General features: G+C 69.7%; 56 protein-coding genes (2 of these 56 running past the window's edge). 33 read left to right on the top strand and 23 right to left on the bottom strand.

Going from position 1 to position 57671, the window contains the following annotated elements; genetic code table 11:
• Nucleotides 1–712: the end of an aminotransferase class V-fold PLP-dependent enzyme gene (locus ABD798_RS35335; protein ID WP_344885319.1), read on the top strand. Its footprint begins 746 nt before the window's first position; only the last 712 of its 1458 coding nucleotides appear in the window; its start codon lies beyond the left edge, outside the window; its stop codon occupies nt 710–712.
• A gap of 29 nt (nt 713–741) precedes the next feature.
• Complete coding sequence (locus tag ABD798_RS35330) at nt 742–1122, top strand: MmcQ/YjbR family DNA-binding protein (RefSeq protein WP_344885316.1); 381 nt, start codon at nt 742–744, stop codon at nt 1120–1122.
• A gap of 257 nt (nt 1123–1379) precedes the next feature.
• Here ABD798_RS35330 and ABD798_RS35325 read toward each other — a convergent pair whose 3' ends face one another.
• The 3 genes from ABD798_RS35325 to mptB all read right to left on the bottom strand — a co-directional run bounded on the left by ABD798_RS35325 (nt 1380) and on the right by mptB (nt 4690).
• Nucleotides 1380–2156: an ABC transporter permease gene (locus tag ABD798_RS35325; protein WP_344885313.1), complete on the bottom strand. Its 777-nt coding sequence runs from the start codon at nt 2154–2156 to the stop codon at nt 1380–1382.
• Nucleotides 2153–3064, bottom strand: coding sequence for an ABC transporter ATP-binding protein (locus ABD798_RS35320; protein WP_425549329.1), 912 nt, complete (start codon nt 3062–3064; stop codon nt 2153–2155). The genes ABD798_RS35325 and ABD798_RS35320 overlap by 4 nt, the downstream gene beginning before the upstream one ends.
• Before the next feature lie 63 nt (nt 3065–3127).
• Nucleotides 3128–4690, bottom strand: a complete 1563-nt coding sequence (gene mptB / locus ABD798_RS35315; protein WP_344885307.1) for a polyprenol phosphomannose-dependent alpha 1,6 mannosyltransferase MptB — start codon at nt 4688–4690, stop codon at nt 3128–3130.
• A gap of 139 nt (nt 4691–4829) precedes the next feature.
• Here mptB and ABD798_RS35310 point away from each other — a divergent pair, with 139 nt between their 5' ends.
• The 8 genes from ABD798_RS35310 to ABD798_RS35275 are packed head-to-tail and all read left to right on the top strand — an operon-like array spanning nt 4830 to nt 11530.
• Entirely contained in the window at nt 4830–5600 is a 771-nt protein-coding gene (locus tag ABD798_RS35310; RefSeq protein ID WP_344885304.1) for a helix-turn-helix transcriptional regulator, read from the top strand.
• Nucleotides 5597–7051 carry a Fe-S cluster assembly protein SufB gene (gene sufB / locus ABD798_RS35305; protein WP_344885301.1) on the top strand — a complete coding sequence of 485 codons (1455 nt, stop codon included), beginning with the start codon at nt 5597–5599 and terminating at the stop codon, nt 7049–7051. Before ABD798_RS35310 ends, sufB begins: the two co-directional genes overlap by 4 nt.
• A 58-nt stretch (nt 7052–7109) precedes the next feature.
• Nucleotides 7110–8222: a Fe-S cluster assembly protein SufD gene (gene sufD / locus ABD798_RS35300; RefSeq protein ID WP_425549328.1), complete on the top strand. Its 1113-nt coding sequence runs from the start codon at nt 7110–7112 to the stop codon at nt 8220–8222.
• On the top strand, nt 8222–8542 hold the full coding sequence (locus ABD798_RS35295; RefSeq protein WP_344885295.1) for a non-heme iron oxygenase ferredoxin subunit: 321 nt from the start codon (nt 8222–8224) through the stop codon (nt 8540–8542). Before sufD ends, ABD798_RS35295 begins: the two co-directional genes overlap by 1 nt.
• Before the next feature lie 34 nt (nt 8543–8576).
• Entirely contained in the window at nt 8577–9332 is a 756-nt protein-coding gene (sufC, locus tag ABD798_RS35290; RefSeq protein WP_344885292.1) for a Fe-S cluster assembly ATPase SufC, read from the top strand.
• Between the two features lie 56 nt (nt 9333–9388).
• The gene (locus tag ABD798_RS35285) at nt 9389–10672 is read left to right on the top strand and encodes a cysteine desulfurase (protein ID WP_344885289.1); all 1284 of its coding nucleotides are present in this window, start codon (nt 9389–9391) and stop codon (nt 10670–10672) included.
• Nucleotides 10673–10685: 13 nt separating this feature from the next.
• Nucleotides 10686–11141: a Fe-S cluster assembly sulfur transfer protein SufU gene (sufU, locus tag ABD798_RS35280; protein ID WP_344885286.1), complete on the top strand. Its 456-nt coding sequence runs from the start codon at nt 10686–10688 to the stop codon at nt 11139–11141.
• A complete protein-coding gene (locus ABD798_RS35275; protein ID WP_344885283.1) occupies nt 11138–11530 on the top strand; it encodes a metal-sulfur cluster assembly factor in 393 nt (130 codons plus the stop codon). The genes sufU and ABD798_RS35275 overlap by 4 nt, the downstream gene beginning before the upstream one ends.
• Nucleotides 11531–11625: 95 nt before the next feature.
• Here ABD798_RS35275 and ABD798_RS35270 read toward each other — a convergent pair whose 3' ends face one another.
• Both ABD798_RS35270 and ABD798_RS35265 read right to left on the bottom strand, forming a co-directional pair.
• Nucleotides 11626–12537, bottom strand: coding sequence for an ornithine cyclodeaminase family protein (locus tag ABD798_RS35270; RefSeq protein WP_344885280.1), 912 nt, complete (start codon nt 12535–12537; stop codon nt 11626–11628).
• 82 nt (nt 12538–12619) lie between these two features.
• Entirely contained in the window at nt 12620–13051 is a 432-nt protein-coding gene (locus ABD798_RS35265) for a DoxX family protein (RefSeq protein ID WP_344885277.1), read from the bottom strand.
• Between the two features lie 257 nt (nt 13052–13308).
• On the opposite strand from ABD798_RS35265, the gene ABD798_RS35260 reads away from it, so the two are divergent.
• Nucleotides 13309–14127, top strand: a complete 819-nt coding sequence (locus ABD798_RS35260; protein WP_344885275.1) for a glycoside hydrolase family 16 protein — start codon at nt 13309–13311, stop codon at nt 14125–14127.
• A gap of 25 nt (nt 14128–14152) precedes the next feature.
• The gene (locus ABD798_RS35255) at nt 14153–14701 is read left to right on the top strand and encodes an SMI1/KNR4 family protein (RefSeq protein ID WP_344885272.1); all 549 of its coding nucleotides are present in this window, start codon (nt 14153–14155) and stop codon (nt 14699–14701) included.
• 7 nt (nt 14702–14708) lie between these two features.
• On the opposite strand, the gene ABD798_RS35250 is transcribed toward ABD798_RS35255, so the two are convergent.
• The 8 genes from ABD798_RS35250 to ABD798_RS35215 form a co-directional block, all read right to left on the bottom strand.
• Nucleotides 14709–15890: a serine hydrolase domain-containing protein gene (locus tag ABD798_RS35250; protein ID WP_344885268.1), complete on the bottom strand. Its 1182-nt coding sequence runs from the start codon at nt 15888–15890 to the stop codon at nt 14709–14711.
• Nucleotides 15887–16792 (bottom strand): nucleoside hydrolase, encoded by a 906-nt coding sequence (locus tag ABD798_RS35245; RefSeq protein ID WP_344885266.1) that lies wholly within the window; start codon nt 16790–16792, stop codon nt 15887–15889. Before ABD798_RS35245 ends, ABD798_RS35250 begins: the two co-directional genes overlap by 4 nt.
• 19 nt (nt 16793–16811) lie before the next feature.
• Complete coding sequence (locus ABD798_RS35240) at nt 16812–18155, bottom strand: ABC transporter ATP-binding protein (protein WP_344885264.1); 1344 nt, start codon at nt 18153–18155, stop codon at nt 16812–16814.
• Nucleotides 18152–18934, bottom strand: coding sequence for an ABC transporter permease (locus ABD798_RS35235; protein ID WP_344885261.1), 783 nt, complete (start codon nt 18932–18934; stop codon nt 18152–18154). The genes ABD798_RS35240 and ABD798_RS35235 overlap by 4 nt, the downstream gene beginning before the upstream one ends.
• Nucleotides 18931–19860, bottom strand: coding sequence for an ABC transporter permease (locus tag ABD798_RS35230; protein ID WP_344885258.1), 930 nt, complete (start codon nt 19858–19860; stop codon nt 18931–18933). The genes ABD798_RS35235 and ABD798_RS35230 overlap by 4 nt, the downstream gene beginning before the upstream one ends.
• Complete coding sequence (locus ABD798_RS35225; protein WP_344885255.1) at nt 19861–21345, bottom strand: ABC transporter substrate-binding protein; 1485 nt, start codon at nt 21343–21345, stop codon at nt 19861–19863. It lies immediately after the preceding gene.
• Entirely contained in the window at nt 21342–22169 is an 828-nt protein-coding gene (locus ABD798_RS35220; protein ID WP_344885252.1) for a methyltransferase domain-containing protein, read from the bottom strand. The genes ABD798_RS35225 and ABD798_RS35220 overlap by 4 nt, the downstream gene beginning before the upstream one ends.
• A gap of 114 nt (nt 22170–22283) precedes the next feature.
• Nucleotides 22284–23435, bottom strand: a complete 1152-nt coding sequence (locus tag ABD798_RS35215) for a carboxylate-amine ligase (RefSeq protein ID WP_344885249.1) — start codon at nt 23433–23435, stop codon at nt 22284–22286.
• Nucleotides 23436–23646: 211 nt separating this feature from the next.
• Between ABD798_RS35215 and ABD798_RS35210 the strand changes: the two genes are divergently transcribed.
• Nucleotides 23647–24270, top strand: coding sequence for an N-acetyltransferase (locus ABD798_RS35210; RefSeq protein ID WP_344885246.1), 624 nt, complete (start codon nt 23647–23649; stop codon nt 24268–24270).
• Here the strand turns inward: ABD798_RS35210 and ABD798_RS35205 are convergent.
• A complete protein-coding gene (locus tag ABD798_RS35205) occupies nt 24228–25898 on the bottom strand; it encodes an EAL domain-containing protein (protein ID WP_344885243.1) in 1671 nt (556 codons plus the stop codon). The two genes, ABD798_RS35210 and ABD798_RS35205, sit on opposite strands and share 43 nt — an antisense overlap.
• A gap of 32 nt (nt 25899–25930) precedes the next feature.
• Complete coding sequence (locus ABD798_RS35200) at nt 25931–27079, bottom strand: lycopene cyclase family protein (RefSeq protein WP_344885240.1); 1149 nt, start codon at nt 27077–27079, stop codon at nt 25931–25933.
• Between the two features lie 483 nt (nt 27080–27562).
• Between ABD798_RS35200 and ABD798_RS35195 the strand changes: the two genes are divergently transcribed.
• Nucleotides 27563–28795, top strand: a complete 1233-nt coding sequence (locus ABD798_RS35195; protein ID WP_344885237.1) for an HNH endonuclease signature motif containing protein — start codon at nt 27563–27565, stop codon at nt 28793–28795.
• 323 nt (nt 28796–29118) lie between these two features.
• Here ABD798_RS35195 and ABD798_RS35190 read toward each other — a convergent pair whose 3' ends face one another.
• Nucleotides 29119–29529, bottom strand: coding sequence for a DUF2000 family protein (locus tag ABD798_RS35190; RefSeq protein ID WP_344885234.1), 411 nt, complete (start codon nt 29527–29529; stop codon nt 29119–29121).
• A gap of 51 nt (nt 29530–29580) precedes the next feature.
• Here ABD798_RS35190 and ABD798_RS35185 point away from each other — a divergent pair, with 51 nt between their 5' ends.
• The 14 genes from ABD798_RS35185 to ABD798_RS35120 all read left to right on the top strand — a co-directional run bounded on the left by ABD798_RS35185 (nt 29581) and on the right by ABD798_RS35120 (nt 46437).
• Nucleotides 29581–30444 (top strand): AraC family transcriptional regulator, encoded by an 864-nt coding sequence (locus ABD798_RS35185; RefSeq protein WP_344885231.1) that lies wholly within the window; start codon nt 29581–29583, stop codon nt 30442–30444.
• Complete coding sequence (locus tag ABD798_RS35180) at nt 30441–30755, top strand: hypothetical protein (RefSeq protein ID WP_344885228.1); 315 nt, start codon at nt 30441–30443, stop codon at nt 30753–30755. The genes ABD798_RS35185 and ABD798_RS35180 overlap by 4 nt, the downstream gene beginning before the upstream one ends.
• Before the next feature lie 104 nt (nt 30756–30859).
• Nucleotides 30860–32434 (top strand): deoxyguanosinetriphosphate triphosphohydrolase family protein, encoded by a 1575-nt coding sequence (locus ABD798_RS35175; protein ID WP_344885225.1) that lies wholly within the window; start codon nt 30860–30862, stop codon nt 32432–32434.
• Between the two features lie 262 nt (nt 32435–32696).
• On the top strand, nt 32697–35462 hold the full coding sequence (locus ABD798_RS35170; RefSeq protein WP_486303722.1) for a S8 family serine peptidase: 2766 nt from the start codon (nt 32697–32699) through the stop codon (nt 35460–35462).
• Nucleotides 35463–35588: 126 nt separating this feature from the next.
• A complete protein-coding gene (locus tag ABD798_RS35165) occupies nt 35589–36173 on the top strand; it encodes a hypothetical protein (protein ID WP_344885219.1) in 585 nt (194 codons plus the stop codon).
• Between the two features lie 13 nt (nt 36174–36186).
• The gene (locus ABD798_RS35160; RefSeq protein ID WP_344885216.1) at nt 36187–36858 is read left to right on the top strand and encodes an acVLRF1 family peptidyl-tRNA hydrolase; all 672 of its coding nucleotides are present in this window, start codon (nt 36187–36189) and stop codon (nt 36856–36858) included.
• A 322-nt stretch (nt 36859–37180) separates the two neighbouring features.
• A complete protein-coding gene (aroB, locus tag ABD798_RS35155) occupies nt 37181–38311 on the top strand; it encodes a 3-dehydroquinate synthase (RefSeq protein ID WP_344885213.1) in 1131 nt (376 codons plus the stop codon).
• A 32-nt stretch (nt 38312–38343) separates the two neighbouring features.
• Complete coding sequence (locus ABD798_RS35150) at nt 38344–38697, top strand: hypothetical protein (protein WP_344885210.1); 354 nt, start codon at nt 38344–38346, stop codon at nt 38695–38697.
• The gene (locus ABD798_RS35145) at nt 38694–40739 is read left to right on the top strand and encodes a glycosyltransferase (RefSeq protein WP_344885207.1); all 2046 of its coding nucleotides are present in this window, start codon (nt 38694–38696) and stop codon (nt 40737–40739) included. Before ABD798_RS35150 ends, ABD798_RS35145 begins: the two co-directional genes overlap by 4 nt.
• The gene (locus tag ABD798_RS35140) at nt 40732–41631 is read left to right on the top strand and encodes a carbohydrate kinase family protein (RefSeq protein WP_344885204.1); all 900 of its coding nucleotides are present in this window, start codon (nt 40732–40734) and stop codon (nt 41629–41631) included. The genes ABD798_RS35145 and ABD798_RS35140 overlap by 8 nt, the downstream gene beginning before the upstream one ends.
• A 106-nt stretch (nt 41632–41737) precedes the next feature.
• On the top strand, nt 41738–43219 hold the full coding sequence (locus tag ABD798_RS35135; RefSeq protein WP_344885201.1) for a GMC family oxidoreductase: 1482 nt from the start codon (nt 41738–41740) through the stop codon (nt 43217–43219).
• Nucleotides 43216–44070, top strand: a complete 855-nt coding sequence (locus ABD798_RS35130) for a TIGR03619 family F420-dependent LLM class oxidoreductase (RefSeq protein WP_344885198.1) — start codon at nt 43216–43218, stop codon at nt 44068–44070. Before ABD798_RS35135 ends, ABD798_RS35130 begins: the two co-directional genes overlap by 4 nt.
• Before the next feature lie 29 nt (nt 44071–44099).
• A complete protein-coding gene (locus tag ABD798_RS35125; RefSeq protein ID WP_344885195.1) occupies nt 44100–44984 on the top strand; it encodes a carbohydrate kinase family protein in 885 nt (294 codons plus the stop codon).
• Nucleotides 44985–45327: 343 nt separating this feature from the next.
• Nucleotides 45328–46437 carry an HNH endonuclease signature motif containing protein gene (locus tag ABD798_RS35120; RefSeq protein WP_344885192.1) on the top strand — a complete coding sequence of 370 codons (1110 nt, stop codon included), beginning with the start codon at nt 45328–45330 and terminating at the stop codon, nt 46435–46437.
• Nucleotides 46438–46657: 220 nt separating this feature from the next.
• On the opposite strand, the gene ABD798_RS35115 is transcribed toward ABD798_RS35120, so the two are convergent.
• The 7 genes from ABD798_RS35115 to ABD798_RS35085 form a co-directional block, all read right to left on the bottom strand.
• Nucleotides 46658–47023 carry a peptidase inhibitor family I36 protein gene (locus ABD798_RS35115; RefSeq protein WP_344885189.1) on the bottom strand — a complete coding sequence of 122 codons (366 nt, stop codon included), beginning with the start codon at nt 47021–47023 and terminating at the stop codon, nt 46658–46660.
• 450 nt (nt 47024–47473) lie between these two features.
• Nucleotides 47474–47866 (bottom strand): peptidase inhibitor family I36 protein, encoded by a 393-nt coding sequence (locus tag ABD798_RS35110; protein WP_344885186.1) that lies wholly within the window; start codon nt 47864–47866, stop codon nt 47474–47476.
• 96 nt (nt 47867–47962) lie between these two features.
• Nucleotides 47963–48277, bottom strand: coding sequence for a peptidase inhibitor family I36 protein (locus ABD798_RS35105; RefSeq protein ID WP_344885523.1), 315 nt, complete (start codon nt 48275–48277; stop codon nt 47963–47965).
• 132 nt (nt 48278–48409) lie between these two features.
• Nucleotides 48410–48880, bottom strand: coding sequence for a peptidase inhibitor family I36 protein (locus tag ABD798_RS35100; protein ID WP_344885183.1), 471 nt, complete (start codon nt 48878–48880; stop codon nt 48410–48412).
• A gap of 249 nt (nt 48881–49129) precedes the next feature.
• Nucleotides 49130–50206 (bottom strand): sugar phosphate nucleotidyltransferase, encoded by a 1077-nt coding sequence (locus ABD798_RS35095; RefSeq protein ID WP_344885180.1) that lies wholly within the window; start codon nt 50204–50206, stop codon nt 49130–49132.
• Nucleotides 50203–51165, bottom strand: coding sequence for a sugar phosphate isomerase/epimerase family protein (locus ABD798_RS35090; RefSeq protein WP_344885177.1), 963 nt, complete (start codon nt 51163–51165; stop codon nt 50203–50205). Before ABD798_RS35090 ends, ABD798_RS35095 begins: the two co-directional genes overlap by 4 nt.
• Nucleotides 51165–52106 carry a BadF/BadG/BcrA/BcrD ATPase family protein gene (locus tag ABD798_RS35085; RefSeq protein ID WP_344885174.1) on the bottom strand — a complete coding sequence of 314 codons (942 nt, stop codon included), beginning with the start codon at nt 52104–52106 and terminating at the stop codon, nt 51165–51167. Before ABD798_RS35085 ends, ABD798_RS35090 begins: the two co-directional genes overlap by 1 nt.
• Nucleotides 52107–52318: 212 nt before the next feature.
• Here ABD798_RS35085 and ABD798_RS35080 point away from each other — a divergent pair, with 212 nt between their 5' ends.
• The 5 genes in view from ABD798_RS35080 to ABD798_RS35060 are tightly spaced (at most 14 nt apart) and all read left to right on the top strand, a layout consistent with a single transcriptional unit that may run on beyond the window.
• Nucleotides 52319–53437, top strand: a complete 1119-nt coding sequence (locus tag ABD798_RS35080) for an MFS transporter (RefSeq protein ID WP_344885171.1) — start codon at nt 52319–52321, stop codon at nt 53435–53437.
• A gap of 14 nt (nt 53438–53451) precedes the next feature.
• A complete protein-coding gene (locus ABD798_RS35075) occupies nt 53452–54351 on the top strand; it encodes an SDR family oxidoreductase (RefSeq protein ID WP_344885168.1) in 900 nt (299 codons plus the stop codon).
• On the top strand, nt 54348–55787 hold the full coding sequence (locus ABD798_RS35070; RefSeq protein ID WP_344885165.1) for a trehalose-6-phosphate synthase: 1440 nt from the start codon (nt 54348–54350) through the stop codon (nt 55785–55787). The genes ABD798_RS35075 and ABD798_RS35070 overlap by 4 nt, the downstream gene beginning before the upstream one ends.
• Nucleotides 55780–57036: an aspartate aminotransferase family protein gene (locus ABD798_RS35065; protein ID WP_344885162.1), complete on the top strand. Its 1257-nt coding sequence runs from the start codon at nt 55780–55782 to the stop codon at nt 57034–57036. The genes ABD798_RS35070 and ABD798_RS35065 overlap by 8 nt, the downstream gene beginning before the upstream one ends.
• Nucleotides 57033–57671, top strand: the 5' portion of a protein-coding gene (locus ABD798_RS35060) for an alcohol dehydrogenase catalytic domain-containing protein (RefSeq protein WP_344885159.1). Its footprint extends 363 nt past the window's final position; the window shows 639 of its 1002 coding nt (coding positions 1–639); it begins with the start codon at nt 57033–57035; its stop codon lies off the right edge, out of view. Before ABD798_RS35065 ends, ABD798_RS35060 begins: the two co-directional genes overlap by 4 nt.

The following is a 57671-nucleotide window of genomic DNA, read 5'->3' as shown; positions in this document are numbered from 1 at the left end:
GGTCTTCGGCTACCCCACGGGCGTCGGCGCGCTGGTCGCCCGCAGGGACGCGGTGGAGGAGCTGACCCGCCCCTGGTTCTCCGGCGGCACCATCTGGGGCGCGAGCGCGCTCGGCGACTGGCACCGGCTCGACCCGGCACCCGGTGCCTTCGAGGACGGCACGCTGAACTTCCTGCAGCTGCCCGACGTCTCGGTCGGACTGCGGTGGATCAGCCAGATCGGCATGCCGACCATCCACACCCGCGTGCGCTGCCTGACCGCGTGGCTGCTGGAGGAGCTCTGCGAACTCCGGCACGGCAACGGCGAGCCGATGGTGCTCGTCTACGGCCCCCGCACGACCGAGGGGCGCGGCGGCACGATCGCCTTCAACTTCCTCACCCCCGACGGCGACCTCGTCGACGAGCGCCTGGTCAGCCGCGAGTCGGCGGCGGCGGGGATCTCCCTGCGCACCGGGTGCTTCTGCAACCCGGGCGCGGGCGAGGCGGCGCTGTCGCTCGGGGTGACCCAGCTCGCGACCCCGACCGACGGCACCATGATCACCCTGGACGACTACCTCGGCGCGATGGGCGTGCCCAACGGCGGCGGCGTGCGGGTCTCCCTCGGACTGGCGAGCACCTTCGCCGACGTCCACCGCTTCGTCGACTGGTCCGTGCGCACCTATCGGGACCGAGTACCGGACAGGACCGGGTTGCCGCCAAGGTTGCACTGCTGATCACGCCGGTCCGGGTGCAGTATCGGGTGATGACAGCCGACCCGCTGCCGCAGCTGCGCAAGCTGTGCCTCGCCCTGCCCGAGACCACCGAGCGCCTCAGCCACGGCGAGCCGACGTGGTTCGTCCGCGACCGCAAGACCTTCGTCACCTACGCGCACCACCACCACGACGACCGGCTCGGCTTCTGGTGCGCGGCCCCGCCGGGAGTGCAGGAGGAGCTGGCGGCCGAGGAACCGGCGCGCTTCTTCCGGCCGCCCTACGTCGGGCACCGGGGCTGGCTCGGCGTCTACCTCGACGTGGAGCTGGAGTGGGCGGAGATCGGCGAGATCGTCGAGGAGGCCTACCGGATGGTGGCCCCCAAGACCCTCCTCGCCCAGCTCGACACCGCCCCCGCGCCGCCGCACGAGTGAAACCAATGCGGCGGTGGGCCAGGGGCGGTGTGGGGCGGGACGGGGCTAGGCCCTGTCCTGCAAGTGGTTGCGCTGTGCGTTCCGGTCACGGTGTCGCCGAGGTTGGGGTGTCTTCAAGACCAGCAAACCCCGCTGTTGATCATCGCTAACCGCCGCAAACCCTGCGGTCTTGCGGGGTTTGCTGTCGTTGAAGACGGCCGGGGCGGGGGTTGGGTGGTCTTCAAGACCGGCAAACCTGATGACTTACCGGACAGGGCCTAGGCGAGCTTGGTGGTGCGGGCGGCGAGCAGTCCCGCTCCTGCTCCCCAGGCCACGAGTACCACGAGGGACTGCCACCCGGGCCAGCCGCCCAGCGTCAGCACCGAGTCCAAGCCCTGGGCGAGCGCGCCGGAGGGCAGCCAGCCCACCACGGCGGCCAAGCCGTCGGGCAGCTGGTCCAACGGCACGATGATGCCCCCGGCCAGCAGGAGCGCGAACCACACCACGTTGGCCAGCGCCAGCACGACCTCCGCGCGCAGCGCGCCACCGAGCAGCACGCCCAGCGCGCCGAAGGCCAGGGTGCCCAGCACCACCAGCACCACGGCCGCGAGCAGGCCGGACGCGGCGGGCTGCCACCCGAGCAGCGCCGCGAGCACGCCGAGCACCACCAGCTGCGCGGCGACGACGATCAACGCCGCCGAGACCCGGCCCACCACGAGCAGCCAGCGCGGCAGCGCGGTCGCGGCGAGGCGCTTGATCACGCCGTAGCGCCGGTCGAAGCCGAGCGCGATCGCCTGTCCGGTGAACGCCGAGGACATCACGGCCAGCGCGAGGATGCGCGGGGTCACCGAGTCGACCCTGGGTTCGGGCAGCGACAGCAGCGGCAGCAGACTCAGTCCCACCAGCAGTGCCATCGGGATCAGCAGGTTGAGCAGCAGCTGCTCCGGGTGACGCAGTACCAAACGGGTCTCAGCACGGGTCTGTGCCAGCAGCATCGACCCCAGCGGCGCGCGTCCGGGAGCGGGGCGGAACGCGCCCTCGGCGAACCTGGTCATGACCGCAGCTCCCGTCCGGTCAGTTCGAGGAACACGTCCTCCAGGCCGCGCCTGCCCACGCGCAGCTCGTCGGCGAGCACGCCCTGCTGCGCGCACCACGAGGTCACCGTGGACACCACCTGCGGGTCGATCTCGCCCTCGACGAGGTAGTTCCCGGGACTCGGTTCCACCGCGGTGCACGACTCGGGAAGCGCGCCGGAGAGCAGGTCCAGGCTGAGCCCGGCGCGGGAGCGGAAGGTCAGCGTCCGGCAGCTGGCGTCGCGGCTGGTCAGCTCGTCGGGGCTGCCCTCGGTCAGCACGCGGCCGTTGTCGATGATCATGACCCGGTCGGCGAGCTGCTCGGCCTCGTCCATCAGGTGCGTGGTCAGCACCACCGTCACGCCGTCGGAGCGCAGCGCGCCGACCAGCTCCCAGACCAGGCGGCGGGCCTGCGGGTCCATCCCCGCGGTCGGCTCGTCGAGGAACACCAGCTCCGGGCGGCCGACCAGCGCGCAGGCCAGCGACAACCGCTGCTGCTGGCCGCCGGAGAGCCGCTTGAAGATCGTCCGCCGGACCTCCCACAGGCCCAGCTCGTGCAGCAGCCAGTCCACGCCGAGCGGGCTGGCGGCGTAGGAGGCGGCCAGCTCCAGCATCTCCCGCGCGCGCACTCCCGGGTAGGCGCCGCCGCCCTGCGGCATCACGCCGATCCTGGGGCGCAGCCTCGCCGAGTCGGCGATCGGGTCGAGCCCGAGCACCCGCACGGTTCCGGAGTCGGGGCGCTGGAAGCCCTCGCAGATCTCCACGGTCGTCGTCTTGCCCGCGCCGTTCGGGCCGAGCAGGGCGAAAACGGTACCGCGTGCCACTCGGAGGTCGAGCCCGTCGACGGCGGTGGTCGAACCGAAGCGCTTGACCAGCCCGCTGACGTCCAGCGCGGCGGAGTCGGCTCTGGGGTCCACGGGAGCAGAGCCTAAGCGGGTGAGCTGGCGCACTCGTTACTGGGAGGCCGATCGCGGCGCCCGCACCCGCCCCGGCATCCGCTTGCGCACGGCCAGCACCAGCGGCCCCGCGATGGCCAGCCCGGCGAGGATCGCCCACGGCACCACGAACTCGCGGCCGCCGTAGTTCGCGCCCGGCGGGGTGTCCACGACCGACATCGCGATGCTCAGCACGACCGCGACCACCCGGAACCGCAGCGAGTTCGTCGACGCGGCCAGCGGGACCACGGCCCACACCAGGTACCACGGGTGCACGATGGGACCGAGTACCACCATGGTGCCCAGCGCGATGCCCACGCCGGTGATCGGGTGCAGGTAGCGCTCACCGCGGCGGAAGCACGTCCACAGCAGCCACCCCAGCACCGCCACCGCGCCGATCCCGCCCGCGACGCGCCACGCCGCGGTCACCGACGCGGTGTGGTCGCCGAAGCCCAGCAGCACGCCGAGCGAACCGCCGAGCCCGCCGAGCCACGTCATCGGCGACTTCCACGACTGGATCTTCTCCAGCGCGACGAGCGAGTCCTCCCAGCCCAGCGACAGACCGCTGCCGAGGACGATCACCGCCAGCACCCCGGCGAACACCGCGATCAGCAACCCGGCCGCGCGGAAGAGGTCCTTGAACGTGCCGCCCCAGCGCAGCGCGAGCGCCACGCCGAGGAAGCCGAGCGCGGGCGCCGCGCTGACCTTCACGGCCGCGGCGCAGGTCATCACCGTGGCGCCGATCAGGATCCAGCGCATCCCGGGGCGCAGCGCGATCTCCAGCCCGGCCAGCATCAGCCCGACCATCAGCGCCTCGTTGTGCACGCCGCTGACCAGGTGGAACAGCACGAGCGGGTTGGCGGGGCCGAGCCACAGCGCGGTCACCGGCCGCACGCCGCACCTGCGGGCCAGGCGGGGGACCGCCCAGAGCATCATCGCGATGCCCGCGAGCGCGATGACCCGGTGCAGCAGCACGCTGGTCACCACGTGGTCCCCGGCGATCCAGCTGACCAGCTTGCCCAGCGTGAGGAAGAACGGGCCGTACGGGGCAGGGGTGTCCCGCCAGACGTTGGGAACGCCCCTGGTCAGCGGGTCGTCGACGCCGAGCGCCTGCGCGGGGCCGACCTCGTACGGGTCGAGGCCGAGGAAGGCGATCTTGCTCTGCGCCAGGTAGCTGTAGACGTCGCGGGAGAACATCGGCGGGGCGATGGCCAGCGGGATCATCCACATGACCAGCGTGCGGTCCATCTGCGAGCGCGAGATCACCCTCGGCCTGCCCGAGGCGGTCAGCCTGCCCAGCCACAGCCAGGAGGAGATCACCAGGAACATGCCGGTGTAGACGATCGCCATCGAGACGGTCGGCACCCTCGGCAGCAGGCCGATCAGCGGCACCCTCGGCACCGGGTTGAACACCGGCGCCGCGCCCGCGCCCGCCGCGCCCACCGCCATCAGCAGCGCGCCCAGCGTGCCCAGACGCCGGACCCAGTCGAGCTGGCGGAGCTCGACGGAGTTCAGCGACACGGCACCCGGGCCCGCCTGGGACCCGGTGTCCGCAGGTGGTGTCTTCTCGCCCGCCCTCACGCCGCTGAACACTATCGATCCCGGATCGAGTGAGCCCGCTCCGGGCGGGAAAGCCTCGCTGACCGGCGCCGGGGGTGAGTCGGGTCACGCTGGGAGGGGGCGCTTTGCCCCGCCGGAGGAAATAAGCAAGACTTGTGTTGTGAAAAACGTCGGGCCCCCGTCACCGGCTGCGCAGCCAGCGCAGCGGGAGCACGCCGACGGCCGCACCCGCCAGGGCGTGGCCAGGCTGCTGCTGGAGCGGGGACCGCTGACCGCCGCGGTGATCGCCGACGAGCTGGGTCTGAGCCCGGCCGCCGTGCGGCGCCACCTCGACGCGCTGCTCGCCGACGGCGAGGTCCGCACCCGCGAGGCCTCCACCAAGGTGCAGCGGGGACGGGGCCGCCCGGCGAAGCTGTTCCTGCTCACCGAGACCGGCCGCGGCCGGTTCGGGCACGCCTACGACGACCTCGCGGTCGCCGCGCTGCGCTTCCTCGCCGACGCTGGTGGGGAGCAGGCGGTGCGCGCCTTCGCCGAGCAGCGGATGGCCACGCTGGTGGAGCGGCACCGCGCCTCGGTGCTGGCCAATCCCGACCCCAACGCCAGGGCGAGGGCGCTCGCGCTGGCGCTGACCCACGAGGGATACGCTGCCTCGACCCGCCAGGTCGGCGCCGGCGAGCAGCTGTGCCAGCACCACTGCCCGGTCGCCCACGTGGCCGCGGAGTTCCCGCAACTCTGCGAGGCCGAGACGGCGGCGTTCGCCGACCTGCTCGGCACCCACGTGCAGCGACTGGCCACGATCGCCAGGGGCGACGCGGCGTGCACCACCCACCTTCCCGCCTCCACGCGGGAGAAGCACCAGAAGAGCCAGGGTCCGGAAGCCGCACCGGACGCGGATGAGACCTGCCCCGATTCCTTCAGGGAGCCCGTATGACTGCCGCTGCCGAACAGCGCACACCCACCACGGTGACCGAGCCGCTCACGCAGGAAGAGACGATCGCCAGCCTCGGTCGTTACGAGTACGGCTGGGCGGATGCCACCGACGCCGGAGCGAGCGCGCGCCGCGGCCTCAGCGAGGAGGTCGTGCGCGACATCTCCGCGAAGAAGGACGAGCCGGAGTGGATGCTGGAGTCGCGGCTGAAGGGCCTGCGGCTGTTCGACCGCAAGCCGATGCCGAGCTGGGGCTCCGACCTGAGCGGGATCGACTTCGACTCGATCAAGTACTTCGTGCGTTCCACCGAGCGGCAGGCCCAGAGCTGGGAGGACCTGCCCGAGGACATCAAGAACACCTACGACCGGCTCGGCATCCCCGAGGCGGAGAAGCAGCGCCTGGTCGCCGGTGTCGCCGCGCAGTACGAGTCCGAGGTGGTCTACCACCAGATCAACAAGGAGCTCGAGGCCCAGGGCGTCATCTTCCTGGACACCGACACCGCGCTGAAGGAGCACCCGGAGCTCTTCCGCGAGTACTACGGCTCGGTCATCCCGCACGGTGACAACAAGTTCTCCGCGCTCAACGGCGCCGTGTGGTCCGGCGGCTCGTTCATCTACGTGCCCAAGGGCGTGCACGTGGAGATCCCGCTGCAGGCCTACTTCCGGATCAACACCGAGAACATGGGCCAGTTCGAGCGGACGCTGATCATCGTCGACGAGGACGCCTACGTCCACTACGTCGAGGGCTGCACCGCCCCGATCTACTCCTCGGACTCGCTGCACTCCGCGGTCGTGGAGATCGTGGTGAAGAAGGGCGGCCGCTGCCGCTACACCACGATCCAGAACTGGTCGAACAACGTCTACAACCTGGTCACCAAGCGCGCCAAGGCCGAAGAGGGCGCGACCATGGAGTGGGTCGACGGCAACATCGGCTCCAAGGTGACCATGAAGTACCCGGCCGTCATGCTGATGGGCCCGCACGCCAAGGGCGAGGTGCTCTCCATCGCCTTCGCAGGCGAGGGCCAGCACCAGGACGCGGGCGCCAAGATGACCCACCTCGCGCCGCACACCTCCTCGACGATCATCTCCAAGTCGGTGGCGCGCGGCGGCGGCCGCACCTCCTACCGCGGTCTCGTCCGGGTGAACAAGGGCGCCCACCACTCGAAGTCGACGGTGAAGTGCGACGCGCTGCTGGTGGACACCATCAGCCGCTCCGACACCTACCCGTACGTGGACATCCGCGAGGACGACGTCGCGATGGGCCACGAGGCCACCGTCTCGAAGGTCAGCGAGGACCAGCTCTTCTACCTGATGTCCCGCGGCCTGACCGAGGACGAGGCCATGGCGATGATCGTGCGCGGCTTCGTCGAGCCGATCGCCCGCGAACTGCCGATGGAATACGCGCTCGAGCTGAACCGGCTCATCGAGCTTCAGATGGAAGGGGCCGTCGGCTGACATGGCCGTTTCGACCGACACCAACAGCACCACCCCGGCCAGCCGGATCGCCCCCGGCATGACCCGGTCGGAGTGGTTCACCTCCTTCGACGTCGACGCCTTCGAGGTGCCCGGCGGCCGCGAGGAGAACTGGCGCTTCACCCCGCTCAAGCGCATCGCGGGCCTGCACCTCGGTGAGGCCGCGACCACGGGCAAGACGACCGTCGAGGTCGTCGCGGGCGAGGGCGTCGCGGTGGAGACCGTCGAGCGCGGCGACGCCCGCCTCGGCGTCGCGGGCACCCCGGGTGACCGGGTCGCCGCGCAGGCGTGGAACTCCTTCACCGGAGCCACCCTGGTCACCGTCGGCAAGGAGATCGTCGCGACCGAGCCGGTGCTGGTGACGATCACCGGCGCGGGCGAGGGCGTGACCGCCTACGGCCACGTGCAGCTGCGCGCGGAGCAGTTCTCCGAAGCCGTTGTCGTCCTGGACTACCGGGGCAGCGGCGTGCTCGCGGACAACGTCGAGGTCGTCGTGGGCGACGGCGCGAAGCTCACCGTCGTCACCGTGATCGACTGGGCCGACGACGCGGTCCACGTGACCTCCCACCACGCCAAGGTCGGCCGCGACGCGACGCTGCGGCACACCGTGGTGACCCTCGGCGGGAACCTGGTGCGCATCAGCCCGACCGTGGCCTACGACGGTCCCGGCGGCGACGCGGAGCTGCTCGGCGTGTACTTCGCCGACGCCGGCCAGCACCTGGAGCACCGCCTGTTCGTCGACCACGGCGTGCCGAACTGCCGCAGCAACGTGGTCTACAAGGGCGCGCTGCAGGGCGAGGACGCGCACACCGTGTGGATCGGCGACGTGCTGATCCGCGCGGCGGCCGAGGCCACGAACACCTTCGAGCTCAACCGCAACCTGCTGCTGACCGACGGGGCGCGCGCGGACTCGGTGCCGAACCTGGAGATCGAGACCGGCGAGATCGAGGGCGCGGGCCACGCCAGCGCCACCGGCCGCTTCGACGACGAGCAGCTGTTCTACCTGCAGGCCAGGGGAATCCCGGTGGAGCAGGCGCGACGGCTGGTCGTGCGCGGCTTCTTCCACGAGATCATCGCCAAGATCACCGTGCCCGAGGTCCGCGAGCGGCTCGAAGCCGCCATCGAGGCCGAGCTGGAAGCCGTGGGCGTCTGATGACCACCCGGGTCTGCCCGCTGGCCGAGCTGACCGACGGCAAGCCCGTCGGCTTCGAGGTCGCGGGCACCCCCGTGGTCCTCGTCCGCAAGGGCGAGAAGGTGCACGCGCTGCGCGATGAGTGCTCGCACGCCGAGGTCGCGCTGAGCGAGGGCGAGGTGGGGCGCGAGGGCATCGAGTGCTGGCTGCACGGCGCCTGCTTCGACCTGGAGACCGGTGAGCCGCTCAGCCCGCCCGCCTTCGACCCCGTGGACGTCTACGCGACCTCCGTGCACGACGGCGATGTCCACGTGGACGTCACCACCCCGACCAACCGCTGACTGCTTTCTCGCCACATCAGGAGAACGAAGAACAATGGCCACGCTGGAGATCAAGGACCTGCACGTCACGGTCGCGACCGAGGACGGCGCCAAGGAGATCCTCAAGGGCGTCGACCTGACCATCAGGGCGGGCGAGACCCACGCGATCATGGGCCCCAACGGCTCGGGCAAGTCCACCCTGGCCTACGCGATCGCCGGGCACCCCAAGTACGACGTCACCGGCGGTTCCGTGCTGCTGGACGGCGAGGACGTGCTGGAGATGAGCGTGGACGAGCGCGCTCGCGCGGGCCTGTTCCTCGCCATGCAGTACCCGGTCGAGGTTCCGGGCGTGTCGATGTCGAACTTCCTGCGCACCGCGGCCACCGCCGTGCGCGAGGAGGCTCCCGCGCTGCGCCACTGGGTCAAGGAGGTCAAGCAGGCCATGGCCGAGCTGGACATCGACCCGGCCTTCGCCGAGCGCAGCGTCAACGAGGGCTTCTCCGGCGGTGAGAAGAAGCGCCACGAGATCCTCCAGCTGGCGCTGCTCAAGCCGAAGTTCGCCGTCCTCGACGAGACCGACTCCGGCCTGGACGTCGACGCGCTGCGCGTGGTGTCCGAGGGCGTGAACCGCTACAAGGCCAACGGTGAGACCGGTGTCCTGCTGATCACGCACTACACGCGCATCCTCAAGCACATCACCCCGGACTTCGTGCACGTCTTCGCGGGCGGGCGCATCGTGGAGTCCGGCGGCGCCGAGCTGGCCGAGGTGCTGGAGCGCGACGGTTACGTGCGCTACACGGCTTCTGCCTGATCCTGACTGCTTCCACCACCACGAGCGTTCGTTGATTCGTTGAGAGGAGGGCCGACATGACTGTCGCAGCTGGCCCGCTCCCGCTTGACGTGGCGGCGATCCGCGGGGATTTCGCGATCCTCGGCAGGACCGTGCGCGACGGAAAGCCCTTGGTCTACCTGGACTCCGGAGCGACCTCGCAACGCCCGCGCCAAGTTCTGGACGCGGAGCGGACGTTCCTGGAGACCTCCAACGCGGCCGTGCACCGAGGTGCGCACCAGCTGTCGGAGGAGGCCACCGACGCCTACGAGAGCGCGCGTGCTCGCATCGCGGCCTTCGTCGGCGTCGACCAGGAGGAGGTGGTGTTCACCAAGAACGCCACCGAGGGCGTCAACCTGGTCGCCTACGCGATGAGCAACGCCTCCGTCGCCGGTGCCCCAGCCGAGCGTTTCCGGCTCGGGCCCGGTGACGAGGTCGTCATCACCGAGATCGAGCACCATGCGAACCTCGTTCCGTGGCAACAGGTCTGCGAGCGGACCGGGGCCACGCTGAAGTGGTTCGGGGTGACCGAGGACGGTCGTGTCGATCTGTCCGATATGGACAGTGTGATCACCGAGCGGACCAAGGTCGTCGCGTTCACCCACCAGTCCAACGTGACCGGTGCGATCACCCCCGTCGAGCGGATCGTCAAGCGCGCCAAGGAAGTCGGCGCGCTGACGGTGCTCGACGCGTGCCAGTCGGTCCCGCACATGCCGGTCGACTTCCGCGCGCTCGACGTGGACTTCGCGGTGTTCTCCGGGCACAAGATGCTCGGGCCGTCGGGGATCGGCGTGCTCTACGGGCGCTACGACCTGCTCGCGGCGATGCCGCCGTTCCTCACCGGCGGCTCGATGATCGAGCTGGTCCGCATGGAGGGCTCCACCTTCGCGCCGCCGCCGCAGCGGTTCGAGGCGGGCGTTCCGATGACCTCGCAGGCGATCGGGCTCGGCGCCGCGGTGGACTACCTGTCCGTGGTGGGCATGGAGCGGGTGCACGCGCACGAGCTCGCGCTCACCGAGGCCGCACTGCGCGGACTGTCCGAAGTGGACGGTGTGCGGATCGTCGGCCCGACCGACCTCGTGCTGCGCGGTGGCGCGGTGGCCTTCGACATCGACGGGGTGCACGCGCACGACGCGGGCCAGGTGCTGGACAGCCTCGGCGTGGAGATCAGGGTCGGTCACCACTGCGCGTGGCCGCTGCACCGCAAGCTCGGTGTCGCGGCGTCGGTGCGCGCCTCGTTCTACCTGTACAACACCCTCGAAGAGGTCGACGCGCTGGTCGCGGCCGTCCGCGAGGCGAAGCGCTTCTTCGGCGTGGTGTGAGGGGAAAGCGCTGATGCAACTGGAACAGATGTACCAGGAGATCATCCTGGACCACTACAAGAACCCGCACCGCCGCGGCCTGCGCGACCCGTTCGACGCCGAGGTGCACCACGTGAACCCCACGTGCGGCGACGAGGTCACGCTGCGGGTCAAGCTGGAGGGCTCCGGCGCCGAGGCCAAGGTCGTCGACGTCTCCTACGACGCGCAGGGCTGCTCGATCAGCCAGGCGTCGACGTCGGTGCTGACCGACCTCGTGGTCGACGGCACCGTCGGTGACTCCTTCGCCAAGCACGAGGAGTTCCTGCGCCTGATGCAGGGGCGCGGCAAGATCGAGCCGGACGAGGACGTCCTGGAGGACGGGATCGCCTTCGCCGGTGTCGCGAAGTACCCGGCGCGCGTGAAGTGCGCGCTGCTGGGCTGGATGGCTTTCAAGGACGCGGTTGCGCGGGTCGAAGGGACTGGGACATGACCGAGGACGTGATCCGGGGAGCCGCCGGGATGCCGGACACCGCGCCCAAGGCGGACCAGCCGGAGCTGGCTGACCTGGAAGAGGCCATGCGCGACGTGGTCGACCCCGAACTGGGCATCAACGTCGTCGACCTCGGCCTGGTCTACGACATCCGCGTCGAGTCGGAGGAGTCCGGCGAGATCGCGATCGTCGACATGACGTTGACCTCGGCGGCCTGCCCGCTGACCGACGTGATCGAGGACCAGACCCGCGCGGCCCTGGTGGGCGGCCCGGGCGGCGGTCTCGTCAGCGACGTCCGCATCAACTGGGTGTGGATGCCGCCGTGGGGTCCCGACAAGATCACCGACGACGGCCGCGAGCAGCTCCGCGCCCTGGGCTTCACCGTCTGACCCACCCCGTTCTTATGAACCCAATGTGGCATTTGTTACGCCAGACGCAACAAATGCCACATTGGGTTCGTTGGGGTTTTGACAGCGGCGCCGGGTCAGGCTAGGAGTGCCGCCACTGCCAGGTCCTGCCACGCCATGCCGACGGACTTGAAGACCTTCGGCGTGCTCGGGTCGAGGCGTTTTTCCCCGCGCGCCAAGGAAGTCAGGGGGATGAGGTCGTCGGGGCGGAGTGCGCCCTCGCCGATCGGCAGGACCACATCGCCCGCTTCTCGGAGAGCGGTGGGGATGTCCTCGACGATCACTTCGCCGCGGGTGACGGTGGCGGTGTCGACCTCGCGCGAGTCGGGTTCGTGCGACCCGATCGCGAGCACGGTGGCGTGCGGCGCGAGCTTGCCGCCGTCGAACAGCGGGGTGCGCGCGGTCGTGCAGCACGCGACGAGGTCCGCGTCCGCGACGGCGTCGGGGCTTCCCGCCGTGGCCCGCAGGCCCGCCGCGACGCACCGGCCCACCAGCTCGGCGACCCGATTTCCGTTGCGCCCCACCACTGTCACGTCGCTGACCGGGCGGACGACGCGGAGCGCCTCGATGTGACCCCACGCCTGCGGTCCGGTACCGAACACCACCAGGCGGGACGCCTCGTTCACCGCGATGAGGTCGGCGGCCGCCGCGCTGACCGCCGGAGTGCGGATCGCGGTCAGCGCCGCGCCGTCGAGCACCAGGTGCGGTGTCAGGGTCAGCGCGTCCAGCAACAGGTACACGCCCTGGACGCGGGGCAGGCCGCGCTCCGGGTTGTCCGGGGTGACCGTGATCAGCTTGACCCCCGCGTGGGCCGGGGTGAGCGAGGGCATCACCAGGATCTGCCCGTGGTCGGCGGGCACCACCGTGCGCGCCGGATCGGCCGAGGGGTCGAGACCGGAACGCAGTGCCAGGTGGATAGCCTCGATCGCCGCGCCCATCGGGAGCCGAGCGCGCAGGCCGTCCCCGTCCAGCACCGGCAAGCGGCTCATCGCGTTCCTTCCCCGAGCCCGACGACCACGCCGATCCTGCCACGCACGACGGCCGCGTGGCAGGGACCGGCGCTCGGCGGTCTCACACGGTCACGGGCACGGCTTCGGACCTGGTGCCGCCGCGCCGGGCGAGCCAGGAGTCGAGCGCGTACCTCCCGGGACCGAGTACCGCGATGAGCAGGAAGAACCAGCAGTACAGCGCCGAGGGCACCCCGCCGTTCTCGATCGGGAACAGGCCCTTGGGCTGGTGGGACACGAAGTAGGCGTATGCCATGGAGCCGGAGCAGAGGATCGCGGCGGGCCTGGTGAACAGGCCGACCAGCACGAGCAGGCCGCCCGCGAACTGGATGACCGCCGCGAACCAGCCCGGCCACACCGCGAAGGCCACGGTTCCACCCTTGCCCCCCGCGCCGCCGAGCACGCCGAACAGCGACGCCGCGCCGTGGCAGGCGAAGAGCAGGCCGACGACCGCCCTGGACAGGGACAGGACCACGGTATTGATCGACTTTGACACTGGAGGATCCCCTCGTTCTCGCCGTCACCGTTTGCGCCCCGTGGTTAACCAGGAAACTAACGGCAATCGGACACGTACGAACCGTCCATACGTCTCAAGCCGTCCGGGGGTTCACATCCGTGGTTTACGGATTAACGCTCGGCATTCGGGCTAATGTGCTCCTCCGCCCGTTGACGGCGGGCCCGCTGCCTTGTCAAATGGGGGTCCGCCGCCTTCATGGGAGCGCTCTCTCGCGCTCGTGACGAATGGAGTCGAGCGTGTCATCACGTCGAGTTCTGCTCGTTCTCGCCGCCGTTCTGACAGCACTGCCACTCGCCCCCGCCTCGGCCTCGGCGGCCGTGGTCTGGTCGGATGAGTTCAACGGTCCCGCAGGCGGAGCCCCCGACCAGAGCAAGTGGTCCTACGAACCCGGCAACGGCAGCAACGGCTGGGGAAACCACGAGCTCCAGGCGTACACGACCCGTCGAGAAAACGTTTCCACAAATGGTGCCGGACAGCTCGTCATCACCGCGCGCAGGGAGAACTCCGGTGTGCAGTGCTGGAATGGCCAGCCCTGTCAGTACACCTCCGGCAAGCTCATCACCAAGAACACCCGCACCTTCACCTACGGCAAGATCGAGGCGCGGATGAAGCTGCCGACGGGCAAGGGGATCTGGCCCGCGTTCTGGATGCTCGGAACCGATATCGGCCAGGTCGGATGGCCGCAGTGCGGCGAGATCGACATCATGGAGAACATCGGCAGCGTGCCCAACACGGTGCACGGCACCCTGCACGGACCCGGCTACTCCGGTGCGGGCGGGATCGGTGCCACGGTGCAGAACGGGCGCCCGTTCCACGAGGAATTCCACACCTTCTCCGTGGACTGGTCGCCCAACCGGATCGTCTGGTCCATGGACGGCCGCGTCTACCAGACCCGCACGCCCGCCGACCTCGGCGGTCGCCAGTGGGTCTTCAACCACCCCTTCTACATGATCCTCAACCTCGCGGTCGGCGGTGACTGGCCGGGCAGCCCCGACGGCTCCACCCAGTTCCCGCAGCAACTGCTCGTCGACTGGGTCCGCGTCCACCAGGGCTGAACAGGATTCCCTCTACTGTTGAGCGATGGAGAACGCGGTCGATCGCCTGGCGGACATCATCGCGCCGCCCGCACCTGCCGGGACCGAGGTGAACTGGGAGGAGACCGTCCGCCGCCTGCGGACGGCTCTGCCCACCGACTACGTCCAGCTGATCGAGCGCTACGGGGGCGGTCAGTTCGACGGCTACCTCTGGTTGCTGGAACCCGGTTCCAGCAGCGACTACGACCTCGCGGAGATCACGGAGGAGCGAGAGGAAGCGCTGGAGTACCTCTGGAACGAGGGCGAGGCCAAGCCTGCGGTGCTCGACGCGCCCGGGGTCCGTGCGATCGCCTGGGGTTCGACCGACAACGGGGAGTACCTCTACTGGCTGGCGCGGCCGGGCGATGATCCGGACGCGTGGACGGTCCTGGTCAACGAAGCGCGCGGTGAGAGGTGGGAGCACTTCGCGATGGGGTGCGCCGAGTTCCTCGTCACGACGCTGACCGGCGAAGTGCGCTCGGATCTGCTCTGGTCGCTCTACCCGGCCTCCCCGCACGAGTTCTTTCCGAGCGCACTGATCGACCACGAGGACTGAACCGCGATCAGAGGCAGTTCAGGGCTGCTTCGCGGAGGGCTGCTTCGCGGGGGTCGTTCCACAGACGCCTGCCGAGGCGGTTCGGGACGTAGCCGAAGCCGGTTCGTGTCGCCGGGTCGGCCATGCCGAAGGAGCCGCCCGCGCCAGGAGTGCCGTAGGCGCGCGAGTCGGTGCCGAACCGCCACGCGGGGAACGGTTTCCAGAAGCCGAGGGAGAAGCGGGCCTCGGCGAGGTGCATGACTCGGTCCCGGGTGGAACCGCCGAGCGGAGCGGGCTCGGCCTCGATCGCCAGCAGCGTGGCGCGGTCGACGCCGAGCCGGTTCCCGCCGGTGGCGAACTCGCCGTAGAGCGCGGAGAGCGCGCGGGCGGTGCCGACCCCGTTGCCCGCAGGCAGGTCCAAGTCCCGCCAGGGACTCCGTCCCAGGTTGGTGATGTCGCCGATCCTGGGGTTGCTGAAGGACTTCGCGGTGAGCGTCCACGGCAGCAGGAACTCCAGCATCATCCGCGCGGGAACACCGCCCGCCGTGGTGAAGTCGCGCAACGAGGGCTTGGCGGGCACCAGCTCCGCGATCCGCCGCTCCGGCACGCTCGCCGGGGTGCCGATGTAGAACTCCTCGCCGAGGCCGGGCACGACCTCCTCGGCCAGGAAGCGCCCGACGAGCCTGCCCTCCGGGTCGACGCGGCGCAGCAGCTGGCTCACGTAGAGCCCGCCCACCAGCGGGTGGTAGCCCTGTGCGGTACCGGGTTCCCACGCGGGCGCCTGCCTGGCGAGCACCTCGCCGAGCCGGTCGGCGTCGGCGAGCAGCTCCGGGGTCAGTGGAGTGTCCACTGTGGGCAGTCCGGCCTGGAAGCCCAGCAGTTGCCGGACGGTCACGTTCTCCTTGCCCGCCTGAGCGAACTCGGGCCAGTACTTCGCGACCGGCGCGTCGTAGTCGAACAGCCCGCGCGAGTGCGCGACGGCCATCGCCATCGCCGCGACACCCTTCGTCGAGGAGTACACCGTGGCGAGCGTGTCCCGTTGCCAGGGAAGGGTTCCAGAACGGTCGCGGTACCCGCCCCACAGATCGACGACCAGTTCGCCGTCGACGTGGACCGCGCACGCCGCACCGAGTTCCCCGCGCTCGGCGAAGTTGCGCGCGAACTCCTCGCGCACCGGTTCGAAGCCCGCCGCGACCGTTCCCTCGATCATGCCGTGCTCTCCTGCTTGTACGCGGCCTCGACCTTCTCGGTGAGCCAGCGCATGTACGGTTCCAGACGCGCGCCGTCGCTGAGCAGAACGTCGGTTCCCTTGTGCGCCAAGGTTGTGCGGCCACGCTTGTCGATCGCGATGCGGTGGCGGCTGTAGTCGGTGAACGGCAGGCCCAGCGCGTCGGCCAGGGCGAGCGCGTCGTGCTGCATCGTCGCGTGGTGGAAGCGCTCGTACCACTGGTCGAGGTGCGCGGCGACCAGCCTCGCCCACGGCGGTCCGCTGGGGTCGCTCAGCAGCAGGTGCAGCGGGGAGCCCTTCCCGACCTCCACCGCCGGGGTGAAGGTGAGCTCGGAGAGCTGGAGCCGGGGGACCCGTGCCTTGGCCACCAGCACGCTCGCGGCCTTGATGTCGGTGCGGAAGTTGTGGTCGGCGCGTTCTGGGTCTCGGTACTGCAAGGCACCGCCGACCTGGGACACCAGCAACCGGTCGGCCAGCTTGTACCGCCTGGCCAGCAGTGGGGCGAGGTTCGACGCGGTGCCGATGCCCACCCAGCGCACCAGACCGTCCGTGGACGAGCACACGGCGGTGACGGCCGCGAGCACGTCGGTCGGCTGGTGTGGGACCTCGGGCGGTACCAGGTCCTCGATGCAGTTGAGGCGCGTGTTGCCGAGATCGGCCCCGGCGACCACCGGCACCTCGGGGCGACCGAGGAGGTCGAGCAGGTGCCGAACGAAACGGGCGCGCTCGCCGCCGAGCTCGTCACTGGTGACCACGAGGGCCAGCGTCGGCTCGGCCGCGGCGACGATGAGCGCGAAGGCGTCGTCGGGGTCTCCGCCCGCGTCCGTGTCGATGATCATGGGGGCTGACATCAGGGACGTGGGGTACGGCTCGTCGACCTTCACGATCCAGAAGTTACCGCGTTCAAGCAGGTCCCGGGTCCAAACGGTGCACGCGGTCCACGATCTGGGTGAGTCGCGCCTCGTCGTGACTGACCACGACGAGTGCGCAGCCGGAGTCCGTCACCGCGCGCAGCGTTCGCGCGACACTGGCCGCGACGGTCGGATCGAGCGAGGCTGTCGGCTCGTCGGCCACGATCACCGCCGGAGAACCCGCGAGCGCCCGGGCGATCGCGACGCGCTGGCGCTGCCCACCGGAGAGCTGAGCGGGCTTGCGGTCCAGCTCCACGCCGGTCAGCCCGACCCGGTCCATCAGCTCGCGCGGGTCGGCGTTCCTGTTGGGCTCCACGATGGTTCGCCCCACCGGCCAGCGCGGGTTGAGGCTCGCCGTCGCGTCCTGGAAGATCGGCATCGCTCTGCCACTGCGCCAGATCTCGCCCCGCATCGGCTGGACCAGCCCGGCGATCGCGTGCAGCAGCGTGGTCTTCCCGGAGCCGGACGGGCCGCAGATGCCGACCGCATCGCCGGCGCGGATCTCCCAGTCCAGCCCGGTGATCAGCTCCGTCTCCCCGTAGCCGAGCGTGACGTTCTCCAGGCGCACCACCACGTCACCGGGTTCGTGCGCCCGGCTGGTCCTTCCGGTGGGCAGGGCGTCGATCAGGGCGCGCGTGCGCGGGTGCTGCGCGAGCTGTTTCATGCGAGTGACGCCACCGCGCTCCACGGCGATGTCCTCGACGAGTTCTCCCTTGTGCAGCAACAGAACTCGGTCGGCGTGACGGCAGACCAGCGCGAGGTCGTGGCTGGCGACGAGCAGTGACCTGGTCTGCGCGACGAGGGTCGCGAGCGCGGTGTCGGCGCTCGAGGCGTCCAGTGCCGAGGTCGGTTCGTCGGCGAGCACGACGCTGGGGGTGTGCGCGGTCGCCGCGATGATGTCGGCTCGTTGCAGCATTCCGCCGGACCACGCGTTCGGGCGATGCCCGAGCCACTTCTCCGCCACGCCGAGACCTTCCAGTCTCGGTGCCACGTCCGTCGGGCGTTCGCCGTGCACGCGCCAGGCTTCTCGGAGGTGGTGTCCCACCGTCCACAGTGGATCAGCGGAGCCGAAGGGGTCTTGGGCGACGTAGCCGATCTCGCGGCCTCGGATCGCGCGGAGTTCCTTCTCCGACAGGCCGATCAGGTTCCGGCCAGCCAGCTCGATCGCGCCTTCGACGGCAGTGGAGCGCGGGAGAGTGCCCAGAACGGCGCGGATGAGCGTGCTCTTCCCGGAGCCGGACTCGCCGACCAGGGCAACGACCTCGCCGTCCGCGACGGTGAACGACACCCCGCGCGGTCCATAGGAGACGGTCAGATCGCGAATGGCCAGGGTCATCGCTTCCCCCTGTCCTGCAAGGCATCTCCGAGCAGCGAGGCCGCCGCCACGCTGACCAGCACCGCGACCGCTGGTGCGAGCACGAGCCAGGGGGCGCGGTCCACATAACCGCGAGCTTCGGCCACCATCTGACCCCATTCGGCGGTGGGTGGGGACACGCCGAGGCCGAGGAAGGACAGGCCCGCGAGGCTCAGCACGATCTCGCCGATGTGCAGCGTGGCCACCGCGAGCACCCCGGTCGCGGTGGCGGGCATGACGTGCCGCGCCGCGCTCCGCCACCTGCCGACCCCGGACATCCGTGAGGCGATCACGAACGGCCTTTCCGTTTGCTGGGAAGCGAAAGCCCGCGCGAAACGAGCGAGGTGCGCCCAGCCCGCGACGGACATCGCCAGCACCAGGTTCGCGTGCCCGGGACCGAGCACTCCGACGATCGCCAGCGCGAGCACGAGCTGCGGAACGGCCAGCGTCACGTCGATGACGCGCGAGATCACCGTGTCGACGACGCCACCGGCCAACGCCGCGAGCATGCCGACCGCCAGCCCGACCGCGAACGTGATCACCGCGACCAGCAACGCCGTACCAAGTGAGACCCAGGTCCCCGCGGCGATCCTGGCGAGCACGTCGCGCCCGGCCTGGTCCGTGCCGAGCAGATGCGCCCAGCTCGGCGCCGCGAGCTTGGCGCCGTACTCCGTCCCGTTCGGGTCGGGAGTCAGGAACGGCACCACGAACGCCAGCACGCCGAGCAGCGCGGCGAGGACGATTCCCAGGAGCCGGTTCACCGCTTCACCTTCCCGGTGATCGCGATCGTGACACCGTCCACAACGGTACTGACGACCACATAGCCGAGAACGCCGAGCAGGACCGTCGCCTGGACAACTGGCACGTCACGCGCGCCAATGGCTTCGATGAGGTAGCGGCCGATTCCAGGCCACGTGAACACCGTCTCCACCACGGCGGCACCTGCGAGCAGCGAACCAACCGTGAGCCCGATCGCGGCGAGCAGTGCGGGCAGCGCGCTCGGCATGGCGTGGACGAGCAGGCGCCGCAGTGGAGTGGCTCCGCGTGCTTGGGAGATTTGGATGAACGGCGCATCGGAGACTTCGACCAACGAGGTTCTCAGTACCCGTGCCCAGCCTGCTCCCGCCCCGAGCGCCAACGGGATCGCGGGCAGCACGGCGCCGCCCCACGAGCCGTCCGCGAGCACCCGGCCGATGCCTCCGCGCAGCACGATCAGCTCCAGAACCACGGTCCCCACGACGAAGCTCGGAGTGGCCGCGCCGAGGAACATCACTGCGCGCGCTCCGACATCGGGGGCTCGACCTCGCCACCGCGCGGCAACCAGGGCGAGCGGAACCGCGACCAGGAGCGCGAGGAGCAGCGCCACGACCGCGAGCCGCAGCGTCGCCGGGAGTCGTTCGACCAGCTCTCCGGTGACCGGGCGGCCCGTGCGCCACGAGGTGCCGAAGTCGCCGGTCACCGCGTTGAGCAGCCACTGGAGAAGCCGTTGCGGCGCAGACACATCGAGGCCCAGTTCACGGCGCGTCGACGCGATCTGCTCGTCGGTCGGATTGCTGAAACCGAGTGCTCCGAGCACGCGTCGTGCCGGATCGCCGGGCGCCACGAGTTGCAGTGACCACACCACGACCGCGGCGATGAACAACGTGAGCAGGGCCTGGCCCGCTCGCCGCAGCAGAGCTTGAAGCACTTAGCCTGCCTGGGTTGTGGCGGTGACGTGGTGCAGCACCGACGAGGGGCGGTAGCTGGCAAACGCGCTGCCCACTACGGCCGCCGAGCTGCGCTGGGCCACGACCGGCAGATAACCGCGCTCGGCGATCAAGCGCTGGATCTGGTGCAGAACAGGGGTTCGGGCGCTCACGTCAGCGGTCTTGCCGAGGTCGGAGACGAGGGTGTCCAGCTCGGGGTCGGCGATGCCACCGAAGTTCTTCGAGCCCTGGGAGGTCAGGAAGTCCCGCAGCGGAACGATCGGATCGTAGTTGTAGCCGAGAGTTCCGTCGAAGGACAGCCCGACGTCCCACGCGTCGCCCTTGAGCGCCTCGTAGTTGTCCTGGACCTCGGTGACCTGCACGCCGATGCCCGCCGCGGCGAGCTGCGCCTGCATCGCGACGGCGATGGCCTTCGTGTCCGGCTGCTGTGGGTAGGTGATCACGTTGAGCCGCAATAGCTTGCCGTCCTTCACCCGTGCACCGGCGGAACTGGGCGTCCACCCCGCGTCATCCAGCAGGCGCTTGGCCTCGGCGACGTCGGTGCGCTGCGTCCCCAGTGCGAAGGCAGCGACGTCGGGGTAGATCCCCTTCGGCGTGCGGTAGAGCCCGTCCAGCACCTGCTTGGCGATCTGGTCGTAGTCGATCGCGAGCGCGAACGCCTTGCGCACCGCCAGATCGTTCATCGGCGCGCGCCGAAGGTTCGGAATGGCGCGAAGTTGTTGCAACGTCTGGGAAGCGGTCGCCATGCGCGGCCCGGACGTCGCACCCTTCACCGCGCCCAGCGCGTCGGTCGGCGGGTACAGGGCGATGTCGGCCTCCCCCGTGCGGACGGCGAGCAGGCGTGCTTGCCCGTCCGGGACGAAGCGCACGCGCACTTCGGAGAGCTTCGCCGGGCCGCCCCAGTACTTGGGGTTCCTGGCGAGCACCATCTCGTTGTCGTCCAGTTTGGACACCGTGAACGGTCCCGTGTAGACGCCTTGGGCCTGCGGGTCGAACACGGTCACGGACTGCTCGTCGGCGAGCAGGCTCGGCATGTTCACCACGGGCGTGCTCGTGCTCAGCAGCACCGTGGTCGCGTCCGGCGTCTCGATCGTCGCGCCCGGCAGGTTCGCCTTGACGAGCGGGTTCTCCGCGAGATGCCGTTCCAGCACGGTCCTGAGCACGGCCGAGTCGAGCGCGCGGCCGTTGGAGAACGTCACGCCGGGACGCAGTACCAACCGCCACTGAGTGCCGGTCACGGGCTGAAGGCTCTGCAGCACCCACGGCTCGACGTCGCCGTTCTCCGTGCTGCGCATCAGCAACTCGCCGTAGCCCCATTCCGGCGACCACAGCCCCTGCTTGACCGGGTCGAGGCTCTTGACCTTGTACGGCGTGACGATCCGCAGCGTGTCCGGCGCGGCCGTCGGCGCGCTCGCGCACCCGGTGAGCAGTGCGGCACTGAGTACCAGCGCGAACGGAGTCCTCACGCGCGCCGCCCCAGTCCGACCAGGGCATCCGCCCTGACCTCGGTGATACCGCGTGCCACGAGGAACTCCAGGTACCGAGTGTGGACGCGCTCCCGCTCGCCCTCGTCCAGGTCGATGACCAACGCGTGCAGGCCCGTCCCGAGCACGAACGACCACGCCTCCTCGGCGGGCAACGGCACCCGTAGCGGGATCTTGGTGACCTCGACGTCCGTCAGGCCCAGCACGCCGAGCCACGCGCGCAGCTTCTCCTCGGTGTTCAGGCTCTTCGCGGACTCCGACACCGGCGAGGACGTCGGCAGGTTCGGGCGCAGCTCACGCACGGCGTCGAAGATCGCCCCGCCGACCTCGTCGATCGAGCCCTCGGCCCACACCGTGGCGGCGAACCGGCCGCCGGGGCGCAGCAGTCCGAGCAGCCGCGAGACCGCGCCGTTCATGTCCGGCTGGAGGAAGAAGACGCCGAACACCGACTGCACGACGTCGTACGGCTCGTCGGCGGTCCGGTAAGCGGCGTACTGGCAGACATCGGCCTCGATGAACCTGGCGCTGGTCAGACCCTCCTGCGCCGCAACGGTTCTGGCGTGGTCGAGCAGCTCGGTCGAGAGGTCGATCCCGTCAACCGCGCCTGCCGGGCCGACCTTGACGGCGGCCGTCAAGGCGGAGGAGCCCGCTCCACAGCACACGTCGAGCACGCGTTCCCCGGGGCGCGGGGCGGAGATCTCGGTGGTGGCGGCACCGAGCGGTCCCCACAGCGGCGGGGTCCACCGGAGGAAGTGCTGCCTGGTGGCGTCGAAGACCGGGCCGAACCCGGGAGGCTGCGTGCTCACCACCGGCAAGTTAATGGAAACGGTTGTCAGTCACAATCCGTTCGAGTGACATCCCGGCCGAGAGGCCGGCCGAGGCGATGCCCACCCGCGCCGTTGAGGGTGGGCACCGGGCGCTCACGCCACGGTCTGCGCGGAGAGCAGATCCACCACGTCGACCAGGTTGCCGCGCTCGGCGAAGGCGACCCGCTGCCGGTACGCGCCGGAGCGGCTGGACCGCAGCCGCGCCACCAGATCGAGCACCATGTCGAGGTCACCGCTGTCGGCCAGCTCGCCGCGCACCTGCTGGACGAGCCGCTCCACCAGGGAGAACGCCCGCACGGTGCGGCCGTTGAACACGTCGACGCCGCGACCCTCCAGGCCGTCGTGCGCGGCCCGCCACAACGCGGCCCGCAGCTCGCACTGCGACACCACGCGACGCGGACGGCCGCCGAGAAGTGCTTGTGCGCCAAGGGCTCTGGTCAGCGCGGCGATGAGAACGGCGTCGTCGACGGTTGCCGCGACATCGCACACGCGCAGTTCGACCGTGGGATGGCGGCACGAGCGCCGGACGTCCCAATAGATCATGCCGCGGTCGAGCGCGGCCCCGGACCGCAGCAGCGTGCGCACCGCGGCGTCGTAGTCGTCGACGGAGTCGAAGTGCGGCGGCGGCCCGGCGGTCGGCCAGCGCCCGAAGATCAGGTAGCGCCAGCTGGCGTGCCGGGTGTCCCTGCCGTGCCAGAACGGGGAGTTGGCGCTCATCGCCAGCAGTGTCGGCAGCCACGGCCGGAGGTGGTTCATCACCCGCAGCGCGCTCTCCGCGTCGGAGACGCCGAGGTGCACGTGGCAGCCGCAGATGCTCTGCCCGTCGATGAGCGAGCCGAAGCGCTCCGCGATCCGGCGGTAGCGCGGGGCGTCGGTGATGGGCGGGGTCGGTGGGTGCCCGAGCACGGCCGTGCCCGTCGCGTTGATGCGCATGCCGTTGCGCCTGGCCATCCCGTCGACGGTGCGGCGCAGCGCGGTCAGCTCGTCGTGCAGCGCGCCCATCGTGGAGCACACCGACGAGGTCGTCTCGACCTGGAACAACGTCATCTCCTGCTGCACCGTCGTCCCGAGATGGGCCGCTCCGGCGAGCACCGCGGCGGCCCTGGGGACCACGCTCCGGCTGAGCTCGTCCACCAGCAGGAACTCCTCCTCCACGCCCACGGTCACCAGACCGCCCGCGACCACCGTCGCGGTGCGGGTCCTGGCCTGACCGTCGGGAGCGTGGGGAACTTCGACCTGGGTCACATTGCCCTCCCCAAGGTTGTCCGCCCGCCCTCGGGTGCGAGTGCGGTGCGTGACCAATCCGAGGCTAGGAGTGACGAGTTGATCGTGGCGAGGCTCGATGGACGGAACCGGGCCGGTGAATGTTTAGATATCCCAGCACTTTCCTCGCCGGGCACTTGAGGAGATCACGATCGACCCCCGTTCGGCGGTTGCGTCGTGATAAGCATTCCGGGTGCTAGCAGAGATCTTCGCCCGCGCTGCCCGTGGCGAGTACCCCGCGGCCGACGGTTCCTTCCGGGTCGTGGTTCCGGAACAGGACGGCCTGTCGGCGGTGATCGCCTTCAGCGCGCACCACGTGATCGTCACCGATGCCGATCCGGACTGGGTGGCCTCGGTCCTCCCGGCCGACGACCTGTCCGCGCCGCTGAACCCACCGTTCCTCACCGAGCTGTGCGCGAAGACCGGCCGCGTGGTCAACAACACCGACCAGGTGCTGGTCGCCGACCACCTCGACGGTTCACCGGAGCTGGAACTGACACCCGACTTCGACTCCGAGCACGAGCGCGCGATCCGCGCGCACGGCCTGCGCACCGATGTGCGCGTGTGGACGTGCGCGGGCGGAATGGTGCTGGTCGGTCGCGGGCTCGGCGGCCGGTGGGAGGTCGCGGCCGAGGTCGACGAGCGCGCCAGGGTGAAGGGGCTCGGGCGGGCGTTGTTCACCGCCGCTCGCACGCTCGTGCCGCCGGGTGAGCCGGTGTGGGCCCAGGTCGCGCCCGGCAACGCGGCGTCGGCGCGCGCGGTGCTCGCCGCCGGCTACCGCCCGGTGGGCGCGGAGGCGTTGCTCCTGCGCGGCTGAGTGACCGTGCCGCGCAGCACGTCCACGCGGTCGGAGCCGGGGCGGCCGAGCACCCAGCTCGACCCGCTCAGCGCCTTCGCCTGCCGCTTCAACGGCGCGAGCAGCCGGGACACCTCGCGGTAGCTCGGCACCGTGCCGCCCGCGCAGACCAGCGTCGCCAGCGAGACCGTCACCGCGCGGCCCTCCGCCTGGTAGTGCCCGTCCAGCACCGCCCGCGCGAAGGTGACCAGGTCGTCCACGTCGACCACCGCGAGGAAGTCGTCCCCGCCGACATGGCCGACGTAGGTCGAGCGCACCGCCGCCGCCGCCGAGTCCGCCAAACGCCTGCCCACCAAGCGGATCAGGTCATCGCCCGCCGCGAAGCCGACGCTGTCGTTGACGGTCTTGAAGCCGTCCACGTCCAGCCAGCACATCGCGAAGAGCTGCCCCGCGGCGATCCGGCGGCCGACCTCGCGCGCCACCGCGTCGCTGCCGGGCAGCCGGGTCAGCGGGCTCAGCGCGGCGGCTTCCTCGACCTTCATCTCCGCCAAGCCCCGGAACAGGTCCGACAACCGCACGATTCCCATGCAGCGCAACCCGTTGTCCACCACGACGACGTCGTCGTACCGCCGTTCCGCGCCGCCGAGGCTCAGGTGCAGCGCGTCCATCGCCGTGCTGTTGGTCGCCACCAGCACGGGCTGGTCGGCCAGCCGCGACGCGTGCCGCTTGGCGTGCAGCGCGTGCCCGTACGGCCCGGTCACCGCGAGCAGGAAGCGGTTCCGGTCGATGCTCCACTGTGGACAGTGCAGGTCGTCGACCAGCACGACACTGGTCACCTCGGGCCGGTTGACCAGCACCGAGCGCACCTCGTCCGCCGTCGCCTCGACGGAGAGCATCGTCGCCGGGTGCAGGAACTCGGTCACCATCGGCCCGGCCGCGATCGGCAGCTCGGCCACGTCCGAGGCTTCCGCCGCGAGCGACACCCGCGTCGTCGGCCGCCAGGCCGGTGGCGCGACGAGATCGCCCTGGACGAGCTGAATCCTGTTGCTCCGCAAGGCGTTCAGCTGTGCCTTCGTATGCACGCCCGTGGCCGCGAGCGTTGTGCGCGTCCGGCGGCAGAACAGCGCCACCGCCTCCATGAACGCGTGGCCTCGCTCATCGGGAAGTCCCGCGACCGCGCGTGGATCGAGCTTGACGATGTCCACCTCGGCGGCCAGCAGCAGCGCCAGCGACACGTCGCCGCCGTCCCACGCGATGCGGTACCCGGCTGCCCGCAGGCGGCGAAGTTCGTCGAGCAGTTCGCCGTAGTCCGATTCACGCAGCTGTCCGCCGACCTCGATCACCACCTCGTGTGGTCGCCGCCCGAGCTCGCACAGCGCGTGGTGCAACCGCTCCACCCCGGCCGAGCACGTCGCGACGGTGCTCGCGAGGAGGTTGATGTGCAGGGGGAGCAACGTTTCGTGCTCCGCGCTCGCGCGCGCCGCGAACACGGCGAGGTCCACGTCCAGCTCGGCGGGCCGGTCATCGGGGGCCGCTTGGACCAGCACCTCGATGGCGACCACGCCGCCGGTGTTGAGGTTGACCAAGGGCTGGAAGGCACACCGCAGGTTCTCCAGCGACGCAGGCACGTCGCCGATGATGCCGCGCACCGCCGCGAGCCACGAGGTCCTTCATCGCTTGTTCACGCAGACGTCACCCCCAAGGCCAGTGCCGTCACCCGCGCCCGCAGCCCCGGCGGAGCCGCGCCGATCACCGCCGCCATCGCGCGGAACGTGCCGGGAAGATCACAACGCCCTGCGAGATAACGGTTCTGGAGATGGGTCGGAGTGCTGAAGAACGCCTCGAAGAACCCGGGCACCTCGGCGGGCGGCAGTCCCAGCAGCACGCGCAGTCCCACGCGGCGCAGGCCGTGCACCGCCAAGGCCTGCGGGGGCCACACCGTCCGCCAGCCCGCTCGCGCCGCGCTTCCCTCGTCCAGTCCCTGTGCGAGTGCTTTCGCCAAGCGGGGAGCGAGCGTCAGCGAGCCCGCGACGCTGTACCCCGTCGCCGGGTGCACGAGAGGCGCGGCAGCGCCGAAGGGCACGACGCGTTGCCTGCGAGGGAGGGGGTCGTCCATGGGGAAGCGGACTCGCTCCCACCGCTCGTTCCCGCGCAGGGTGGTTCCGTTGTCTCGCAAGCGTTGTGTGAGCCTGTCGCGGAGTTCTCGGTGGCTCATCGCCGGCCTGTCGGCCAGGGACGTCTCTTCGAGGAGCACTTCGGTGTCGTTGAGCGGCAGCGCGTACAGGAAGCTCGGCGGGCCGGTGTGCTTTTCGCGCCAATCCATGAAGAGTGCTTCGTGCCGTTCGACGAACCCCTGTTCTCGCAGGGGAACCACCACTCCAACGGCTGATTGTTCGGCTGGCGGGGTGTGCCGTGTCGTGCGCAGGAGTGCCTGTTGGGTCCCCGTCGCATCGACGACGACCCTGGCCCTGAGTCGGTTTCCGTTGTCCAGCAACACCGTTGACGCTTCGGTGTCGTGGTGCGCGCGGAGTGCTCGTGCCTGGTGGATGGCGATGGCCTCGTCGTCCAGGCGCGCGCGGAGCGCTTCGTTGTCGATCACCGCGTAGGGGCGGTCGAGGACGTGTTCGGTGAGGGCTGCGGCGCGGGTTTGCTTGCTGCGGAAAGAAAGTGGGGTGTCGTGGGGGAGTTCGTCCGCCCAGGACGCGTACGTGGCTCGCCACGGTTTTCCGGCTGCCGGGTCGACGAGCGCCGTGCGAAGTCCCAGGCGCGCCGTCGCGTTGGCGAGGGCGCTTCCGGCAGGGCCTGCGCCTGCGATGAGGACGTCGAGCACGCTGTGAGCAGAGCACGAGTTTCGTGTGGTGGCAAATTGCCGGGGTGGTTCGGGTTGGGGGCGGCTGGGATTGCGGTGGGGGTACGGCTGGGGTTCCGGGTCGGGGACGGCTGGCTTCCAGCTGGGGAAAGGCTGGAGCTTTTAGCTCTTTCCAGCGGGGTACGGCTGCGCTTCCAGGTCGGGGACGGCTGGGGGTTTCAGGTGGCACCGGGTGTCAGTGGTGGTGGGGTGCGTGTGGGGCGTGGTGGTTCCAGCGTGGGGGTCGGCTTGACCTGGGGCCCCTTGCGCGTGCCGTAGTGGGCCGGACGGGCACGGGATGAATCCCGGCCACGCTGACAAGCGTATGGCACGCGCACCCCAGGTAAAGCCAACCCCAGTATCGCCGACGGCTGACAGTTCCGTTTCTCCTTAGCCTGCAACGGATTTGACGCTGTCGGAGGAGTTGCTAAAATTAGAGGTAGCCAACGAGTGAGGGGGTGAATCATGTTGGATATCAAGGCCGTGAAGACGCTTTTGGTAGATCATCTCGAAGCGCATGACGTCTACACGTTGTCGGAGAAGGAGCATCTGGCGTTCCTGGTGGAGTTGGAGACGCTCACGAATTTGGTGACGGCAGTGAAGGTTGATGCCGCTGAGTATGCGGAGGATCGTGGTCTGCACACCGCGCAAGGGTGCCGGAATTTGGCGACGCTGTTGCGGTCACACTTGAAGATTTCTCCGGCGGAAGCGAAGCGACGCTCGCTGCTCGTAGAAGACCTGCCCGGCGTGCCTTCCACGAAGGACGCCCTGTACGCAGGGACGATCAGCGGTGATCACGCTGCGGTCATCGCCGATGTCATCAAGAACATTCCCGCTGATGCGGCCGACGAAGCCGAAGACATCCTGTTGAGCTACGCACCCGAGCTGACCTCGCGCGAGTTGGCGCAAGCGGGGAAGCGGGTTCGGTCGCACTTCGATCAGGCGGGTGCCTTCGCGGACGAGCAGAAAGCCGTGGAGTCTCGGTCGTTCCGGATGGGCAAGGACCAACACGGGTCACTGTTCTTCAACGGATGCCTGCCGCCGATCGAGGGCGCGATCTTCGAAGAAGCGCTGCACGCGGTGTCGAAACCCCGGCCGACCAACGGCGAGCAAGACCCGCGCACGGTTGAGCAGCGGTACGCCGACGGACTCTGCGAGTTGGTCACGGTCGCGATGGCCACCCACGACCTCCCGGCTAGCGGAGGCGTTCGACCGCAAATGGTCGTCACGATGCGCTTGGACTACCTGGAAGAGAAACTCCGGACCGGGTACACCGACTGGGACGGCGAAGCCACCGCCTCGCTGATTCGGCAACTCGCTTGCGACGCTGAACTGATCCCGGTGGTGTTGAACGGGGAGAGCATCCCCCTGGACTACGGGCGCTCCGCCCGGACCGCGCCTGCTCCCCTACGCAGGGCGTTGGCGTTGCGGGACAAGGGATGCGCCTTCCCCGGATGTGATCGGCCACCGGCGTGGACGGAGGCTCATCATGTGTTGCATTGGGTTGAGCATCGCGGGCCGACCGACCTCAACAACATGACGTTGTTGTGCTCGCACCACCATCACGTGATCCACCAAGAAGACTGGAAGATCGTCTTCGCTGAGGACGGACGGCCGGACTTCATTCCACCGACGTGGGTGGACCCCGAGCAGAAACCGATGCGCAACATCAGGGTTGATCCACGGCTGGCGGCGTAACAGAGGAGGGGAGGTGTATTCGACATGCGCGCGACACGAACGACGCACAGGGACAGCGGCCGGGCATCAGGCTCATTTGGTCGCGACCGACGAACGGCACTCGGCGGCATCTCGAAACGGACAGACGCCGCACAGGACGACGTCCGTCTCCTCAGTCACAGAAGGGGCTGGAAGGCAAGGCGCACAACGAAACGGAGGCTTTACCTGGGGTGCGCGTGCCATACGCTTCCCATGCGGGGCCGGAAGCCCTTCCGTGCCCCTGTGCGAGGCCCCGGCACGCGCGAGGGGCCCCAGGTCAAGCCGGACCCGCGCTGGAAACAGCGTCAGGGGTGCAGGGACAAACCCTTCAACGCCTTGTCCACGGCGTTGCGCGGACCGTGCACGGCGAAGCCGACGAGGTTCAGGTCAGCGGTGGTGACGGCACGGACCTGGGCGCGGTTGTCCTCGTCGTTACCGGTCGAGAACAGCTCCTCTGTGTACACGGCGATCGACAGATCCTTCGCGAGCGCGCGCTCGTGGGCCTGCTTGATCTCCGGGGCGGAAGCGGCGTAGACGAGCACGGGCAGGCCGAACATGGGCAGGTACTTCACTCCGGAGGCGTCCTCGTAGGGCTCGCCGACAGTCTCCGGGCAGCCGACGGCGACACCACTGGTGAGGAACGCGGTGACATTCAGCTTCTGCCAGACGGCGAGGTCCTCCCGCACGACGACGGCGATCTTGGTCTTCGTTGCCATGCGTCCATCCTCCGTGCGCGGTCTTGAACGCTGGCGCGCACAATGAGAGGCGTGCCCGGGGAGTGGAGCTGTTACTGGCGCGCGCAGGACCGGCCGATCGAGGTGATGCGAGCCCGGTTCGACCAGCACGTCTACCACCGGCACAGCCACGACGCCTACTCCTTCGGGATCACCGAGCGCGGCGCGCAGACCTTCACCTGCCGGGGCGGCGGGCACACCAGCGCCGAAGGCATGGTGATGGCCTTCAACCCCGACGACCCGCACGACGGGCGCTCGGCGACCGAACCGGGGTTCACCTACCGGATCGTCCACATTGGACCGGAGTTGGTCGAGGACGTGCTGGCGGACGCGACGGGACACCAGCGAGCGCCGTTGTTCGCGGCACCGGTGCTGGAGGACCCCGTGCTCGCCGAAGCACTGCGCGGGCTGAGCGCGGCGCTGGTGGAGAACGAGGGGCGACTGGCACAGGACGAGGCGCTGACGGCGGCGGTGCTGGCGATGGCGAGGCGGGGCAGCACCAAGCCGCCGGTGATCCGCTCGGAGTCGGCGCCGGTGGAGCGCGCGCGGGAACTGCTGCACGAGGAGTTCCACCGCAACATCGGCGCGGCGGAACTCGCGGCGGTCGCGGGGTGCAGCAGGCACGCGTTGCACCGCGGATTCCTTGCGGCATTCGGGATGGCGGCCAGCGACTACCACCGTCAGGTGCGACTGCGGGAAGCCCGGCGCCTGCTGGAGCTGGGCCGCCCGCTCGCGGAGATCGCGGCCGAGGTGGGCTTCGCCGACCAACCGCACCTCACCCGCTGGTTCAGCCGCTACTACGGCATCACCCCCGCCGCCTACCGGGCAGCGGGGATTTCGGTGGGGGCCGCAAGGTTTTCGCGTCGAGCGGCGAGCGCGGCCATGCTCGGCCCATGACGATCCGGATCATGACCGCCGTCCTCGCCTCGTTCGGTCTGCTGCTGGCCGCCACCCCGGCGAACGCGGCAGGCAGGCTCAGCTGCGTGAAGACCTGGGACGAGGACGAGACCCTCGGCGGGCGGGCGCACGCCACCAACAACTGCGCGAAGAAGGTCGAGGTGAAGTTCGTGATCAACAACGACTTCGACTCGGGCTGGCACGGTGTGGAGAAGGGCAGGAGCACGTCCTACGGCTACGGGCCGTTCGGTTCCCACCTGGACCGCGTGCTGATCAAGTACAACGGCGAGGAGTACGTGAACGAGCACTGAAACCGAAGCTCCTTCGCGTGCGTCACGGTGAGGTACAAGAAGGACACCCACCGGAACCCTCCCGTCTGAGGGCCGGTGCGCGCCGCCCGGGATACCGTGGCGGCATGCACGATCCACTCCTGGACCCGAGGGAACTGCGCCGCTCCGAGGCGGAGGGCGAGAAACCGCCCGCCGTCGACCTGGCGGCCAGCCCGTTCCGCGCCGACCGGGACCGGGTGGCCAGCTCCCCGTTCTTCAGCAGGCTCGGCGGGGTCACCCAGGTGATCAGCCCCTCGGGCTCCGGGCTGCTCGTGCACAACCGGCTCACCCACAGCATCAAGGTCGCCCAGGTCGCCCGCGCGGTCGCGGAACGCCTCGTCGCCGACCCCGCGCACGCCGAGCTGATCACCCAGCTCGGCGGCTGCGACCCGGACGTCGTCGAGGCCGCGGCGCTCGCGCACGACCTGGGGCACCCGCCCTTCGGGCACCTCGGCGAGCAGGTGCTCGACCGGGTCGCGCGGCACCGCTTCGGCCTTCCGGACGGCTTCGAGGGCAACGCGCAGTCCTTCCGCATCGTCACCACCACCGACGTCCGCGGCCCCTCCGCCGTCGGACTGGACCTGACCGTGGCGGTGCGCGCGGCCATGCTCAAGTACCCGTGGACCCGCCTGTCGCACCCGAGGGAGCACCCGCGACTGATGCCGGTGCCGCCGCGCGGAGCCGCGGAACCCGGTGACGCCAAGGGCAGCGGCTCGGCGAAGTTCTCCGTCTACGTCACCGAGCTCGACGACATGGCGCAGTCCCGGATGCCGTTCTCCGGGCGCATCGACGCCTGGCAGCAGACCGTCGAGGCGTCGGTGATGGACAACGCCGACGACATCGCCTACGCCATCCACGACGTCGAGGACTTCCACCGGGTCGGAGTGCTCCAGCACGCCACGGTGTCGGCGGAACTGAGTACCTGGTTGAACCAAGCACCGGAACTCGCGGCGCTGACCCCGGCGGAGCTGGCGGCCGAGATCCGCAAACCCGGGCGGTCGCTGGAGAAGCTGCGGCGCAGGCTGCACCTGAAGGACGCGTGGATCTACGACGACGAGGCGTTCATGCTCGCCGTCGCGCGGGTGCGGCACGAGCTGGTGGACGGTTTGCTCGCGGTGCCCTTCGACGGCTCGGCGGAGGCGGAGCAGAACGTCGCCGAGTTCTCCGCGCGCTGGACCGGGCGGCTGGTCGACGGGCTGACCGTGCTCGCCGATCCGCCCGCCCGCTCGGCGCACGTGGCGCTCGCGCCGCAGCAGTGGCACGAGGTCCAGGTGCTCAAGTTCGTGCACCACCGCTTCGTGCTGGAGCGGCCGGATCTCGCGTTGCACCAACGAGGTCAGGCACGCCTGCTGACCACATTGGTCGAAGCGCTCGACCAGTGGCTGACCGATCGGCACGAGGCCGCGCGGCTGCCGAGGCGGCTGCACGACCTGGTGGAGCTGGCCGACGCTGAGTACACCGCGCTGTCCCACCACGTGCCCGACGCGCTGGTCGGCGCCACCGGTGAGCAGCCGACCGGCCGCGACGCGATCCGCGCGCTGGCACGAGGCCGGGCCATTGTGGACTTCGTCTGCTCGCTCACCGACACCCAGGCCGTTGCCATGCTGGACGCGCTTTCCGGACGAACCGGTCAACTGTGGACGGACGCGTTCGTCCTCTAGGGCCATTCGGTGTCATTCCCTTTCCGGCGTTCCCCGGAAAAGCGTGGCGAATGGCGTCAACTGGGCTTGTCAATACTTGACTGTTCACTGTCTCGGTTCGTGGCATGTCACCCGAAAGGCCGCTGACCTGCGGTTGTCGTGTGCTTAGTTTTAGCCCTCGGCCGGATCACCGGCCCGCTTGGATTCGCGTGAGTCGGGGCACGCACGACACGGGGGAGGGCCCGTGGCACGAGCTTTACGACCGTCACGTTCCATCGGAATGATGACGGCCGGTGCGACCGCGCTCTTGTTGGCGATGGGCGTGGTGAGTCCCGCACAGGCGCAGGGGAAGGCCGATCCGGGCCGCCTGAACGACACCAGCGCCGCGCAGATCGCCGAGCTCCAGCGGATCAAGGGCTCCCTGTCCAAAGCGGAGTCCAAAGTGGACAGTCGCCTGGTGGTGGAGAACCGCATCCGCAGGGGCGCGCTCACCGCGAACCTGCCGCGCCTGAACACCGGCGTCACCGTGACCGACGCCGACACGGTGCTCGTGGACATCCGCGCCGACAAGGTCACCGACCTGCTCACCGGCGCGATCCGCAAGGCGGGCGGTGCGATCCGGCACACCTCCTCGCAGACCAGGACCGTGCGGGCGGAGCTGCCGCTCGGCGCGGTCAACGGCATCGCCGCGCGCGAGGACGTCGTGCTGATCGACGCGGCCAGCGACGCGATGACCTCGCGCGCGACCTCGCCGGGCGAGTTGAAGACCAGCACCGCCAAGGGCGAGTCCAAGGAAGCGCGGGCGAACCGGCTCGCGGAGCAGGCGAAGGCGGCGGTCCGCAGCCGCTCCGCCGCGCTGACCTCGCAGGGCGACCGCGCGCACGCCTCGGACACGGCGCGCTCGCAGTTCAAGATCAGCGGCCTCGGCGTGAAGCTCTGCGCGCTCTCCGACGGCATCGACTCCCTCGCGGCACTCCAGGCCGCCGGTGAGCTGCCGCAGGTCGACGTGCTCGCCGGGCAGGAGGGCAGCGGCGACGAGGGCTCGGCGATGCTGGAGATCCTGCACGACGTGGCCCCCGGCGCCGAGCTGGGCTTCGCCACCGCGTTCAACGGTGACGCCAGCTTCGCCGACAACATCCGCGCGCTGCGCTTCGAGAAGAAGTGCGACGTGATCGTGGACGACGTCCTGTACTTCAACGAGTCGCCGTTCCAGGACGGCATCATCGCCCAGGCCGTCAACGACGTCACCAAGGACGGCGGGCTGTTCTTCTCCTCCGCGGGCAACGAGGGCAACGTCGCCGACGGCAGCGCGGGTCACTGGGAGGGCAACTTCGTCGACTCGGGCAAGAGCGTCGGCCGCTACGCCGGCTCCGCCCACGACTTCGACGCGACCGCCGCGGGCACGCAGATCGTCAACCCGCTGTCGGCGAACTCGCGCAACATCCCGGTGCTGCTGTGGTGGAACGACGCGCTCGGCCGCTCCACCAACGACTACGACCTGTACCTGCTGGACGGTTCCGGCAACGTGGTCGGCTTCAGCCAGAACGTGCAGACCGGCCAGGCCGACCCGTACGAGCGGGTCAACCCCTCCGCCGGTGGGCTCAACGTGGCGGTCGTGAAGTTCCGCGGTGACGACAAGTACCTGTCGTTGTCCGCGCTGCGCGGGCGTTTCCGCGACAGCGGCGACCTCAAGGGCTTCAACACCCCCGGTGTGACCCGTGGCCACTCCGCAGCCAAGGACGCCTTCAGCGTGGCCGCCACCCCGGCGGCCGGCGCGTGGACCGGATCGCAGGAGCCGGGCGACCCGGCCAACCCGGCGGGCCCGTACCCCGACACCTTCAGCGGTGCCTCGAAGTTGGAGCGCTTCAGCTCCGACGGCCCGCGCCGCGTGTTCTTCAACGCCGACGGCACCCCGGTCGCCTCGCCGGCCGGTGAGGTGCGCCAGAAGCCGGACATCACCGCGGCCGACGGCGTCGCCACCAAGACGCCCGGATTCTCGCCGTTCTTCGGCACCTCCGCAGCCGCGCCGCACGCCGCCGCGATCGCGGGCCTGGTGCTCTCCGGCAACCCGGGCATGAGCACCGCCGATGTGCGGGACGCGCTCACCAAGACCGCGCTGGACATCGCGGCTCCCGGCGTGGACAACCGCGCCGGCGCCGGGATCGTCATGGCGGACAAGGTGCTGGCCTACACCGGCGCCAGCCCGCAGCCGCTGGCCAAGGCCGAGTCGCCGACCGTGGTGCCCACCACCGGCAGCCCGTACCTGAAGCCGGGCAACACCGCCGAGGTCAAGCTGCCCGTGCGCAACGGCGGCGACGGCACGGCCTCCTCGGTCAGCGTCGTGCTGACCAGCCCCACCCCCGGCGTCACCGTGGGACCGCGTTCCAAGTCGTACGGCACCGTCGAGCCGGGCCAGACCGCGCTGAACTCCTTCACCCTGACCGTGCCCGCCAGCCACCAGGTCGGCGTCCCGGTCACCCTGGAGGCCAAGGTCAGCTTCGCCGGATCGCTGTCCCCGACCACGCAGAAGTTCGCCGTCCCGGTCGGCCAGCCCTCCAGCGAGACCAAGACCTTCAGCTACGCCGGCGCCCCGGTGGCGATCCCGGACGGCAACTCCGAGGGCGTCAGCGTGCAGCTGCCGGTCTCGGGGGTGGGCCTGCCGTCGAAGCTGGCGTTCTCGGTGGACGGCGCGACCTGCTCGGCGACCGAGGGCTCCACGACCGTCGGCATCGACCACACCTACGCGAGTGACCTGGTCGGCACGCTGACCTCACCCGGTGGGGTGACGGCGACGCTGTTCCAGCGCAACGGTGGCAACGGCAACAACCTGTGCCAGGTGGTCTTCGACGACACGGCCGCGCAGCCGTTCTCCTCGGTGTCCCAGACCCAGGCTCCGTTCACCGGGACGTGGCGGCCGACCACCGCGCTGTCGGCTCTGGCGAAGTCCTCCGCCGACGGCACGTGGACCTTCAAGGCGGTGGACGCGGTGTCCTCCGACAAGGGCTCGATCCGCTCGATCTCCTTGAAGCTCAACGGTTACGTGAACTAGCTCCACCCGCTCCCCGCGACCCCGTCCGCCCACCCGGGCGGGCGGGGTCGTTCGGCGTGCCGCAATCGGTTGCCACAACCCGAGGGCGGGCTGGGCAGCGGGGGCTCGTGGCCCTACTCTTTGCCCGTGACCAGCGTTCGTGACGGACTCGCGTTCCAGACCGGCGCGACCGAGGTGTTCGCCGAGGTCGCCGCGGCGGTACTCGGTCCCGGCAGGCACCGCACCGTCGATCTGGTGGACCTGCTCGACGGCATCGTGGCCGTCCCGGTCGACGTGGTGCGCTCCGGTGACGACCTGCTGCCGAGGCTCGCCCACGACAACGCCCTCACCGCCGCGCTGACCAGGGCCTGCCGCTCGCTCGCGCCGGGCGGGCTGCTCATCGCCGCCGTGCCCGAGCTGGACAGGCTCGGCCCGTTGCGGCCGACCGCGCCGCCGCCGAGGGTCACCGGCCACGGCCAGGACCGCCAGGTCACCGTGCAGCTGTGGGACTGGGCCGACGACGGCTCCAACTACGGCCTCGAGGTCGTGCAGCTGGTGCGCGGGCAGGCCGGCTGGGAGGTCGCCAGCTCCGTCTCCACGCGGCACCAGGTGCTCGGTGCCGAGGACATGGAGCGCGCGCTCGCCGAAGCGGGTTTCGTCGCGGTGCAACGCTTGGCGCCCAAGGACACCGGCCATCCGCTGCCGCTGTGGGTGGCGGCGGCTCCTCGATGAACACGGTCCCTCGATGAGGGCCCGGGAGGTCGCCGGTGGCGGCAGGGCCGTCGAGATCCCGCCGGAGCGCCTCGCGGGGTGGTTCGCGCGCTTCGGGGACCGGCACGGGGGCGTGACCCGTTCTGAACTGAGTACCACCAGGGTCGTTGTCACCGCGGTCGACGGCGCGCGGGCGGAGGTCGAGGTCGGCTACGGCGGGCTCGCCCTGCCGGAGCCGGTGCGCCGCGAGGGGCTGGCCGTCGACGAGCTGCTGGAGCACGCGTCGCGGCCGAGGCGGATCGCGCTGGTGCTGGTGCGCCTCGGCGGGCACAGCGTCGGGATAGCGGAGAACGGCCACGTCCTGTCCTCCAGCACCGACCGCAGGCAGGTGCACGGAAGGAACAAGGCGGGCGGCTGGTCGCAGCAGCGCTTCGCCCGGCGCCGCGAGGGCCAGGCCCGGTTGTCGCTCTCCGACGCCGCCGACACGGTGGCCAGGGTGCTGCTTCCCGAGCTGGCGTCGGTGGAGGCCGTCGTGCTGGGTGGGGACCGCCAGGCGCTGGAGGCTCTGCGGGCCGATCGGCGGCTCGGCGAGCTGTTCGCCAGGGCCGAGCCGAGGGTGCTCCCGGTCGCCGAACCACGCAGACGGGTGCTCGACGAGGCCGCGGAGTCCGCGCGCGCGGTGGAGATCGTCCTGTTCGACCGGTAGGTGCTTTGAGATCTCTGCGAGAGATCCTTCACGGTTTGTCCAGAGAGCGGTTGTCAATCGCACATCAGAAAAACCAAAGCGCGCTGACCACTATTGCCAAGATCGTCGTGGGCCGAACGGACCAGTCGCGGCGTTCGCAGGAATCACTTGGTCAACTGCCAAAGAGATTCGCCATTATACGGAGCCCGAGCGCCCCCATGCCCCTCCGCCGGCTCAAGAATGCGGAAGCGGGTGGTTTTGAACGAGCCTGAACAGTCATTACAACTGGAAGGGCGACAGGGCCGACGCAGTGGGTGGGGGAGCGATGAGTTCGTATGTCCGCGTGTCCGAGAGGCTTCCCCTGCCACAGGACCCGGACGCCGTGGTGATCGGCGCCGCCGACCGGCGCGATGAGTACCCGGTGCACGTCTGCCGCTCCGAGGCCGACGCCCTCGCCAGGCTGATCGCCGAGCTGGACGGCAGGCGCGTCGCGATGATCACCGACGACGACGTCGCCGAGCTGCACACGCGGCGGCTGGCCGAGGGGCTGCGCGCGGCCGGGCTGGAGGTCGTGCTGACCTCCTTCCCCGCCGGTGAGGCCAACAAGAGCGTGGCCACCGCGACCGCGCTGCTGGACTGGCTGGCCGCGACCGAGCTCGTGCGCAGGGACGTCGTGGTCGCCGTCGGCGGCGGCGTGGTGATCGACACCGTCGGCTGGGTGGCCAGCGCGTACATGCGCGGGGTGCCCTACATCAACGTGCCGACCACGCTGCTGGCCGACGTGGACGCCGCCCTCGGCGGCAAGGTCGCCGTCGACCACCCGAGCGCGAAGAACCTCATCGGCGCCTTCTACCAGCCCAAGGCCGTGATCACCAACGTCGGCTACCTGGCGACGCTGGACCGCAGGCAGCTGCGCGCAGGCCTGGCCGAAGCGATCAAGAAGGGCGTCATCGCCTCGCCCGAGCTGTTCGAGCTGATCGAGCTGAAGCAGACCGACATCCTGGCCGCCGACCCCGACACCGTGGCCCGTCTGGTACACGGTGCCAGCGCCATCAAGTGCAGCCTGATCGCCAAGGACCCCTACGAGCAGGACCTGCGGCGGCCGCTCAACTTCGGCCACACCATCGGCCACGCGGTCGAGACGGTCACCGGCTACGGCCCGGTGCTGCACGGCGAGGCGGTGGCCTTCGGCATGGCCTGCGCCTCGCGGATCGCCGAGCGCCGCGGCCTGCTCGACGCGGGCGTGCGCGACCGGATCGTCGGCCTGCTGAGCGCGGTCGGGCTGCCGACCACCCTCGCCGAGCTGCCCGCCGAGCTCGACGCCGAGCGCACGATCGACGCGATGGGGCAGATCCGCAAGATCCGCGACGGGCTGATCCGCTTCGTGCTGCCCGTGGAACTGGGCGAGACGGTGATCGCCGACGACGTCACCGACGAGGAGATCTGCGCGTCGCTGACCGCCTTCCCGAACTGATCCCGGTCATCCCTGCGACCTTGGAGGACTCGGTGGCGACCGCCCCCATCCGGTTCCGGCACGGCCGGCCGGTCTTCGACGGCCACCAGGAGCTGACCGCGCTCGGAGTGTCCTATGTGGACGTCACGGGCGGGGAACCCGCGCTGCACAAGGAGATGGTCGCCGCCGTCGAGCACGCGCGCTGGCTGGGCACGGTCGTCGTGGTCTCCGGACAGACGGTGGACGAACTGGACGAGGTCGTCGCCTTCGCGCAGGGGCAACGGGTCGGCGTCCGCCTCTCGCCGATGTTCAGCTCCTTCTCCGCGCAGAGCGAGGTGTGCCCGGCGGTGCCCTCGCCGAGGCAAACGTTGGCCTCCTCGGCCGACTTCCTGAAAGGGTCTTCGTGAATGTCGTTGAGTGCCACTACGAGTTCGGCGGGTTCGACCACCGGCTCGTCAAGGGTGGCATCTCCGTCTACCTGTGGAACCTGAGCCAGGCGCTGTCCGCGCGGGGTGTCGGGGTGAGCGGTCTGACGGCGGCGCACGGCGCGTTGCCCCTGCTGCGCGAGCACTACGACATGACCGACCTGGACTACGTGGACGAACTGCTCGTCGACGTGCCGCTGGACCCCTTGGTGTGGAAGGACTACGGCGAATCGGCGAAGATCTCGGCCCGCATCACCGCGCACCGGGTCAGCGTCCACGGCGTCGACGTGGTGGTCCTCGCGGGTGGCCTGCTCGACGCCCACCCGGAGACCTTCTACCCGCCGTACGAGAGCGAGGGCCGTGACCTCGCCTTCGTCAAGCCGCTGGTCTTCCAGCTCGCGGCGACCAGGTACCTCGTCCACACCATGGCCCCGCGCACGGTCGTGCACCTGCACGAGCCGCACTACCATTACCTGATGCCGCAACCGCTTCGCGCGGCCGGTGCCGAGGTCGTGTGCACCGTGCGGAGCACCATGCCGGTGAACAAGAAGGTCTACGGGCGCGAGGTTCGCGAGCTGATCACCTTCCTGGGCGGCGACGCTTCGGTGGCCGACGGCCTGGGGGACCCGGCGCTGGACAGCGCGGTGGAGCGCGAAATGCGCGCCTACCTGCCGACGACGCACCTGTACGACGATTACCCCGAGCGCCCGGGCCACGACTACGTCAGCGGTCTCGCGCTCGTGGCGAGGACCGCGTCCGCACTGGACTTCCTCTCGCCCGGGCAGCTCGAACACGTTGTGACGCAAGGGGACACGCCTGCCGAGACGTTGTTCCAGCGCTTGGCCGTTCGTCGTGAACTGCGGGCGGCGGCGGACAAGCTCGTGGTCGGCGGGTGCGCCGTCGGGGAGACGTGGCGTTCGGTCGATCGATCCACAGTGGACAGAGAAGCCGTGCTGCGCGCGCGTGGTCTCGACCCCGCACTGCCGACGATCTTCCACAACGCCCGGTACGCGGTCCACCACAAGGGGCAGCGCGAACTCGCGCGTGCTCTCCACGAGCTGCTGGACGAGGGGCTGCGGTTCAACGCCGTCCTGCACGTGCTGTCGCCGACCCCGATGGACGACCCCGAGCTGAACCCGCTCGCGGCCGCGCACCCCGAGCGGGTGTGGCTGGAGACCGGGCCGATGCCCGAGCCGGAGCTGATCGAGCTGGCCTGCGCCTCCGACCTCTGCCTGTTCCCGTCGAAGTTCGAGAGGGACACGTTCCTGCTCGCGATGGGCGAGGCGATGGCCTGCGGTGCCGTCCCCCTCGCCACCGCGCAGCGCGGCATGGAGCACTTCGAACACGTACTCGGTACTACAGGAGCCTCAGTACCGCGATCCTTCCGCGCGGACGACCGGGCGCTGGTCGACGAGATCAAGGCTCAGCTGCGCCGTTTGCTGGTCGCCGACCTGACCGCGCTGCGGGCCAACGCCATGCGGGTCGCGCGCTCGTTCACCTGGGAGAAGGTCGCTGCCGATGTCCACGCGACCTTCGACACGATCCTCCACAAGGGACTGAGTGCCGATCCGGTCGCGGTACTGCGCCGGGGCTGGGGCGACCTGCTCGACGACGAAGCGCTCGCGCGGCACGCCGTCGAGGCCCGTGACCAAGCGCTGAGCACCGGCGACGTCGAGCTGGCACGACGGCTGGGCATCGCCGACGACCGCGCCCTGTTCGAGGCGGCGCGAGAGCGCGGCGACGTGGCCGCGTGCGCGCTTTTCCCCGAGTACCAACACGAAGTGGCTTCACGTGGTTCGGTGGCCGACGAGATGGGACCGTGGCGGGTGAGCTACCGCTTCGGTCCCGTCCGCACCGCCGACGTCGTGCGCGAGGGCCGGACGTGGCCGCTGTACCCGACCGGGGACGGCGGCTTCGGCGGCACGGTGCCCGCCGCGGCCGAGCGCTCCGCGGTGCTGCTGCTCACCCTGGCCAGCGGCCGAGTCGTCTGGGACGAACTGGAAGTGAAGGAGAGCAATGCCTGAACTCGACGTCCTCGTCGTCGGCGGCGTCGGAGTGGACACGATCGTGCGCGTGCCGGAGCTGCCGCTGCCGATGCGCGAGTCGATCATGGTGCCGCCGATCGAGCAGTTCCTGGCGCACACGGGCAACGGAGTCGCCCTGGGCTGTCACACGCTCGGGCTGCGCACGCACTTCGCCGACGTGATCGGCGAGGACGCCGAGGGCGAGCGGGTCCTCGCCGCCTACGCCTCGGCCGGGCTCTCCTTCGCCCATCGCACAGATCCCAGCGGAACTCGCCGCAGCGTGAATCTCGTTGACAAGCAAGGGAACCGGCTCTCACTGTACGACGGACGGCACCCGTTCGACATGGAGGTCGACCCTGAGCTGTACCGACCCGAGATCGGCCGTGCCCGGCACGTGCACGTCTCGATCATGAACTGGGCGCGGCACGCGCTGGCCGACGCCGTCGCCGCCGGGGTCCCCACGTCGACCGACCTGCACGACTGGGACGGCGGTTCCGAGTACCACCTGGACTTCGCTCACGGCGCGGACGTGGTGTTCGTGTCCACCTCCGCGCTCGGCGACCGGGTCGAGGCGGTGACGGCGGACATCATCGAGAAGGGGCGCGCCAGCGCGGTGATCGCGATGGCCGGGGGCGAGGGCAGCTACCTCCGCCTTCCCGGCCAGCCGCTCGTGCACGTGCCGCCGGTGCCGCTCGCGCCGGAGGAGGTCGTGGACACCAATGGCGCCGGGGACAGTTACGTGGCCGGATTCCTCTACGCACGCCTGGCCGGGCGATCGTGGGAGGACGCGGCCCGCGCGGGCTCGCACGCCGGTGCGCACGCCGTCCGCACCGCGGGCACCCACACCTCGTTCATCACCGGCACCGACCTGGACGCGGTGCTCTCGGCCTGACCCGCGCCAATGCCGCGTTTGGTGCGTCGAGCGTCCTGAATGACTCATTCAGGACGCTCAAGTACCTCAATGAGTCATTCAGGGCAAAAACAACTGGGGGAAGTTCGTGCATGTTGACGTGGTGATCGTCGGCGGGGGCGGGGCGGGCTGCGTCATGGCCGCCAGGCTCAGCGAGGACGAGCGGATCACGGTGGGTCTGCTCGAAGCCGGGCCGGACTACGGGCCCTTTGATCCGCGGCGCTGGCCCGCCGAGCTGCTCAACGCCCGCTCGGCCGCGCGCGGTCACGACTGGGACCTGCAAGCCCCGCCGTGCTGCGCGCGAGCGAGGGTGATCGGCGGCTCGTCGGCGCACAACGGTTGCTGGGCGACGCTCGGAGCGTCGGCGGACTACGACGCGTGGAGCAAGCACTCCAACGGCGTCTGGGACCACGAGAAGCTCCGCCCGTACCTGACGAGCGCGATCGAGACGCTCAAGGTGCGGCCGGTGCCCGAGCAGGACCAGACCCGGTGGCACCACGCGGTCATCGACGCCGCCGGTGAGCTGGGCATGCGGTTCCTCGACGACATCAACGCCGAGGACGCCAACGAGGGCATCGGGTGGGTGCCGCTCAACGCGGTCGGCGCGACGCGGTGGCACACCGGCTTCGCCTACCTCGACCCGGCGCGCGGCAGGCCGAACCTGCGGATCCTGCCGGATTCGTTGGCAGCGCGCCTGATCATCGAGGGTGACCGCGCCACGGGCGTCGTCGCCGTCCGCGACGGCCAGGAGTACACGGTCACCGCGGACCACGTGATTCTCGCGTCCGGCACCTACGGCACGCCGCCGTTGTTGATGCGCAGCGGGATCGGGCCGGAACGGGTGCTGGCGGAGCTGGGCGCCGCGGTCACGCTCCGGTTGGACGGTGTCGGGGAGAACCTGGTCGACCACAGCTCGCTCGGCCTGATGCTCAACCCGTTGGACAGCCTCACCCAGGAGCTGCCCAACGCGGCGGAGTCCTACTTCGCGCAGACCGTGGTGAAGGCGCGCTCCAGCGAGGCCGACGAGTTCTGGGACATCCACATCGTGCCCTCCGCCGGTCCCGCCGAGGACGCGCAGGGCTTCTACACCGGCCCGCTCTCCGCCGGGCTGTACGTGTTCGTGATGTCGCCGCGCTCCAGGGGAACCGTGCGCGCGGCCTCGCTCGACCCCTCGGCCTCGCCCAAGATCGACCACGGCTTCTTCACCGACGCCGAGGGCTACGACACCAAGATCATCCTGGAGGGCGTCGAGCTGGCGCACGACTTCGCCCGCACGGCGCGGCTGTCCGGGCTGACGGGACTGACTCCCTGGACGGAGGAACAGCGTTCCACGCCGGAGATCCTGGCTGCCGCCAGCGGGTACTGGCACCCGGTTGGTACCTGCGCCATGGGCTCGGCCGACGACCCGATGGCGGTCGCCGGTGCCGACGGCAAGGTGCACGGTCTGTCCAACGTGTACATCGGGGATGCCTCGCTGATGCCGGTGATCCCGCGCGCCAACACGCACCTGACAACGGTCGCCGTCGCCGACCGGCTGTCCGCGCTGCTGCTGGAAGGAGCACTGAGATGAGGATCGGACTGCTCTCGCCGAGCATGCCGCCGTTCACCGCGCCCGAGGCCGCCAAGACCCTGGCCCGGCTCGCCGACACCAACGGCGTGGACTCGCTGTGGGTGCCGGAGCACGTCGTGCTGCCGGAGAACTACGAGACCCGCTACCCGTACTCCGACGACGGCCGGATGCCGGTTCCCGCCGACTGGCCCTACCCGGACCCGTTGGCGTGGCTGAGCTTCGTCGCCGGAGTGACCTCGTCGGTCCGCCTCGTGACCGGGATGCTCGTGCTGCCGCAACGCAATCCGGTGGTGCTCGCCAAGGAGGCCGCGACGATCGACCACCTCTCCGGTGGGCGGCTCGAACTGGGACTCGGTCTCGGATGGTTCCGCGAGGAGTTCGCGGCGATCGGGGTGGACTTCGCCGACCGCGCCGCGCGCTTCGAGGAGTACGTCAGCGTGCTGCGCGCGCTGTGGAGCGGTACCGAGTCCCATTCGGGCCTCTACCACTCGTTCACCGAGGCCCGCTGCCACCCGAAGCCGGTCGGTTCGATCCCGCTGATCATGGGCGGTCACAGCGTCGCGGCGGCGCGGCGTGCGGGCCGCTTGGCCGACGGCTTCTTCCCGGCGGTCGGCGATCCCGTTCCGCTGTTCGAGGAGTGCCGCGCGGCAGCGGTGGCGGCCGGTCGCGATCCCTCCGCGATCGACCTCATCGCGGAGGCTTCGCCGGTGACGCCTTCGCGGGTCGAGCAGTTGCGCGCCATCGGTGTCACGCGCGTCCTCGTGTACCCGCCGCAGGTGCCGCTCGACGAGCTGCCCGACGCGTTCGAGGCGTTCGCGGCGGACTTCCTGCGCCCCGTTCGGCAGCTGTAGCCGCGCCGCCACCGTGCGAACATGAACGCATGGCGGATGTGGATCTTGACGTGGTCGTGGTCGGCGGGGTCGGCGTGGACACGATCGTGCGAGTGGGCGAACTGCCCCTGCCGGTCGAGGACACCATCAAGGTCCCGCCGATCCGCCGCTACGTCGGCCACACCGGCAACGGCGTCGCCATGGGCTGCCACACCCTCGGCCTGCGCACCCACTTCGCCGACGTCATCGGCGAGGACCCCGACGGCGAGTTCGTGCTGGAGCACTACCGCCGAGCCGGGCTGCCGTTCTCCCACCGCACGGATCCAAGTGGTACTCGGTGCGCGGTGAACCTCGTGGACGGCGACGGGCAACGGACCTCGCTCTACGACGGCCGCCACCCGGAGGGCATGGTCGTCGACCCCGCGCTGTACGAGCCGTTGCTGCGCAGGACCCGGCACGCCCATCTGTCCATTGTGGACTGGGCGCGCGGGGCGTTGGCGTCAGCCGTCGCGCTCGGCGTCTCGACGTCGACGGACCTGCACAACTGGGACGGTGTCGGCGAGTTCCGGCAGGCGTTCGCCTACGGGGCAGATCTGGTTTTTCTGTCCGCTGGCAAGATTCGCGAGCGGATTGGGTCGGTGGCGGACGATATCTTTTCTCGGGGGCGGGCGAAGGTGGTCGTGGTGATGGACGGGGGCGCCGGGAGTTATCTGTGCCTGCCTGATCGATTGGTTGAGGTTCCCGCGGTTTCGGTGGAGCGGGTTGTTGATACCAACGGGGCGGGGGACAGTTATGTGGCCGGGTTTGTTTACGGGTATTTGGAGGGGTGGGGGTGGGAGGCGTGTGCGCGGGCCGGGGCGATGGCTGGGGCGCACGCTGTGCGGTCTGCTGGGACGCACACGTCTTTCATTTCCGCGGATGAGTTGGTTCGCTGATTCGTTGGTGTGGGGTTTTAGCTGGGGTTCCTGGCCGGGTGCGGCTGGGGTTCCGGGTGGCGCCGGCTGGGGGACGGCTGGGCTTCCAGCTGGCGCCGGTTCCAGCGTGGGGGTCGGCTTGACCTGGGGGCCCCTTGCGCGTGCCGTCATGGGCCGGACGGGCACGGTGAAGGATCACCGGCCCACGCCAGCAAGCGTATGGCACGCGCACCCCAGGTAAAGCCGACCCGGTTTTGTTTCGCGGCTCGCCTAAGCCTGGGGTTGCGTTTTCGGGCGGTGGGGCGCCTGGGAATTCATCCGTTAGAGCCATGATCCACTATTCTATTCGTATAAAATAGGAGGTATGGACGAAGCTGACGTAAAAACAGCCTACGCGGCCATTGCTCAAGCCATCGCGACATTCTCCGGTGTGCTGGTGGACTACCTGGCTGGGCTTGATTCTCGTGATCGTGAGTTCGCGGAGAACTTCATCGCCCCGGTCCTGAAGGTGTCGCCGGTCAAGGGCGCCCGGTTGATCGACCGTGCGACGGAGCTTGTGGAGCATCGGGTGGTGTTCAAGGCGATGGCCGAAGGTCGAATTGATGAGGGCAAGTCACTCATGATCCTCGATCTCCTCCGCACTCTCCCGGTTGCTCAGGCGTTGATCGTGGAGAAAGTCTTGGTGGCTCATGCGGAGAACAACACCTACTCCGCGACCCGTCAGTACGGGGTCCGCTACATCCACCGTATCGACCCTGAAGCCGCTGAGCGTCGTCACAAGGCCAAGCACAAGGCGCGGTTGGTGGAGAAGTTCAACCTGGAGGACGGCATGTCCTCACTCCGGTTGACCATGACCGCCCACGACGCAGCCCTCTCCTACGACCGGATCGACAGGATCGCGAAGGCCCTGCCGAAGGACCGCCGGACCCTGGACCAGAAGCGCTCCGACGTCGCGAAGGACCTCCTGCACGGCAGGGAAACCGCCGCCCCGCAAGGCCAGACCATGGTGTACCTGACGATGCCTGTCACCTCAGCCCTCGGCTTGACTGACGAGCCGGGGATGCTCAGCGGCTACGGACCGCTCCCCGCACCCGTGGCGAGGGACATCGCAGCAGGCGGCGTCTGGAAGCGCATCCTCACCGACCCGAAGACCGGCATGGCTGAGGAGATCAGCAACATCTACCGGCCCACCGACAAACAACGTGAACTCATCGCAGCCCGCTACCCCACCTGCACCGCCATCGGATGCAGACAACCCGCACACCGCTGCGACCTCGACCACTGCTGCCCCTACAACGGCACCAACACCACCATCAAGAACCTGCGACCCAAATGCAGGCGTCACCACCGCATGAAGACCCACACCAACTGGACCTGCGAAAGCCGTGAAGACGGTACGCACGCGTGGACCACGCCTCGGGGCCACACCTACGAGACCGCGCCTGAGCCCATCGCCGAACCCGCACCCTTCTAGGAGATCAGCAGCTCAGCATGAAGCTCTGCACTCTGGCGTTGGAAGGCGCTGGCCTTCGGGCTGTACAGCGTGAGCTTGCACGCGGCCCCCGACGCGCCGTTCTGGCTGACGTAGCGGAACCCGCGTAATTGGCGGCGCACTTCGGCGCGGCCTCGGCGGGACGGGACGACGAGCCTGGACAGGACTACGCGATGCCACAGCCGCAGAGTCAGGCGCCGGGTCAGCACCTGACGGTGAAGCTCTCCGCGTCGTCGTTGGCGCCCCACACTTTCAGATCGGGCTGGTCGTCGTAAGGCAGGAACACCCAATGGCGCGTGCTCGACTGCGGAGAATCGTTGTCGTGAAGGGTGATGGTGCAGTTGCTCGTGTTGCTCAGCGAGCTGATCTCGTTGTCACCGTCCCACATGCCGATGTCGAAGACACCCGACACGGCCAGCCGGTTGACGTACTTGCTGCCGAAGTAGGCGGAGTGCTCCCACATGCACACGTGGTTGGGGTGGCAGAAGCTGGACAACGCTCCAGCGGGCGTGGCGCCGGAGACCATCAGGAGCACGGTGGAACTGAGAGCGAGAACGGTCCTGAACACAGTGTCGAAATCCTTCGTTGAGCCGCGAAGCCTGTCGCACGGTGAGACCAGCGAGTGACCCGGAGGCGCCCGGCGTCGTTGTTGGCGTTGACACCGTCCTCGTGCCAGCGGTCGATGTCGTAGATACCGGACTCTCTGGACCGTCGTAGGCGGTAACTGAGCGTCGGCAAGCTACTGCCGTGCGCCGGTCCTCGGCACGTCCCCTATTGCTGGTACCCAACGGGAAGAATTGTCGGAAAAGAGAGGGTCGCTCGTGATGGGCAGCGGATGGCGAAGCTCTCCGCGTCGTCGTCGCCGGTCGTTGACCAGGCGGCGTCCTCCCGCATGCAGGCGTAGCCCTCTTCGTAGGTGCGCGGCTTGCGCATTGTGAACAACACTCCGCAATGACACGGGAACGAGGGGAGTGGGACGCCTCCCCTCGTTCCCGTCCTCGAACGCTGACACTCGCGATCAGCAGGTGATCTCGTAGCTCTCCACGTCGTCGTTGGCGTCAGTGCCGGAGGCGTCCTTCAAGTGCTTGAGATTTGAGATGTAGTCCATGGGTTTGACCGTCCACACGTGATCGCTCTCCTTGGGGGTGTCGCCGCTGTAGAGCTTGATCGTGCACGTGGAGTTGTTGATCACCGAGCTGATCTCGTTGTCGCCGTCCCATTCGTCGATGTTGTGCCAGCCGGTCTCGGCTTTGGCGTTGACGTTGACGTAGGTGTCACTGCGGTACCCCGCGTCCTCCCACATGCATACGTGACCCTCTGCGGTGCACCTGGGAGGTCGATCCTGGTCGGTGGGTGCCCCGGTCACCGTCAGCAGGCTTGCGAGACCGATGGCGTGGATGTTTTTGAGCATTGTGGACAGTGCTCCGTCGGTGGTGTGAAAGGGGCGTCGAAATCCTGTTCAGCGTCGCTCTTCGTTGGTGGGCTTCGTTGACCGTCATGGAGCTGGTCAGCAGACGATCTCGAAGCTCTGCGCCCGGTCGTTGGCGTCGTAACCGTCGCCGTCCTTGAGGTTCTTGAGGTTCGAGTAGAAGTCCATGGGGGCGATTTGCCACCAGCGGTAGCTCGTGTCGGGATCGTCCTGGCTGAAGAGCACGATCGTGCAGTTCGAGTTGTTGATCACCGAGCTGATCTCTTTGTCGCCGTCCCAATCGTCGATGCCGTACCTGCCAGGAACGGCCTTCTGGAAGACGTAGCGGGTGCCCTCCCACAGCGAGTCCTCCCACATGCACACATGACCTTCTTGGCACTTGCTGGGAGGCATGGCGTCGGCGGGAGCCGCCCAGGTGAGCGTTAGCAGGCTTGCGAGACCGAGGGCGTGAATGGTTTTGGACATTGTTCGATGCTTTCGTCGGATTGGTGGGACCTTGCCCACGTGAGGGATGAGAGGGCGGGATCAGCAGGTGATCGTGAAGCTCTCCGCCTCGTCGTTGGCGTTGCGCTTGGGGTGGCCGGTGAGGAGGTCGGTCGGCAGATACGGCAAAGCCACGTCCTGCAAGTTCGGGATGTCCTGCTCGGATCGGACGGTCCACTTGAGGAAGCTCGTCTCGCGGGTGTCGTTGCTGTACATCGTGAGCGAGCAGGCGCTGTTGTTGATCACCGAGCTGATCTCGTTGTCGCCGTCCCAGTTGTCGATGTCGTAGAAGCCGGTAACGGCTTTCTGGTGGACATAGCGGGAGCCCTTGTGGTCGGCGTCCTCCCACATGCAGACGTGACCTTGCTGGCAGTTGTGGGGTGCGGCATGGGCGGGGTGGCCCCGCTGATCGTCACCAGGGTTGCGAGACCGACCACATGAATTGTCTTGTGCATTTTGACCACACTCCGGCGGGCGATGTGAGCTGGGCGCCGAAATGTTATTGGAATTCACCGCGTCTCCATGAGGGGTGTTTGCCCCTCATGGGGGAGAATCAGTTTCAGGATGCGGGGTCGTCGTCGGGAGACGTTGTGCGACTCGCGCCGCGATGTGCCACGGAAGGGTGGCTATGAAGATCACGATCAGCAGGTGATCCCGAAGCTCTTCGCCGCGTCGTTGGCGGGAGTGGAGTCGGGCGTCGAAATGCTATTGAAATTGACTTCCCTGCAATGATGGGTGTTTCCCCTCATTGGTGAGGACATTTCAGAATGCGAGACCGTCGCGGTCGGAGCGCAGGTGCTCGTTCTCCAGGACGATGGTGTCGCGGACGGTGACACCGGCGGGAACGACGGCACCGGGCAGCACCACGGAACGCAGTACCTTCGCGCCGGGTTCGATCACGCAGCCGGGGTGCAGGACGCTGGACTCGACCACCGCGCCGGGCGGGATCGGAGCGCCGGAGAGACTGTCCACATCGGACAGGAGCTCGGGGGGCGACGAGGACAGCGTGCGGGGCAGCAGCGACGGGTCCATGACGCCGGACAACAGCTTCAGCTGCTCGGAGTGGTAGCGGTCGACGGTGCCGATGTCCGCCCAGTAGCCCTCGATCGGGAACGCGGAGACGGGGCGGCCCTGGCGGATCATCTCCGGGAGGACGTCGCGGCTGATGTCGTGCTGCCAGCCGTCCTCGCCGCGCGCGAGGAGGGAAGCGAGCACTTCTTGGAGCGCGTCGACGCGGAACAGGCAGAACGCGGTGAAGATCAGGTCGGAAGTGGGGTTCTGCGGCTTCTCCACGAGCGCGCGCACGCGCAGGTCGGAGTCGACGTCGACCATGCCGAAGAGCTTCACGTACTTCAGCTCGATGCGTTGCACGCCGATCGTGCAGTGCGCCCCCGAAGCGCGGTGCGCGGCGACCATGGGCGCGTAGTCGAAGAGGTAGACGTGATCAGCGTGCTGCACGAGGACATCCGTGGCACCCGGTGCGAAAAGGTACTCGGCGTTGGACAGCAGCGCGTCGGCGGTGCCGCGCTCGGCGGGGCGCTCCGGCAGCAGGTCGAGGTCGGAGGTCCTGACGAAGGAGTCGTGCGGTCCGAAGTGGACACGGGTCGGCGTGCCATCCCAGTGCTCAACGAGGTGCCGGACCAGATCGGCCTCGCGGTGCAGCGACAGCAACACCACCTCGGGGATGCCGGAGCGCACCGAGTTGACCATGCTGAAGTCCACCAGGCGACACGAAGCGGCATACGGCACAAGGGGTTTGCAGACCCGCGAGGTCATCGGACCCATCCGCTCCCCGAGCCCGCCCGCGAGCAACCCGGCGCGCACACCGTCGAGAGTCACCAGGTCCTCCCCTGAGCACTGGCCGAGGGCAGCAGCCTGCGCAGGGCCGCGAGCGAGTTCGCCGCCCCCTGGTCGGTCGGCAGCAACGCGTCCTCGTGCTCCACGTAGATCACTCCCCGGTAGTCCTCGTCGAGCAGCGCCGCCACGATCTCCGGCCACGGCAGCGAGCCGGAACCCAAGGCGCGGAAGCGGATCGCCGGACCCGGGCCGTAGCGCGACCAACCGGCCCCGCGCGGCTCGAACGGCTCCTGCCACACCTGGAGGTCCTTGGCGTGCACGGCGGCGAGGTCGCTTCCCCAGCCGCGCACGGCGTTCACCGGGTCGTGCCCGACGGCGGCGAGGTTCGCCGGATCGACGCACAGTCCGACGCCCTCGGCCGCCGCGAGCAACGCGCGAGCGCTCGCCGGGTCGTAGGCCACCTGCTTCGGATGTGGCTCGACCACGACGCGAACACCCAGCTCCGCCGCCAGCTCCAGCGCGGGCTTGGCCGCCGAGCACCACGCCGCGACGTTGTCGGACCAGCTCACGTCGCTGCCCCACCACGACAACCACCGGCCGAGGTCGGGTACGCCGAGCATCAACCGCACCAGCGGCGCGCCGAGTCCTGCCGCGAGCCGCACGGTGCCGAGCGCGGCGCGCGTGCCGTACTCGCGCTTCTCCTCGGCGGTGCCCGCGAGCACGGGATCGGTGTGCGGTCCGTGCGGTCCGAGCACGAGCTGGGTGTCCCTGCTGTTGCTCACGCACCCGACGCGGACGTGCGCAGCCCCCAGGGAAGCACGCAGTTCCGCGTGGTACTCGGTGTCGTCGAGCCGCCGCGCGTCGACGAGCCCGAACGTGCTGTCCGCCGGCAGGTCCACCACGTCCACACCGGCCTGCCCGGCCGCGCGCAGCGCACCGTCGAGCCCGGCGGGCGCGAACGCCGCCAAGCACAGGCCGAGCCGGATCGGTCCGTGCGCCATCAGCCGTTCCCTCCCAGAGTCCGCGTCCACGCCCAGCCGGTCAGCGACGGCGGGATCGCGGAGTCGTGCTCCCGCAACGCCGCCAGCACCATCGCGGTCGGATCGGTGACCAGGGTCGGCTCCGCAGAACCCAGCTCTCCGACCAGGCGGGCACTCAGTTCCTTCGCGTACTCAGGACATCCCTGGAACACGCCTCCGGTCAACGTCGCCGACCACGAGCCGCTCAGCCCCGCGCGGTCCCGTGCCGCACGCACAGCGTCGACCATGTCGGTGAGCGCGCCGGTCACGATCTCGCCCGCGACCGCGTCTCCCTCCAGCCAACACCGGCAGACCGCGGAGGACAATGCGGCAACAGTGGATTTGGGAAACGGCTGAGCCGCGAGCGAGCGCGCGAGGTCCTGGACGGAACCGCTGCCTAGCGCCGTGCTCAGCGCCGTGGCCGGACCGCGCCCGTCGGTGGCCCTGACGCCTGCCCGTAGACCGGAAAGGCCCATGGCGAAAGCACTTCCCTCGTCGCTGCCGAGGTACTCGCAGCCGCCGACCGAGATCGGTTCGCGTTCTCCGTCGGAAGCGAGGAACCCGGAGCCGGTCCCGCAGACCACGGCCACTCCGCGCCCGCGCAGCGGCGGTGCCACCAGCAGCGGGAGCACGTCGCGGGAGATCACCATCGTCCCGCCCAGCCCGGCCTCGCGGGCGAGCCTGGTCAGCCGGTCCAGCTCGCGGCCGGGGGCGTTGGCGTCCACGGTGGCCGTGGCCAGCCATCCGGTTGTCATCCGATCGCCGGACCCCGCGCGGATCGCCCGGAACAGTTCCCGCAGGTCGTCGTCGGCGGCCCTCGCGCCGACCGAGGCCGGGTTCACCGAGCCCCGCCGCCAGCGGGTCCCGTTGTCCAGCAGGGCGGTCGTGCTGCTGCCGCCCGCGTCGATCGCCCAGTACGCCACCGCACCCCCGAGACATGCCGATCTCCGGAGAACCACGCTACCGGAGGAGCGCGGGGCGGTCCGCCGACGTTTGCGCAGTATCGTGGGGCGAGCTGGATCACATCCCGTCCCAGAGTGCGGGATTGAGCAAGACTGGAGCGCTTGTGCGGCAACCGAAGACCCGCTCGCGGGGTCGAGCATCGGTGCGTGGTGGAGTCCTTGGTTTGCTTGCTGTGGCTGCGAGTTGGGGCCTTTTCTGGGGCGGCTGGGCCGCGCTCATCCCGGAGATCAAGGCGGACCTCGCGCTGACCGACCAGCAGCTGGGACTGGCGCTGTTCGCCGTCCCCGTCGCCGCGGTGCCGTCGATGGTGCTCACGGGCAGACTCGCGCAGCGGCTCGCCCAGCACACGCTGCCGGTGGTGACCGGTGTCTTCGCGCTGGGCGTGCTGCTCGTCGGTTTCTCCGGCTCCTACGTCACCTTCGCGGCTTCGCTGCTGGTCGTCGGCGCGGCCAGCGGTGCGATCGAGGTCGCGCTGAACGCCACGATGGCCGCGCGCGAAGCCAGGGACGGCGAGCGGCTGTTCAACAAGGTCCACGCCGCGACACCGATGGCGATGGTCGTGGCCGCACCGTGCGTCGGGCTCGCGAGGCAGCTCGGCGCGTCCGCGCTGGCCGTGCTCGTGGTGATCGCCGTGCTGGTCGCGCTGAGCGCGGTCGTCGCGATCGACCCGAACGGGTGGGTCGACAAGGCCGAAAGCACCAGTGCGGAAGCTAGTCCCAGGCGGTACTACGTGCCATTGGTGGTGGTCGGGGCCGTTGCCGCGACCGTGCTGCTGATGGAGAACGCCGTCGAGCAGTGGGGCGCGATCCATCTTGAGACCGAGCTCGCCGCGGGACCGCTGCTGGCGAGCTTCGCGCCCGCCGCGTACATGGCGGGGCTCTCCGCCGGGCGTCTGTTGGCGCAGTGGCAGGGCGCGGCGCTCGGCGACCGCGCGCTGGTCGTGGCGGGCGGCGCGCTCGGCCTGGTCGGCATGGTGGTCGGCGCGGCGGCGTGGAGCCCGGCGACGACGCTGATCGGCTTCGCGGTCGCGGGCATCGGGCTCGCCCCGGTGGTGCCGACGCTCATGGGCGCGGTGGGCCGCGCGGTCGCGAACGACCAGCGCTCCAAGGCGATCTCCCTGGTCACGACCATCGGCTACGCGGGATTCCTGTCGAGCCCGCCACTCGTGGGCACACTGGCGGGGTGGCTCGGTCTTCCGGTAGTGCTGATGGTGGTGGCGATGTTCGGCCTCGTCGTCATGGCCGGAGCGGCGGCGCTGCGGCTGCTGCCGACGCCGGCGCGCGCCACCTGACCGGGGGAGGAACCGTGGAACGCGTTCTGATCGTCGGGGCGGGCTACCTCGCGGGGCACGTCGGCCAGCGCTTACGGGCACTGGGGCACACCGCCGTGCTCAGCTCGCGGCGGCGGCCCGCCACGCCCGAGGCGCGAGAGCTGGACTGGCTGCCGCTGGACGTCGCCGAGCCGCAGTCCATCCGCGCCGCGCTCACCGAGGCCCGGCCGGACTCCGTGGTCACCGTGCACGGCCCCTCCGACATCACCTGGTGCGAGGCCAATCCCGGGCAAGCCATGGCCGCGCACCAAGGGGGAGCGGAGCACCTCGCGGACGCGCTCGGCGGACGGCGCGCGCTCATGATCTCCACCGACAACGTCTTCCCCGGCATCAAGGACAGCTGCGCGGAGTCCGAGCCGACCGAGCCCGCCAACGTCTACGGCCGGGTGAAGCTCGCCGCCGAGGACACGTTGCTGGCCACCGGGAACGCGGTCGCGCTGCGCGTCAGCCTGGTCTACGGCTGGGACCGGGCGGGGCTGCGGCCGAACTTCTTCACCACCTGCGCGCAGAAACTCGGTGCGGGACAACCGGTCGAGGTGCCGGGCGATCACTGGAACAGCCCGGTGCTCGTCGACGACGTCGCCGCGTGGACGGCCGCCCTGCTGCACTCCGGGCACACCGGCGTCGTGCACCTCGGCGGCCCGCGCAGGCTGACCAGGGTCGAGTGGGCCAGGCACATCGCCACCGGCTACGGCGTGGACCCCGACCTGGTCAGCGCCGCGCCGCAGAGCAGCACCGCCTACGCGTGCCGCCCGCGAAACGCTTGCCTGCACAGCGAAAGAGCGGCGGGCATCGCGGAACTGAAGGGACTCGAACCGGTCGACGTCTTCGAGGCCAGCTCCAAGCTCATCGCTCTAGGGGAGGAATCGCAGTGACCCATCTGTTCCTGGCCAGCAAGCGAGCCGCCGTCACCTACGCGCCGGACCCCGAGACCGGGGAGCTGCGGCCGTGGCTGGCCCCCGGTGGCACGGGCAACGTGGTCGCGGAGCAGGCCGGGGTGCTGAACGTGTCCTGGATCGCCAGCGCGGACACCGACGACGACCGCAGGGCCGCGCAGGAGAACCCCGACGGCCTCACGCTGAGCCTGCACTCCGGCCGTGACATCACCGTCCGGCTGATCCAGCACGACCGCACGACCTTCGACGTCGTGCAGAACTTCCTGACGGCGGAACTGTTGTGGGCGGCCAACAACTACGGTTGGGACCGCTGGACGAACCCGACCTTCGGCGAGGAGACCTACGAGGCGCTGCGCCGCTTCGGCGAGTTCACCGACGACTTCGCCGACGCCATGCTGAAGAGCTCGGCGGGCGTGGACGACCCGGTGTACCTGGTGCACGACTACCAGCTGGTCGGTGTGCCCGCGAAGCTGCGCGCGCAGCGCCCGGACGCGCCGGTGCTGCTGTTCGTGCACATCCCGTGGCCCTCGCCGGACTACTGGCGCATCCTGCCGAAGGACGTGCGCGTCGGGCTGCTCGAAGGCATGCTGCCCGCGACCACGATCGGTTTCTTCGCTGACCGGTGGACGCGCAACTTCCTCGACTGCGTGGCGGATCTGCTGCCCGAGGCCAAGGTCGACCGCGATGCCGGTGTCGTGCACTGGCGGGGTCGCCGCTGCCGCGTGCGCACGATGCCTTTGGGCTACAGCCCTTTGACGCTGCACGGCCGCAATCCTCGGCTGCCGGAGGGCATCGCGGAATGGGCCGGTGACGGCCAGCTCGTCGTCCACAGTGGACGGACCGATCCGATGAAGAACGCCGAGCGCGCCGTGCGGGCGTTCGTGCTCGCGGTGAAGTCCGACGAGCGGCTGCGCGGCGTGAAGATGCTGGTGCGGATGAACCCCAACCGGCTCTACGTCGAGGCCAACGCGGAGTACGTGCGCCGGGTGGAGGCCGCCGTCGCGGAGGCCAACGCCGAGCTGGGCCCTGACACCGTGCGCACGCACTGCGACAACGAGGTCGACCACAGCGTCGCGTGCTTCCAACGCGCGGACCTGCTCATGTTCAATTCCACTGTGGACGGTCAGAACCTGAGCACCTTCGAGGCTCCGCTGGTCAACACCCGCAACGCCCCGGTGATCCTTTCCGAGATGTGCGGGGCCGCCGAAGTGCTTGCGCCCGTGTGCAGCACGGTGAACCCGTTCGACCTCGTGGAGCAGGCACAGGCCATTGTGGACGGTCTGACCGCGCCAGAGGAGGAGCGCGAGACGGCCGCCAAGCGCCGTCGCGAGGTGGCCGAGCCGTGGACCCTTGAGGCGTGGGTGCGCATGCAGCTCGACGGTCTCACAGCCGATCACGAGGCTCGCGATGAGTGACCCGCACCAGGTAGCGCAGTACGCGATCGGTGACGCGAAGCTCGTGCGCGGCGAGGGCGTGCGGTCGTGGGACAGTGACGGCCGCGAGTACCTGGACTGCGTTTCCGGCACCTTCAACCTGATCCTGGGGCACAACCACCCCGAGGTGATGGCGGCGGTGCGGGAACAGACGGAGAGCCTGGTGTTCGCCAGCTCCTCGTTCCAGACCGAGCCGACGAACGTGGTCATGCAGGAGCTGGTCAAGATCAGCCCGGCCAACCTGACCCGGGTGAACCTGCGCAGCTCCGGCGGCTCGACGGCGAACGAGGGCGCGATCAAGATCGCCCAGCTTCAGACGGGCAAGCGCGACGTGATCGTGCCCTTCCGGGGGCAGGTCGGCCAGTCCATGGCGGCGACCAGCTTCAACGGCAGCAGTCGGATGCGGGCCCCGTTCCCGTACCAGTTCCCCGGCGTCACGCACGTGCCCGACGCGTACTGCTACCGCTGCTTCTACGCGCAGAAACCCGACAGCTGCGCCAAGTTGTGCGTCGACCGGATCGCGGACTTCATCACCTACTCCAGCTCCGGCAGCGTCGCCTGCGTGCTCATCGAGCCGATCAGCGGGGTGGGCGGCAACATCGTCCCGCCGCCCGGCTACTTCGAGGACCTGAAGGCCTTCTGCGAGGAACGGGACATCGTCCTGATCTTCGACGAGAACCAGACCTCCTTCGGCCGCACCGGCGAGATGTTCGCCGCGGATCATTTCGGCGTCCAGCCGCACATGATGACCGTCTCAAAAGGACTGACGGGCAGCGGCCTCCCGCTCGCGGCGATCCTCACCGAGGAGCGGATGGCGAACTTCGACCGCTCGCTGCACGGCTTCACCTACGGCGGCCACACGCTGTCCTCGGCGGCGGCGGTCAAGACCCTGGAGATCGTGCAGCGGCCCGGCTTCCTGGAGAACGTCCGGGCGTCGGGCAAGGTCCTCAAGGACCGCCTGCTCGACCTCCAGAAGGACAACCCGGTGATCGGCGACGTGCGCGGCGTCGGGCTGATGCTCGGCGTCGAACTGGTTGAGCCCGACGGCGGCAAGGCCACCAAGAAGACGCACGAGTTCCAGCGCGCGCTGCACGAGCGCGGCGCGATCACGCGGGTTTCCGAGCACGGCCTCGGCAACGTCATCGAGCTGCGCCCGCCGCTCGTGCTCTCGCCGGAGGACGCCCACCTGATCGCCGACCGCTTCGGCGAGGCCCTGGAAGCGGTGTCGTGAGGGTCGAACTCGGACCGGACGGCCCGGTCCTCGTGCGCTCGGAACCGTTGTGCCCCAAGGGGGAGCACTCGGTCCGAGTGCGCGTGGAGCTAGCCGGGCTGTGCCGCTCCGACCTCAAGGAGGTGGCGGGCAACCGGCACGGCGTCAGCCAGTTCGGGCACGAGCTGGTCGGCGTCGTCGAAGAGTCCACTGTGGACGGACTCGCACCGGGTGACCGCGTCACCCTCGACCCGAACGTGCCGCTGGAGCGGAGCACCGGCTTCGCCGAGGTGATGTGGGCGGCCGGTCCGGCCGATCGCCTGCGCGCGGCGCTGCCCGTGGTGCCCGCCGACGTCGACGCGCGCCGCCTGGTCTTCACCGAGCCGCTGGCCTGCGCGCAGCACTGCCTCGGCTCAGCGGCTCGGCACACCGGTGAAGACCTTGCGGCGCAACGCATTGGAGTCCTCGGCGCGGGCACCGCGGGCGCGTTGATCGCCGGGCTCGCGCACGCGCTCGGCGCCGAGGTCACCCTGGGCAACCGCAGCCAGGACCGCACGGACTTCCTCCGCTCGCGCGAAGTCCTGGCGGCCCCCGTCGGCCCGCTCGACGGAATGCCGTCCGACGGCTTGGACATCGCCGTCGTGGCAACGAGTTTC

Origin of the sequence: Allokutzneria multivorans (assembly GCF_039537405.1) — a bacterium.
Lineage (GTDB): Bacteria > Actinomycetota > Actinomycetes > Mycobacteriales > Pseudonocardiaceae > Allokutzneria > Allokutzneria multivorans.
The sequence above is the reverse complement of the archived record's forward strand: the minus strand, read 5'-3'. Positions and strand labels throughout refer to the sequence as shown.

What these genes read in the sequence shown, in the direction of transcription:
- ABD798_RS35330 (WP_344885316.1), top strand. Translation starts at nt 742, where the DNA reads ATGACAGCCGACCCGCTGCCGCAGCTGCGCAAGCTGTGCCTCGCCCTG.
- ABD798_RS35325 (WP_344885313.1), bottom strand. Translation starts at nt 2,156, where the DNA reads ATGACCAGGTTCGCCGAGGGCGCGTTCCGCCCCGCTCCCGGACGCGCG.
- sufB (WP_344885301.1), top strand. Translation starts at nt 5,597, where the DNA reads ATGACTGCCGCTGCCGAACAGCGCACACCCACCACGGTGACCGAGCCG.
- sufD (WP_425549328.1), top strand. Translation starts at nt 7,110, where the DNA reads ATGACCCGGTCGGAGTGGTTCACCTCCTTCGACGTCGACGCCTTCGAG.
- ABD798_RS35295 (WP_344885295.1), top strand. Translation starts at nt 8,222, where the DNA reads ATGACCACCCGGGTCTGCCCGCTGGCCGAGCTGACCGACGGCAAGCCC.
- sufC (WP_344885292.1), top strand. Translation starts at nt 8,577, where the DNA reads ATGGCCACGCTGGAGATCAAGGACCTGCACGTCACGGTCGCGACCGAG.
- ABD798_RS35285 (WP_344885289.1), top strand. Translation starts at nt 9,389, where the DNA reads ATGACTGTCGCAGCTGGCCCGCTCCCGCTTGACGTGGCGGCGATCCGC.
- sufU (WP_344885286.1), top strand. Translation starts at nt 10,686, where the DNA reads ATGCAACTGGAACAGATGTACCAGGAGATCATCCTGGACCACTACAAG.
- ABD798_RS35275 (WP_344885283.1), top strand. Translation starts at nt 11,138, where the DNA reads ATGACCGAGGACGTGATCCGGGGAGCCGCCGGGATGCCGGACACCGCG.
- ABD798_RS35270 (WP_344885280.1), bottom strand. Translation starts at nt 12,537, where the DNA reads ATGAGCCGCTTGCCGGTGCTGGACGGGGACGGCCTGCGCGCTCGGCTC.
- ABD798_RS35255 (WP_344885272.1), top strand. Translation starts at nt 14,153, where the DNA reads ATGGAGAACGCGGTCGATCGCCTGGCGGACATCATCGCGCCGCCCGCA.
- ABD798_RS35250 (WP_344885268.1), bottom strand. Translation starts at nt 15,890, where the DNA reads ATGATCGAGGGAACGGTCGCGGCGGGCTTCGAACCGGTGCGCGAGGAG.
- ABD798_RS35240 (WP_344885264.1), bottom strand. Translation starts at nt 18,155, where the DNA reads ATGACCCTGGCCATTCGCGATCTGACCGTCTCCTATGGACCGCGCGGG.
- ABD798_RS35195 (WP_344885237.1), top strand. Translation starts at nt 27,563, where the DNA reads ATGTTGGATATCAAGGCCGTGAAGACGCTTTTGGTAGATCATCTCGAA.
- ABD798_RS35190 (WP_344885234.1), bottom strand. Translation starts at nt 29,529, where the DNA reads ATGGCAACGAAGACCAAGATCGCCGTCGTCGTGCGGGAGGACCTCGCC.
- ABD798_RS35180 (WP_344885228.1), top strand. Translation starts at nt 30,441, where the DNA reads ATGACGATCCGGATCATGACCGCCGTCCTCGCCTCGTTCGGTCTGCTG.
- ABD798_RS35175 (WP_344885225.1), top strand. Translation starts at nt 30,860, where the DNA reads ATGCACGATCCACTCCTGGACCCGAGGGAACTGCGCCGCTCCGAGGCG.
- ABD798_RS35170 (WP_486303722.1), top strand. Translation starts at nt 32,697, where the DNA reads ATGACGGCCGGTGCGACCGCGCTCTTGTTGGCGATGGGCGTGGTGAGT.
- ABD798_RS35160 (WP_344885216.1), top strand. Translation starts at nt 36,187, where the DNA reads ATGAGGGCCCGGGAGGTCGCCGGTGGCGGCAGGGCCGTCGAGATCCCG.
- ABD798_RS35140 (WP_344885204.1), top strand. Translation starts at nt 40,732, where the DNA reads ATGCCTGAACTCGACGTCCTCGTCGTCGGCGGCGTCGGAGTGGACACG.
- ABD798_RS35130 (WP_344885198.1), top strand. Translation starts at nt 43,216, where the DNA reads ATGAGGATCGGACTGCTCTCGCCGAGCATGCCGCCGTTCACCGCGCCC.
- ABD798_RS35125 (WP_344885195.1), top strand. Translation starts at nt 44,100, where the DNA reads ATGGCGGATGTGGATCTTGACGTGGTCGTGGTCGGCGGGGTCGGCGTG.
- ABD798_RS35120 (WP_344885192.1), top strand. Translation starts at nt 45,328, where the DNA reads ATGGACGAAGCTGACGTAAAAACAGCCTACGCGGCCATTGCTCAAGCC.
- ABD798_RS35110 (WP_344885186.1), bottom strand. Translation starts at nt 47,866, where the DNA reads ATGCTCAAAAACATCCACGCCATCGGTCTCGCAAGCCTGCTGACGGTG.
- ABD798_RS35105 (WP_344885523.1), bottom strand. Translation starts at nt 48,277, where the DNA reads ATGCCTCCCAGCAAGTGCCAAGAAGGTCATGTGTGCATGTGGGAGGAC.
- ABD798_RS35090 (WP_344885177.1), bottom strand. Translation starts at nt 51,165, where the DNA reads ATGGCGCACGGACCGATCCGGCTCGGCCTGTGCTTGGCGGCGTTCGCG.
- ABD798_RS35065 (WP_344885162.1), top strand. Translation starts at nt 55,780, where the DNA reads ATGAGTGACCCGCACCAGGTAGCGCAGTACGCGATCGGTGACGCGAAG.